Annotated in this window: 35 protein-coding genes, 4 pseudogenes and 1 riboswitch; of the genes and pseudogenes, 21 read left to right on the top strand and 18 right to left on the bottom strand. The window is 47.0% G+C overall.

Going from position 1 to position 44,559, the window contains the following annotated elements; translation table 11 throughout:
- Positions 1-509 precede the first annotated feature (509 nt).
- On the top strand, positions 510-2,141 hold the full coding sequence (hcp, locus tag MiSe_RS25085) for a hydroxylamine reductase (RefSeq protein ID WP_226585862.1): 1,632 nt from the start codon (positions 510-512) through the stop codon (positions 2,139-2,141).
- A gap of 237 nt (positions 2,142-2,378) precedes the next feature.
- Here the strand turns inward: hcp and MiSe_RS51175 are convergent.
- A pseudogene (locus MiSe_RS51175) lies at positions 2,379-3,146 on the bottom strand (DUF4291 domain-containing protein).
- 177 nt (positions 3,147-3,323) lie between these two features.
- On the opposite strand from MiSe_RS51175, the gene MiSe_RS25070 reads away from it, so the two are divergent.
- Positions 3,324-3,710 (top strand): hypothetical protein, encoded by a 387-nt coding sequence (locus MiSe_RS25070; protein ID WP_226585860.1) that lies wholly within the window; start codon positions 3,324-3,326, stop codon positions 3,708-3,710.
- A 419-nt stretch (positions 3,711-4,129) separates the two neighbouring features.
- Complete coding sequence (locus MiSe_RS25065; RefSeq protein ID WP_226585859.1) at positions 4,130-6,004, top strand: multicopper oxidase family protein; 1,875 nt, start codon at positions 4,130-4,132, stop codon at positions 6,002-6,004.
- Positions 6,005-6,237: 233 nt separating this feature from the next.
- On the opposite strand, the gene MiSe_RS25060 is transcribed toward MiSe_RS25065, so the two are convergent.
- From MiSe_RS25060 to MiSe_RS25035, 6 genes are all read right to left on the bottom strand, one after another.
- On the bottom strand, positions 6,238-6,597 hold the full coding sequence (locus MiSe_RS25060; RefSeq protein WP_226585858.1) for a hypothetical protein: 360 nt from the start codon (positions 6,595-6,597) through the stop codon (positions 6,238-6,240).
- Between the two features lie 442 nt (positions 6,598-7,039).
- Positions 7,040-7,402, bottom strand: coding sequence for a hypothetical protein (locus MiSe_RS25055; protein WP_226585856.1), 363 nt, complete (start codon positions 7,400-7,402; stop codon positions 7,040-7,042).
- A 356-nt stretch (positions 7,403-7,758) separates the two neighbouring features.
- Positions 7,759-8,232, bottom strand: coding sequence for a hypothetical protein (locus tag MiSe_RS25050; protein ID WP_226585854.1), 474 nt, complete (start codon positions 8,230-8,232; stop codon positions 7,759-7,761).
- Between the two features lie 212 nt (positions 8,233-8,444).
- Positions 8,445-9,245: a type 1 glutamine amidotransferase gene (locus tag MiSe_RS25045; RefSeq protein WP_226585851.1), complete on the bottom strand. Its 801-nt coding sequence runs from the start codon at positions 9,243-9,245 to the stop codon at positions 8,445-8,447.
- Positions 9,246-9,298: 53 nt separating this feature from the next.
- A complete protein-coding gene (locus MiSe_RS25040) occupies positions 9,299-10,636 on the bottom strand; it encodes a MurT ligase domain-containing protein (protein WP_444980545.1) in 1,338 nt (445 codons plus the stop codon).
- A 698-nt stretch (positions 10,637-11,334) separates the two neighbouring features.
- The gene (locus tag MiSe_RS25035; RefSeq protein WP_226585847.1) at positions 11,335-11,871 is read right to left on the bottom strand and encodes a hypothetical protein; all 537 of its coding nucleotides are present in this window, start codon (positions 11,869-11,871) and stop codon (positions 11,335-11,337) included.
- 453 nt (positions 11,872-12,324) lie between these two features.
- Here MiSe_RS25035 and MiSe_RS25030 point away from each other — a divergent pair, with 453 nt between their 5' ends.
- Positions 12,325-12,786: a L,D-transpeptidase gene (locus MiSe_RS25030; RefSeq protein ID WP_507770168.1), complete on the top strand. Its 462-nt coding sequence runs from the start codon at positions 12,325-12,327 to the stop codon at positions 12,784-12,786.
- Positions 12,787-12,904: 118 nt separating this feature from the next.
- On the opposite strand, the gene MiSe_RS25025 is transcribed toward MiSe_RS25030, so the two are convergent.
- Entirely contained in the window at positions 12,905-13,531 is a 627-nt protein-coding gene (locus MiSe_RS25025) for a hypothetical protein (protein WP_226585845.1), read from the bottom strand.
- A 469-nt stretch (positions 13,532-14,000) separates the two neighbouring features.
- Positions 14,001-15,278 (bottom strand): annotated as a pseudogene (iscB, locus tag MiSe_RS25020) (RNA-guided endonuclease IscB).
- A 277-nt stretch (positions 15,279-15,555) separates the two neighbouring features.
- Here iscB and MiSe_RS25015 point away from each other — a divergent pair.
- The 5 genes from MiSe_RS25015 (at position 15,556) to cobW (ending at position 20,392) form a co-directional block, all read left to right on the top strand.
- On the top strand, positions 15,556-15,696 hold the full coding sequence (locus MiSe_RS25015; protein WP_226585843.1) for a hypothetical protein: 141 nt from the start codon (positions 15,556-15,558) through the stop codon (positions 15,694-15,696).
- A 42-nt stretch (positions 15,697-15,738) separates the two neighbouring features.
- Positions 15,739-17,751, top strand: coding sequence for a diguanylate cyclase domain-containing protein (locus MiSe_RS25010; protein WP_226585841.1), 2,013 nt, complete (start codon positions 15,739-15,741; stop codon positions 17,749-17,751).
- A gap of 19 nt (positions 17,752-17,770) precedes the next feature.
- A riboswitch (cobalamin riboswitch) is annotated at positions 17,771-18,020 on the top strand.
- Between the two features lie 17 nt (positions 18,021-18,037).
- Positions 18,038-18,724 (top strand): HupE/UreJ family protein, encoded by a 687-nt coding sequence (locus MiSe_RS25005; protein WP_226585838.1) that lies wholly within the window; start codon positions 18,038-18,040, stop codon positions 18,722-18,724.
- A 31-nt stretch (positions 18,725-18,755) separates the two neighbouring features.
- Positions 18,756-19,133: a DUF1636 domain-containing protein gene (locus MiSe_RS25000; protein WP_226585836.1), complete on the top strand. Its 378-nt coding sequence runs from the start codon at positions 18,756-18,758 to the stop codon at positions 19,131-19,133.
- 212 nt (positions 19,134-19,345) lie between these two features.
- The gene (cobW, locus tag MiSe_RS24995) at positions 19,346-20,392 is read left to right on the top strand and encodes a cobalamin biosynthesis protein CobW (protein ID WP_226585834.1); all 1,047 of its coding nucleotides are present in this window, start codon (positions 19,346-19,348) and stop codon (positions 20,390-20,392) included.
- Between the two features lie 180 nt (positions 20,393-20,572).
- On the opposite strand, the gene MiSe_RS24990 is transcribed toward cobW, so the two are convergent.
- On the bottom strand, positions 20,573-20,854 hold the full coding sequence (locus MiSe_RS24990) for a peptidase (protein ID WP_444980544.1): 282 nt from the start codon (positions 20,852-20,854) through the stop codon (positions 20,573-20,575).
- A 6-nt stretch (positions 20,855-20,860) separates the two neighbouring features.
- Complete coding sequence (locus tag MiSe_RS24985; protein ID WP_226585831.1) at positions 20,861-21,289, bottom strand: DUF4363 family protein; 429 nt, start codon at positions 21,287-21,289, stop codon at positions 20,861-20,863.
- A 139-nt stretch (positions 21,290-21,428) separates the two neighbouring features.
- On the opposite strand from MiSe_RS24985, the gene MiSe_RS24980 reads away from it, so the two are divergent.
- A complete protein-coding gene (locus MiSe_RS24980; protein ID WP_226585830.1) occupies positions 21,429-22,799 on the top strand; it encodes an FGGY-family carbohydrate kinase in 1,371 nt (456 codons plus the stop codon).
- A 34-nt stretch (positions 22,800-22,833) separates the two neighbouring features.
- Here MiSe_RS24980 and MiSe_RS24975 read toward each other — a convergent pair whose 3' ends face one another.
- The 4 genes from MiSe_RS24975 to MiSe_RS24960 all read right to left on the bottom strand — a co-directional run bounded on the left by MiSe_RS24975 (position 22,834) and on the right by MiSe_RS24960 (position 28,861).
- Positions 22,834-23,058, bottom strand: a complete 225-nt coding sequence (locus MiSe_RS24975; RefSeq protein ID WP_226585866.1) for a DUF4327 family protein — start codon at positions 23,056-23,058, stop codon at positions 22,834-22,836.
- Positions 23,059-23,252: 194 nt separating this feature from the next.
- Entirely contained in the window at positions 23,253-24,836 is a 1,584-nt protein-coding gene (locus MiSe_RS24970) for an alkaline phosphatase D family protein (RefSeq protein ID WP_226585829.1), read from the bottom strand.
- Between the two features lie 46 nt (positions 24,837-24,882).
- Positions 24,883-25,080, bottom strand: a complete 198-nt coding sequence (locus MiSe_RS24965) for a hypothetical protein (protein WP_226585828.1) — start codon at positions 25,078-25,080, stop codon at positions 24,883-24,885.
- A 373-nt stretch (positions 25,081-25,453) separates the two neighbouring features.
- Positions 25,454-28,861: a UvrD-helicase domain-containing protein gene (locus tag MiSe_RS24960; protein ID WP_226585827.1), complete on the bottom strand. Its 3,408-nt coding sequence runs from the start codon at positions 28,859-28,861 to the stop codon at positions 25,454-25,456.
- Positions 28,862-29,236: 375 nt separating this feature from the next.
- Between MiSe_RS24960 and MiSe_RS24955 the strand changes: the two genes are divergently transcribed.
- From MiSe_RS24955 to MiSe_RS24945, 3 genes are all read left to right on the top strand, one after another.
- Positions 29,237-29,794: a CHRD domain-containing protein gene (locus tag MiSe_RS24955; protein WP_226585826.1), complete on the top strand. Its 558-nt coding sequence runs from the start codon at positions 29,237-29,239 to the stop codon at positions 29,792-29,794.
- A gap of 224 nt (positions 29,795-30,018) precedes the next feature.
- A complete protein-coding gene (locus tag MiSe_RS52915) occupies positions 30,019-30,168 on the top strand; it encodes a PEP-CTERM sorting domain-containing protein (protein WP_373872864.1) in 150 nt (49 codons plus the stop codon).
- A 57-nt stretch (positions 30,169-30,225) separates the two neighbouring features.
- The gene (locus tag MiSe_RS24945) at positions 30,226-31,266 is read left to right on the top strand and encodes a ChaN family lipoprotein (RefSeq protein ID WP_307731526.1); all 1,041 of its coding nucleotides are present in this window, start codon (positions 30,226-30,228) and stop codon (positions 31,264-31,266) included.
- 109 nt (positions 31,267-31,375) lie between these two features.
- On the opposite strand, the gene MiSe_RS24940 is transcribed toward MiSe_RS24945, so the two are convergent.
- Together MiSe_RS24940 and MiSe_RS24935 are read right to left on the bottom strand one after the other, a co-directional pair.
- The gene (locus MiSe_RS24940; RefSeq protein ID WP_226585825.1) at positions 31,376-32,194 is read right to left on the bottom strand and encodes an inositol monophosphatase family protein; all 819 of its coding nucleotides are present in this window, start codon (positions 32,192-32,194) and stop codon (positions 31,376-31,378) included.
- 124 nt (positions 32,195-32,318) lie between these two features.
- Complete coding sequence (locus MiSe_RS24935) at positions 32,319-33,761, bottom strand: BCD family MFS transporter (protein WP_373872863.1); 1,443 nt, start codon at positions 33,759-33,761, stop codon at positions 32,319-32,321.
- Positions 33,762-33,925: 164 nt separating this feature from the next.
- Between MiSe_RS24935 and MiSe_RS24930 the strand changes: the two genes are divergently transcribed.
- On the top strand, positions 33,926-34,873 hold the full coding sequence (locus tag MiSe_RS24930) for an aldo/keto reductase (protein WP_226585821.1): 948 nt from the start codon (positions 33,926-33,928) through the stop codon (positions 34,871-34,873).
- A gap of 399 nt (positions 34,874-35,272) precedes the next feature.
- Here the strand turns inward: MiSe_RS24930 and pdhA are convergent, their stop codons facing one another.
- Positions 35,273-36,307 (bottom strand): pyruvate dehydrogenase (acetyl-transferring) E1 component subunit alpha, encoded by a 1,035-nt coding sequence (gene pdhA / locus MiSe_RS24925; protein WP_226585819.1) that lies wholly within the window; start codon positions 36,305-36,307, stop codon positions 35,273-35,275.
- A gap of 278 nt (positions 36,308-36,585) precedes the next feature.
- On the opposite strand from pdhA, the gene MiSe_RS24920 reads away from it, so the two are divergent.
- The 7 genes and pseudogenes from MiSe_RS24920 to MiSe_RS24890 all read left to right on the top strand — a co-directional run.
- The gene (locus tag MiSe_RS24920) at positions 36,586-39,054 is read left to right on the top strand and encodes an IMS domain-containing protein (RefSeq protein WP_226585817.1); all 2,469 of its coding nucleotides are present in this window, start codon (positions 36,586-36,588) and stop codon (positions 39,052-39,054) included.
- Between the two features lie 179 nt (positions 39,055-39,233).
- Positions 39,234-40,196, top strand: coding sequence for an AEC family transporter (locus MiSe_RS24915; RefSeq protein ID WP_226585815.1), 963 nt, complete (start codon positions 39,234-39,236; stop codon positions 40,194-40,196).
- 280 nt (positions 40,197-40,476) lie between these two features.
- Positions 40,477-40,617, top strand: coding sequence for a hypothetical protein (locus MiSe_RS24910; RefSeq protein ID WP_226585813.1), 141 nt, complete (start codon positions 40,477-40,479; stop codon positions 40,615-40,617).
- Between the two features lie 30 nt (positions 40,618-40,647).
- Positions 40,648-41,259: pseudogene (locus MiSe_RS53980) on the top strand (DUF4912 domain-containing protein); the annotation flags it as partial.
- A 1,515-nt stretch (positions 41,260-42,774) separates the two neighbouring features.
- A pseudogene (locus MiSe_RS53975) lies at positions 42,775-43,053 on the top strand (DUF4912 domain-containing protein); the annotation flags it as partial.
- A gap of 354 nt (positions 43,054-43,407) precedes the next feature.
- Positions 43,408-43,971 (top strand): hypothetical protein, encoded by a 564-nt coding sequence (locus MiSe_RS24895; protein WP_226585811.1) that lies wholly within the window; start codon positions 43,408-43,410, stop codon positions 43,969-43,971.
- A gap of 146 nt (positions 43,972-44,117) precedes the next feature.
- Positions 44,118-44,559: hypothetical protein (locus tag MiSe_RS24890; protein WP_226585809.1), on the top strand; the 442-nt coding region annotated here is incomplete at its 3' end.

The raw sequence follows: 44,559 nt of genomic DNA, 5'->3' as shown, positions 1-44,559 counted from the left end.
ACCCTGCACAACCGTCAGCAATTGATTGTGGATTGATATTGTGTTTCCATCCTGAAGAGTTCATACTAAATTTATCGCTGTGACGGGAGTCCGAACGTGTCCTCTTCCTATCTAAGCGTTTTTTCTCCCCTTTGCTCCCCCTCCCCCCCCCGCTCCCCCTGCCCCCCCCGCTCCCCCAGCCCCCCCGCTCCCCCATCCCCTTTGCTCTCCAAACGCAACCGATGCAACCGGACACGATATTATTGGCGGTGGGGCGGGTTTAATGAAATATCTCGTGGTGACACACAATGGTTGGTAAAACCCGCCCCTACAGCGTTAAAAACTATACACAAACGAAGCTAGCGGACACAATATGATTGCTAAAACCCGTCCCTACTCTTGACAATTAGCCATTAGCCATTAGCCATTAGCCATTAGCCATTACCAACCTCCTTTTTGACTTAAGTCAAGGCGCTATCCTTTGCACCGCCCTAAAGTGGGGATAGATAAAGCAACGAGGAGACAGAACAATGTTTTGCGAACAATGCGAACAAACTGCCAGCGGACAAGGATGCCATCAATGGGGTGCTTGTGGCAAAAGTCCTGAAGTAAATGCTCTACAAGACTTATTAATTCACTGCTTGCGGGGACTGTCCCAAGTGGCGCTCAAGGCTCGCGAGTTGGGTCAAAATACTCATGAAGCGGATGTTTTTACTTGCGAAGCCCTTTTTGCGACGATGACTAATGTCAATTTTAGCACAAAGAGTTTCACAGAGTATATTGGTCATGCGATCGCGCTGAGAGAAAGCTTAAAAGCTCAACTCCAACCAATCGAATGGTCGGATTTGGCTAACTTTACCCCCGATTTCGAAGACGACTTAGTGCAGCAAGGCAAGGATATAGAATATGAATTTATCAGCAAATCAGCCAGCAATGTAGATATTTTTTCCCTTAAACTGACCGTCACTTATGGCATCAAAGGTCTTGCTTCCTACGCCTTCCACGCTCAAGAATTGGGGCAAGAAGATGACAGACTTTACGCCTTCTGTCACGCAGCATTAGCCGCGATCAACCGCCAAGACCTCAGCCTTGATGATTGGGTAAATCTGGCGCTTAAAGTCGGCGAAATGAACCTGCGGGCGATGGAACTTCTCGACGCTGGAAACACAGGAACTTACGGTCATCCCACGCCGACAGTTGTTCCCCTCAACGCCAAAAAAGGCAAAGCAATTTTAGTCTCCGGTCACGACCTCAAACAACTGGGAGAACTGCTCAAACAAACCGAAAATACGGGCATTTTAGTTTACACCCACGGGGAATTGTTGCCTGCCCACGGTTATCCAAAATTAAAGCAGAAATATCCCCATCTTTACGGTCACTACGGCACCGCTTGGCAGAATCAAACAAAAGAGTTTGCCAAGTTCCCCGGCCCGATTTTAATCACGACAAACTGCTTAATGCCGCCCCACGAATCTTACATTAATAAATTGTTCTCCGTCGGTCCAGTTGGTTGGCCTGGAGTTACCCACTTGCCTTCCCCAAATCTCATCCCCGACTACTCACCCATCGTCCAAAAGGCATTAGAAATGCCGGGGTTTGTAGAAGATGGAGAACTGCGCCAAGTAACGACAGGTTTTGCACGCAATGCGGTATTGAGTGTTGCCGGTGAAGTGATTGAAGCAGTGAAACGGGGAGATATTCGGCACTTCTTCTTAGTTGGAGGTTGCGATGGTGCAAAGCCAGACCGCAATTACTATACCGAATTTGTGGAAAAAGTGCCTAAAGATTGCGTCGTGCTAACTCTTGCTTGCGGGAAGTTCCGCTTCTTTGATAAAGAATTGGGCGATATTGGCGGTATTCCTCGCTTAATGGATGTGGGACAGTGCAACGATGCCTATTCTGCGATTCAAATTGCCTTGGCGCTGGCGAATGCTTTTAACGTAGGTGTGAATCAATTACCCCTGTCGATGATTCTGTCTTGGTACGAACAAAAAGCGGTGGCGATTTTGCTGACGCTACTTTATCTCGGAATTCAGAATATTCGGTTGGGGCCAACTTTGCCAGCGTTTATTTCGCCGAATGTGTTCAAGTTGCTGTCGCAGAAGTATAATTTGAAAGCAATCGCAACTCCGGATGAAGATTTAGCTGCTTGTCTCGGTTAGATTACCCTCAGACTGAAGTCTGAGTCTACACAAACGAAGCCCGCCTGCGCGGGCTTTAAATTTATTAGGGTAAAGTCAAGCCAAATATTAAAAGTTGGAATTAAGTAGGTGCAGGTAAATAAAGTGAAAATAGCTATCCCTACCTATGGCGGGCACCGACGCCCACCCCACAAGAGATGGAAGGTTTTGTGGGGTGGGCGTCTCGCCCGCGATTGTGGTGAGTGGATTGATATTCACCTACTTAATGCCTAATCTCTCAGATAAATCGGGGTTTTCAACAGAATAAACGCTTTCAGCAGGCGTTATCAATTGTTCCCAATCTTGAGACTTAACATATTGATGCTGCTGTCTGACAAACTCAGAAATATCTTCAATATGCACAATCCAATCCCGTGCGTAATAAGATAGAATTTCGCCACGCAACCCCAGTTGAATTGCTCGTCGTTCTAACTTAGCACCCGATGGCTCACGATCTGGATCCCATTGCAACCGCACCAAGGATGTCGCAACTGCTTGCTTCCATTCCTTTTGACTAGCATACACACCTGGTACAAAATTTGAATGAATAGCTGCGGCTAAAATCCGATCAAAAGCAGACCGTTTAATCCAAATGGCAAGTATCACTTCTTGTCCTATTTTATAGCGGATTTCATTCGGATGAGGTACACCGCCTTTTGTGTAGCGGCACCCTTAAGGGTGCCGCTACACAAAAGGCGCGGTTTCGCTGTACCTCACGCGGCTGCAAGCCGCTGTAGTTCCCCACCCCGAACGATACATCATCCACAGAAAGTTGGGCTTAATCCAACTCATTCGGTTAAGGCTAAATTCACCACCAAAGTAACCATGCGAGGCGGCAAAGTGACCTATTGCAGGTCGATAAGCTTGGTAGACAACAATCGATTCGTCGTCAAACTGCGCCAGAATATGACGTCCAGTTTTAGGCCAACGATCTATTTGTGCTAAGTAACTTTCTGTTACCAGCTTCACAAAACACCTCTGGGGCATAAATCATTTTATATTAAAGCATGTTACGCGATTGGACAAAGTAGGAAAGGGGAGCAAAAGTTAGCATCAGTAGGGTGCGTTAGCGTTAGCCTAACGCACCTGATATTTGAAGTTTTATATCAGAGCAATTTTTGTTTGTTATACAATCAAAATATGCAACATAGTGAGGAACAAGCCATGATTTTGCGCTACGTTCTGGCATGGATTCCGATGGTGTTCATAGGCGTCATCAATGGCATACTTCGAGAGGTGACTTACGGGAAATATCTCAGTGAGTTGCGCGCCCATCAGGTGTCCACCGCTACTGGAGTTTTATTGTTAGGTCTTTACATCTTTTTGGTAGCGCGCCTTTGGGGTTTTGAGTCACCCACACAGGCACTAATTATTGGATGCATCTGGCTGGCGCTTACCGTTGGCTTTGAATTTATCTTTGGTCACTATATCGCAGGTCATTCATGGAGTAAGCTTCTTGCCGACTACAATATATTCGCTGGAAGACTGTGGAGTATAGTTCTGATCTGGGTTGCTGTTGCTCCAGTGCTGTTTTACCGCCTTCTAGGTTAAAGCATCAGTAGGGTGCGTTAGCGAAGCGCGTAACGCACCTGATATTTAAAGCATCAGTAGGGTGCGTTAGCGAAGCGCGTAACGCACCTGATATTTAAAGCATCAGTAGGGTGCGTTAGCGAAGCGCGTAACGCACCAACATATTTGAAGTTTTATATCAATGCGATCGCAGCGCCGGTAGCGAAATTATTGATACACATTAAATTTAGTTAAATTTCTGAAAAATTACCGCCATCTTTCCAGAGTTATAAGCATTCCTAGTAAATACAGCGGATTGCAAGTGAGTGGGGGAAAGCCAAAAGGCTTCGTTTGTGTAGCGGCAGCATTAATGCTGCCGCTACACAAACTCTCGGTGTACCTCATACGACCGCAATCCGCCATAAGATTCAACGAAGCAAGAGGAATCTTTGGAGGAAGGGATGAAACTAACGCGGCGCGAAGCACTCAAACTCGGATTACTTGGAAGTGGAGTACTCCTCTCACCTTTTGGATTTGCCAAAAGCGCTTGGGCGCAATCTTCTAAGTGTAATAAAGATAAGTGCCCTGAAGACATGCTGCCACCCAGTACGCAAACCCCCCAGTTGAGTCCACTCATCAAGCGCTTCGACCAACCCCTCCGCATCCCGGAACCACTCCAGCGGTCTTTCAGCAAAACCTACAAGGTTGTGAGTGAAGGGCAAACCTTTGACCAACCAATTGACTACTATCAAATCGAGATGCGGAAGCAGACAGTTGAAATTGTCCCAGCTAAAGATGGCAACCCGGCAATTACCGCTGAAGCTTGGACTTATAACGGCTCTTTTCCCGGCCCCCTCATCCATCAACAAAAAAACCGACAATCCTGCATTCGGTTTATCAATAACTTGGGAAAAGATGCAGAAGGAAAAGACATATGTACCTCCGTTCACTTGCATGGAATGGCTTCGCTTCCCCAATACGATGGCTATGCAGAAGACTTAACTCCCGTCGGCTATTACAAAGATTATTACTATCCCAACAACCGCGCCTCTATTCTGTGGTATCACGACCATGCCGTCCACAAAACTTCCCGCAACGTTTATATGGGATTGGCAGGTATGTATATCGTTGACTATGCCAAAGAAGACTTTTGCAAACCTCAAGACTTTGGCTGCTTACCCAAGGGAGAATTCGAGGTACCGCTTGTCATCCAAGATAAAACATTCGAGATTCCTAACAAAAACAATCCAAATCAGTGGAAGCTTGTATTTAACGATCGCAGACAGCGGGGAGTTTATGCCGATGCTATTCTAATCAATGGCGTACCCTGGCCTCACATGAAAGTCAAGCGGCGGAAATACTACTTCCGACTGTTAAATGCTTCGGCTTCTCGCACATACCAATTAACACTCAGCGGAGATGCCGTCAAGTTAACAACCGATGCGGATAAGCTGACCAAAAATAACGAAAAAGTCCAAATAAAAGTCATCGGTACGGATGCGGGACTGTTAAGCAAAGCCGTAGATCTAAATGCACCAAATCAATACTTGCGGATTGGAGTTGCAGAACGCTACGGCATCATTATTGATTTTTCCGTATTCCGCCCGGAAGTGAAACAGATTTATTTGAGGAATATTCTTTTTCCCGGTAATCTTGGTGCTGAATCTCAAGCGTTGATGCGCTTCGATTTAGAAGATGGGGAAGTGTCGGATAATAGCTACATTCCTGACAACTTAGGTATCCTGACTCTGCGGGAAGAATTAGAAAAACGGGCTGTACAAACTCGTACATTTCAGTTTGGGCGAGGCGGACAGTGGACAATTAACGGTAGAACTTGGAGTCCCACCCGCGTGGAAGCCAATCCCAATCAATGCGATATTGAAATTTGGAACTTAGTTAATACAGGAGGTTGGACCCATCCAGTCCACATTCACTTGATCGATTTTCAAATTATCGATCGCAACGGACGACCTCCCCTACCTTACGAACGAGGGTGGAAAGATGTTGTCATCCTGGGTGATTTGGAGACAATTCGAGTCGTGGCGAAGTTTGCCCCTCACCGAGGCAAATATATGATGCATTGTCATAACATCGTGCATGAAGACCACGATATGATGACTCAATTTGAAGTAGGTAAAGACGGACAAGATCCGCTTTCTGATTGTGCCAAACCTTTACCGCCTCCACCCCTCGGTTCTACCGATCCACCTCCGCTGATCGAGGATAAACTTCCCTGTAAGTGTTTTGAACCGCTTCCGAATAGTTGCTGTGCCGATCCCCTTTCCCCTGATTGTCCGGTGCAAATTACAATTCCCGAACGGTGCAAAAAGGTTTAAACAGTCTACAGAATTTTAAAGAAACCGGGTTTCTCTGAAAAATCGTCGCCAGAGAACTAGAGATCGACGCAGAAACCCGGTTTCTAAAGTCCTGTTAAAGAAACCGGGATTCTCTCAAAGTGGTCTTATATCGAATCCGTTTGCATCAGAATTACTTTGTGTAGCGGCAATTAGCAATTAGCAATTACCAACAAAGCCAATCATTCCGATGCAACCGAATTTGATATTACCTCTTATGGCTGGATGATAAAAGGAGTGTCGCTATTGTCGAACCCTCGGTTCCCGGCAGCGTCGAAGGCTACCACCTGGATTACGGCTTTGCTGGTTCCCGGTCCGGTTACCTGCCAGTCGTAGGACATATCATCGCCATCCAGACCTTTGACAATGGGTGCAAACGTACCGTTTTGCCCTTGCCGCGAGATCCTCACCCTGTGTTCTACAATCTCGACATTGTCGAGACTTTTCCACATTATCGTCACCCAATCTCCTACTTTCAAGATCTCGCCGCCATTGGGGGAAATGACTTTAACTAGAGGCGGTTGGGTATCAGGAAGTGCCTCGATAGTCAAGTTGGCGCTTTTGTCGTTCTCCATATTAATGTCTCCGTAAATGAACAACTGTATAGATGTCTACGCTGACTGATTAAGCTTGGATTTATAACAGAAAAAAAGTTTCGTCCTCAACCATTCTGTTAATCAGTAACGTCCACAACTTATAGATGTATACGTTGACTAATTCAGCTTGGATCTATGAGAGCTTCCTTCTTGTTCCTTCTTCCCAATTCCCTTTGTAAAAAATACCCCCTCAGGGTACTAATAAAGCCCTGTTATATTTCGCAATATAAATAATAGCCCCTACTTGATTTGTGGGGACTTACGGCGTTTTAGTTAAAAAGTCTACAGCATCCCGGTTTCTTTAACAGGACTTACGCAAGGGCGTTGCCAGAAACCCGGTTTCGACCTTGATCTCTGGTTGCCAAACCAACGATTTTTCGTAGAAACCGGGTTTCTAGAAACCGGGATGCTCAAGCGGATATTACGAACCGTACAAAGCCCGATTGAACGCTTTGATTGCTTCCATATCGTAAGGCCCGCCTGACTCAGATGGCGTTTCTTGGGGTTGGGAAGCTTTCTGCGTTAACTCGCCTGCTTTACTCTGCGTAGATTGTTGAGTGCTTTCGGTCACTTCAACTTTAGCCTTTGACGGCTCTGAAGGAGTTATATTGGCTGTTTCTTGTGATAGCACTTCCGCTGATGGCTGACTGGTTAACGTTGTTTCGGCAATAAACTGAGAACCGCGCCAAAGCGGGTTACTCAAAGCCATATCGGAAATTACCAGCATTGAGGTAATAAATAGGACAACGGTTAGCAAAAATACTCTCAAAATCGATGTTTTCATAACACCTCTGGAAAAGTTTGTTGTTAATTTGTTTTGTGACAAAACTGTTATGGCCTACGGCGTTCAAGTTGGTATTACAAAAATAGCACTTTTGATCGCAACTGCCGATGAAGATTTAGCCGCTTGTCTGGGTTAGCCTAGTACTTGAGAAACCCGGTTTCTTTAAAACCGGGTTTCTGGCTTTGAAGCGATCGCTTGTTTAAAATCCGCTGCCGTAGGGGCACGGCACGAGCAATATTCTTTCGCTTGAGCAACCTATTTAATCATGGCGTGCCCCTACAGATTGCATCCCCGATTTTGGGTCAGGTTGAGTAGGGGCACGGCACGAGCAATATTCTTTCGCTTGAGCAACCTATTTAATCATGCCGTGCCCCTACAGATTGCTTGTTCAGAAAAGCCTTCATGGCATCGGACAGTGGGCGATCGACATCAAACTCTCCAAAGCGATCGCGAAACTTTGTCCACGCCTCTGAGAGTAATCCTTGTCGCCGGAAGTACGGGTGAATCCATATCCATTGGAGTGCGTAACCTGATTGGCGGAGTCTAAAGCAGCAAGCTCCAATACATGGAACTTGAAACTCTTTGCCCCTTGCTCCAGCTTCTGGGTGAATCCACAGGAATGCAACGCAATCAGGATCGTTTTCTTCACCTTCGTAGCCGTACTGGGCAAAATCATAATCGAACTCCCGCCGGAAAAACTGCGCGATGCGATAAACAGCCTTACGGTAGCTCTTGGGCGATTTAATAGTAACTTCGATTGGGTTGAACAAGTAATCGCCGCGAATCAAAGGACAAACAATATCTACAGCCTCACGTCTAATTGCCAGCATTGATTTAGCCTTCTTTAGATAGTTTGTTTTAGTTTATCGAGGTGTTGGAGACAATGGCTCTCCATTTTGAACATTTGTCTGGATCGAGTTGCGATCGCGACTCTTGAAACCTTTTAGGCAGTCCATGTGATGTATCTGATTTAACTCAAACTGTCTAGCCATGCCTTCCCAATCAAGATCGGCGATTCTCTTCGAGACGCTACGCGAATTTACTAGCGCTTACCAGCAACAACTTCACCAACTCCCAACCTTTTAAACATTGCTTCCCTTGCCTGCATTGCCAGAGTATCATCCAGCGGTTGTAAAGATATTGGTGTTTGATATTTTTCTGCTAATGCTGTTTGAATTAACCAATCAGCCACAAAGGGATTTTTAGGCAAAAGTGGGCCGTGGGAATAAGTAGCGATCGCATTGCGATAAAATGATCCTTCTGTTCCATCTTCGCCGTTATTTCCATAACCGCTTATCACTTTCCCTAGCGGTTCTACCTTGCCCAAATAAGTCCTACCGCCATGATTTTCAAAGCCAATTATTACCGCCACTTTCCCTAACATTGCTTGTAAATCTTTGGCTAAACGCGAAGCAGTGACTTCAAAAACTACATTTCCAATGCAGCGACGCGCATCTGGTCCCGGATGTTTGCTGACAAAATCTAATAATCCCAAACCTTCTATTCTTTGACCTAATGCAGGTTCGTAATAATGTCCCAACAATTGGGGTGCGCCGCAGGTAAAAACTCCTGGAGTTCCGGCTTCGATTTTCTGGCGCAGTGCTTCTGCTTTCGCTCCTTTTAAATCGCGCATGACTATTTCTTGCTGTCTGTCTTGCGCGCCGCCACCGACTAAAATATCAACTTGATGAATATCGTCGATAGTTGATTGCAAGTCGAGGGGTAATACTTGTACTTTAATTCCCCGCCATTTGGCGCGTTGCTGCAAGCAGATGGCATTGCCGCGATCGCCGTAGGTACTCATCAGGGTAGGATATAACCAGCCAATTGTTAGTTCTGTCATTGGTAATTGCTAATTGCTAATTGCTAATTGCTAATTGCTAATTGTTCGATCGATCATAGAATTTTGCGGCCTGTTAGTAAGCCTCGCACTTCTAACATGGCTGAATAGGTGGGGAGAATGTGCAGGGTTTCGCCTGGGGGAGTGCATTCTAAGGCGGTTGTAATGGCTGACTGCAAGTCTTCTTTGATAATTAGGTTAAATTTGTCATTTTCGTCGGTCTGGCTGTAGCGCAGGCGCAGCGCCATGTCGTAGACGCGATCGCCACTCACGACAATTGTTCCTCCCGACGCGACCAATTTTTCCGTATCTACGTCCCAAATCCACGATACATCTGTGCCATCGGGGGTGCGATCGTTCAGTACTACTAAACTTGTCGATGATTTTCCGGTAAGTTTTATCTGATTCACGGCGCGGATGGTTTCGTTCATCCCTACGGGATTTTTGGATAACAAAATCCTGACGTGCTTTCCGGCGACTTCTAATTCTTCGGCGCGTCCAAATGCGGCTTGGAAGTTTTTAATTGTATCGAGGATTGTACTTTCATCGATGCCGATTTCTTGGGCGGCTAATACGGCTGCTAGGGTGTTGTATTTGTTGTAAAGTCCGATCAGAATTTGAGGCCATTGGGAGCTATTAATCGATACTTTACTCTTGCTAAAGCCGCAATTGGGACAGTGAAAATCGCCCAAATGGGATAGATAAACGCCTTGATAATCTAAGGAGTGACCGCAACTGGGACAGTAAATTGAGTCAACGGCGTGGGGAATTTCGTCTAGATATTGGTCGGGTTCGCTTAAACCAAAGTATAAGACTCGTTGGGGTAAATGCTGACCGAGGTGGGAAAGCGTGGGGTCATCGGCGTTGATGATGATAGCGGTGTCTGGGGAAAGGGGTGCGATTGCTCCCATCCACCGTTGGCTAATTATATCGACTTCGCCGTACCGATCCAACTGGTCGCGAAACAAATTCAAACACAAAATATACTTTGGCTGGATTTGCGGCAGCACTTTCGGCAGGATATTTTCATCGATTTCCAGAATCGCGTAATCTGCTTTGAGATTACCCGCCAAATTAGTATTTTCTAGCAACGCCGCAATTAAACCATTGACCAAATTCGCACCCGTGGCGTTGTGTACCACCCGCCAACCTTTGCGTTCCAGCATCGTGCGTAACAGCAGCGATGTGGTGGTTTTGCCATTCGTCCCTGCAATTAAAATTGTGCCGTACTTCACCTGACGCGCCAGCAGGGAGAGAATTTTTGGTTGAATGCGGCGCGCAATTGCTCCCGGTAAAACACTCGCAGCACCCAGTCGCAGCAAGCGCACTAGGGATGTAATGGTACGTGCAGCTGTTACTGCAAGGCTTAATCGCAATTTGTCTACCAGTTGAATCGCCACGCTGACATCCTTTGAGAATGGGCAAGAGGGCAAGGTTGCTTCAGTTTGATAATATACAACTAAAAATTGGACTTCTGGCAAAAATAGCAGCGGACAAACAGGATGCCCTTCCCACAACTGATATTTTTTCTTGTCGGGTAGGCGGATGGGCAGGATGCCCTTCCCACAACTGATATTTTTTCTTGTCGGGTAGGCGGATGGGCAGGATGCCCTTCCCACAACTGATATTTTTTCTTGTCGGGTAGGCGGACAAACAGGATACCCTTCCCACAACTGATATTTTTTTTGTCGGGTAGGCGGATGGGCAGGATACCCATCCCACAACTGATATTTTTTTTGTCGGGTAGGCGGATGGGCAGGATACCCATCCCACAACTGATATTTTTTCTTGTCGGGTAGGCGGATGGGCAGGATACCCATCCCACAACTGATATAGCAGTTTGTGACTTGGTGGAATACAGCCCTTGTGGCTTAGTTTGTGTAGCGGCACCCTTAAGGGTGCCGCTACACAAACTAAGCCAGGCGTAGCGGACTATTAACTTATGCAAAATCAAGTGTATTCTATCAAGTCGCAAACGGCTATATTTTTTCTTGTGGGGTAGGCGTCCCGCCTGCCCAAGAATATAAAATAATGCCGCCTATAGAAAGTGGCGGCATTATCTCTGTTGCAGATATCTGTGAAAACAATAATCTTACCAAAGCGCTCTGATGGGACGGCGCGGTAGAGGTTCCACTTCTGTTGTCTGTTCCACCGGCTCAATTCTAACGGGTGCGGGTTGCACTGGCGCCCGTCTTACAGGTGCGGGTCTTTCTTGCGGCGGTGGTAACACGATGCGCCTGGGTGTGCGTTCTATCTGAGTTGTCGTTTCCTCAATCCGCGTGACTCTGGCGATTGTAACTGCTTCTACTGCGGGAGCGAGGGAAACTATTCTACGCCCGTCTACCATTCTGACGATAATTTTCATACCGGGGACTAAACCGAGTCGTCCCTGTTCCAATCGAGTTAAGCCGATTTCTTTGGTATCGCCGTTGGGCAGTTCCAGGGTTACGATGTTGCCAACGATACTTCTGATTGTGCCGGTGTAAGAATTGGAGTCGGATGCTACAGCTACTCGATTGTCTTGGAGGCGATCGCTCATTTCAGTTGCGATCGCTGGACTTGATGCGATCGCTCCTAACGCCACCACGAGAGCCGTCCCCGTCAATATTTTCACATTTTGAAGACGCATTTTAACCTCACTTTGAGATCGTTTGCCGACTATACCTAGCTCTTGCTTCGCAAAGCTTTTTCTCTTGCCTTTGTTTCTCCCAAATTCTAACTCTCACCTTTTTGGCGGTAACTCTACCTATAGGTATGAGTTGTTTGGATTATCACAGGTTTGCAAGCTCTGCTGTATAGTCGCTGACAAAACAAGTCTGTTTTTCAGACTCAGCTACAATATAACTGTTTCTACTGAGGAAAGTTTAGGTAAAAATACTACAATAGGAACGAGTTTCAATACGGAACCGATAAAAATTATCAATATGTCAAGGTATCGGTAATCGTGCGAGGAAAATCGATAGCTGGAAACATGAAACTTCTTGGGTTAAGCGTAATAATTTTAACAATGTCCTTCGGGGGGCAGGCTGCTGTTGCTTCTGCTGTAACTGCCGAGGCAATAGCTATCGAGCCAAAACCGCACATGGAAGCGCCTCCTGTTGGACAACCCCCAGTAGCGCCTAATACAGAGCAATCCGCGCCAGTAAATCCCGCTGTTGAGATTGGTTTAGTCATAAAATTGAGAGAGCGGCGGGTTTATGTATATCGGGGCGATCGCGTGGATAAAAGTTTCCCCATCGCCATCGGTAGGGCAGGGTGGGAAACGCCGACAGGTAAGTTTAAAGTCCTCCACATGGAACGCGATCCAATTTGGGAACATCCTTTGAATGGGCAGGTGATTCCGCCGGGGCCAAATAATCCGTTAGGTGCGAGGTGGATAGGATTTTGGACAGATGGCAGAAATTATATAGGATTTCACGGCACGCCCAACGAGCGATTAGTTGGACAGGCGGTTTCCCACGGCTGTATTAGAATGCGAAATCGAGATGTAGAAGCGTTATATGAAATGGTTAGGGTAGGAACGCCAGTGACAGTAGAACCATAAGAAATTGCAGATTTGAGATGGCAGATTTCAGATTGACTGGACTTTGGACAAAAGAAAAATATTTCGCGAGTATTGAACGCGAAATAAACTCGAATTAATTAGGAGTAATTAGGCGGTTTTAAGCAGCGTTCTGTGTAGAAGACTGGCTCTTTTTAATCTTTTTACCCTGTTTGACCACTGGGTGTAGTTTTCTTTTTTGTATAGAGTTACCTTGAATCCGCCCACTAGAAAAACCACGGGGGAAGGGAGAACCTGCTGGTGTGCTAATCGTCCGCATAATTCGGTAGAAGTCTCGTTGAACCAAACTAGGCGTCAGAGAATGGTTAGTTTTTTTGTGATGATATTTTTTCCAAGGACGAGGAAGAATTTCCACTAATTCCCTGGCTGCCCATAGCTGTATATAAGCAAGTTGCGTAAGTCCTGCCCAGTTTTCTTCATGCTCTACATCAGGGGTTTGAAAAGACCTCATCAGCAAGCGTTGCTTACTGAAACGCAACATATGCTCCAGATAAAATCGTTGTCGGTGGGCCTGATAGTAATCGAGTAAAGTTAATTCATCTCGCCGCTGACCAATTGCAATTAGCCACATCGGACGCCACAGTTGCTGACCAGTTTCATCCGTGACCCTGACTTGCAATAAAGTAAAAGGATGCTGGTGCATCGGATAATCTTTCGTACCTCGCATCAACATTTGATGCCAACCGGAAATGGTTACAGGACTTACGCACCACGAGCCTAGAAACAAAGGTGAGACCGTCGATCTCTCGTTGACAAACCAAGGATTTTTCGGCTCACCTTTGTTTCTTTGCGTTTGAGATGACGCCCACGACGAGTAGTGAAAGTTGTCTGTGCTATTTCATCCGAAGAGTGCCAAAGCGCTATAACCTCGCCGAAACGAGGGGTGTTCACATAATTCTACTGGAGAAATCGCCGTGGTGTTCCCTGAGAGCGCGTCGAGTAAATCGATCAAACTGTCGCGGCTATAGTCCAATCCTAAACAAAGGGCGAGCCTGTTAATGGTTGGCATATACAGAGCTTGAGTAATTGGTCTTTATTAGTACAAAATACTTCGGGGATCCAGAGACGTTTTTAATTTTTCCACAACTCTCACCATAAATAAATCGGGGGTTGGTAAGGGAACGGTAGCCCCTGTCGTTCACCCATGGGGAGGAAGCTGTCCCCCTTACACAAACAACTGAGCGGCTTGCGAATCATTATTGATAGGCATAACCATCGCTCCTGTGAACAAATGAACAATATTTGTGACTAATCCCTGCTACCCGACCTGTAGCCGTTGTGATGTCGAAACTGCCTGTTGCGAGGGCATTGAACCCGACCAATATAAGAGCCAACCTTTTTGCCTTTGGTGACAACAGCTTTGACAATATCGCCAGGCAAGAAAACCATAGTGCTTTTTGGTATTTGACCGATGTCGAATCGGAAAGCCAAAAGCATTGGTTCCACACATTTGGCGGTTGCCGTGTCCTGTTGCTTTGATAATCAAAGGGTTAGATACCAAAACTTTTAAAGTGTCTGGAGTTGATGCGCCTACATTCGCAGCATCTAGCCAATGAGTTTTAGGCAAATTTTGACGACAACGGTTGTACTTAGTCCTGCCTCCAGTTCCAGTTTCTACGGGCAAACCTAACTCCTCAAGGCAATTAAACAGTTTCCATCGAGTCGCGTTAACTGCTGCTGTGTCAGCTAAGGGTCGATTAGACCTGTCAAGAATTGACTTGAGTAATTCAGGCTTGTTCTTCAAGAATTGCTCTGGGGGGCTTATTCGCTTTCTTCTGATTACATTTCGTGCAACTCAAGGTCAAGTTAGATACACGATTAGACCCGCCTTTTGACTTGGCAATAATATGCTCAATCTCTAGCCCCATTTCGGTAGCACCACAGTAGGCACACCGCCGATGCCATTTTTCGAGCATATATTCTATACGCTCGTATCCGGCAAGCAATCCCTGTTGATACTCAATACCTGTGATTTCTGGATTTTGCATCAGTTGAGTGTCAAACCTTACTAATTCAGTCGAGATGGCAGTGACTGGTGATAACCGCAATAACCGTTTAACCCAAGTCAAAATATTATTTACTCGACTGATTAACGAAGGTGGTAGCCATTTATCAGAGCGACGACGATTGTCAAATCGAGGTTGACGGTAACGAGTCTTGCGATTCCTCCGAGAACGTCTTAACTGTCTTCTAGAGGTCAGGGCATCTCGAATTTGAAATCCTCTATGAGTTAGTTCTGCTGCCCACAGAACAACCTCGTTTCGCAAGATTGCTATACCTGTTGTCCTCGCTCCAGGGTCAATTTTAATCCTTAAATCTTGGTTGAAAGGTTCTCCGAATTCCTGCTTCAAAATAATCGTAAAAGGATATCTTTTGAACACAGCAGCTTTTCCTAACTTGAGTAGTTTCCTTGCTCTAGCAGGATGGGTTGGGTTGAGCGGCTTCTTGTTGCTGTCTAAGACAAATACAAACATGAGTTTTAATCTTCCTTTCGGAGTAAAGTGAACCGGGCTAACGCCCCGCTTCGCTAACGACAATGTTCAGAATCGGTACTTTCTTCAACACACTGGCTTAACCCTTGTACACCTGTTTAATGCTGAAGTTCTAGAGCTGCAAACTGGTTCGTGCATTCGCTCTTAGGAGCTTTAACACTTGTTCCTACCGTGACTGCGTGAGTCTTAGTCTGGTCATGTAGGCGTGTAGAATAATTCGAGCGCAAGCAAGAATTAAGTCTTACAAGCCCCCGCATTTATGCGTGGGGTTCATGACAGCTTCGTCCCGTCTCCACCAGAGGTGCGTCATCCCCAACTTCCCTATCATTCCCATCTTCCCCATCTTCCTAGCAACAACGAAGGTCTCTACACCCGTAAGTCAACAATGCTACCCGTTTAAGAGGCGGGAGTGTCAAATTGGTAGAAAACGACACTCTCGTTTATGTCAAACGCCCCAGACTTGTCTCTCGAGCGAGCCATTGACCGCCATCCCCTGACGGTATCTCCTGACACGCCGGTTTCTGTTGCGCTCGCGCTCATGTGTCAGAATCGCTCCAGCTATGTCCTCGTGGTCGAGCTTCAGAGCGTCCCAGGTAACCCCCGTCTTTGTCTTTTAGGCATATTTACAGAAACAGATGTTGTAAAAATAACGTTAGAAAAGAGAGTTTTAGAAGAGATAGCGATCGCTCAGGTGATGACGAATCAACCCATCACCGCGAACGAATCCCAGATGTCAGATATGGCGATGGCGATCGAATTGCTGCGCCAGCATCGGGTTCGCCATCTCCCCATCGTAGATGGGGAGGGTTTTTTAGTTGGCATCGTCACCCAAACCAGTCTGCTGGGAAATCTACAGATCGATAGCTGGCAACAATTGGTACAGGAGCGAACGAAGCAATTGCAGTCCGAAGTCTTGGAACATCGGCAAACAGCAGCAGCACTGCAACAATCGCAAGCTAGTTTAGCTGGGATTCTCGATATTGCCGACGATGCGATTATCTCGGTAGACGCAACTGGGCGGATTCAAATATTCAATCAGGGCGCGGAAAGAATCTTTGGCTATACCGCAGCGGAGGTTTTAGGAAAGCCAATCGACATGTTATTGCCTGAAACGTTACGGGCAGTGCATCGTCAGCACCTGCATAAATTTGCCCAATCCGCCGATATCTCGCGGAAAATGGGAGAACGTCGGGAGATTGTGGGTTTACGCCAAGATCAGACCCAGTTTCCCGCCGAAGCATCGATTTATAAGCTAAAACTGCCACAAGAAACCATACTGGCGGTGATCCTGCGGGACATCACCGAACGCAAACAGGCAGAAGAAGCGCTGCAAAACCAAATTGCGCGAGAACGACTCGTGGCGGCTATTGCGGCGCGCATCCGCCAGTCTTTAGACTTGGAGACGATTCTTAATACCACGGTGGCAGAAGTGCGGCAATTTCTCGCTTGCGATCGCGTGATTATTTACCGCTTTTTCCCAGATTGGAGCGGGATTGTAGTTGTAGAATCAGTAGGCTCAAATTGGACGCAGAGCTTGGGAAGAATCATCTTTGATGAATGCTTTTCTCAAGAATACGTCCATCTCTATCAAAACGGTCGCATCAAAGCCATCGACGATGTCTACAACTGTGACATACCCCAATGTCAAGCCGATTTGTTAGCCCCCCTGCAAGTCAGGGCTAACTTGGTGGTTCCTATCCTGACGGCAACAAAGGCAGCACCAGAGGCGGGAGGAGTGGGAGAATTTGGCTCTTTACTCGCTTACACTCATCTTTGGGGAATCCTGGGCGCCCATCAATGCTCTGCCTCCCGCCATTGGCAAGTGTGGGAAATTGAGTTGCTCAAACAATTGGCAACCTCTGTAGCGATCGCCATCCAACAAGCAGAACTTTACCAACAGTTAGTCACCGCCAACCAACAGTTGCAGCAATTAGTTTGTTTAGATGGCTTAACTCAAGTCGCCAATCGCCGCCGTTTTGACGAATATCTTGACAACGAGTGGCTGCGTATGCTAAGAGAACAACAACCGCTGTCGTTGATTCTCTGCGATGTGGATTGTTTCAAAGCCTACAACGACACCTACGGACACATAGCGGGAGACAGTTGTTTGCAGGAAATTGCCAATGGGATTCGCGCCGCCGCCCGTCGCCCCGCCGATTTAGTAGCGCGTTACGGCGGTGAAGAATTTGCCGTGATTCTGCCAAACACGACGGCCCAAGGAGCGGCGAAGGTAGCAGTTGAAATCCAGTCGATATTAAGATCGTTGCAGATCGAGCATCGCAAGTCTTGTGTCAGCGAGTATATCACCCTCAGCTTGGGAGTAGCGAGTACGATTCCTTCGGCTAGCTCTTTTCCGGAAATGCTGATCGATGTAGCCGACAAAGCATTGTATCAGGCAAAAGCAGAAGGACGCAATCGCTACATCGTCCAGCAATTAACCGATGACTGTTTGTGAAGCGACAAGCTTTGCGGTACAATACGCAAGCTGGGTCGGTTCTGGCGGGGAGCAGCCGCCAGAGGTAACGGGGAAAGTCTGGTGCAAGTCCGACACTGTCCCGCAACTGTGAGTCGATTTTGGATTGGGTAATCGCTAATCGCGTTCCCAGTCAGAACGAGGTAATCGCAAAAAACAATTAGCAATTAGCAATTAGCAATTAGCAATTACCAATTACCAATTACCAAAATCGAGTAAGTCAGGATACCCGCCGACGTTGGATAAATGAATCTGCGAGGTACAGATCGTGTCAAAAATAGAAGTTTCGCGTCAGCAGTCAAAGCGTACTGGTATCCACCAGTTGGGAGGACGCCGCTTTGCGGCTAGCGGATTTTTGGTATGTTTAGGACTGTTGAGTGCGGCGGGAAAAGCGATCGCTCACCACGCCCTTGATGGTAAAATACCCAGCAATTTCTTTGAAGGTTTTGTTTCCGGATTAGCCCACCCAATTATCGGTTTAGACCATTTTGCTTTTATTGTTGCCATGGGATTGCTCGCAGTTGGATTGTCGCGAGGCGCTTTAATTCCAGCAGGATTTATCTTAACAGCACTGCTAGGCACGGGAATTCACTTGCTTGGGCTGAACTTACCAGGGGCTGAGATGATTATTGCGGGTTCTGCGATCGCTTTTGGCGTCATGCTATTCACCCAACAGCGTCCCAACTTCATCGCGCTGACAGCACTAGCATCCTTCGCAGGTTTATTTCACGGCTACGCTTATGGCGAATCCATCGTCGGCGCACAAATGACACCGCTACTTGCGTATTTGTTGGGTTTTAGCTTGATTCAGTATGCCATTTCTCTGCTTGCTCTTTTAATTGGCAACTGGACGATGAAGAAATTCACCCGCCCAACTTTCTCGCCCCTGCAATTCGCTGGCTTTGTCATCTGCTCAATCGGTACTGTTTTCCTCACTTCTTCCCTTTTGGGTTAATTGCATATTCCCCAGGACTATCAAATCAACAATGAAGACGCAACACATTCTATTTGTGTGTAAAACCTGTGCCACCGTTTGGCAAGATGGCAAACCACAAGGCAAAAGTGGGGGTCAGGAACTAATCGAAAATCTCAGCCAACTCCACCAAAATTGGGAATTACGCGCTCGATTTCCCATGCAAGAAGTTGAGTGCATGAGCGCTTGCAGTCATGCTTGTGCTGTTTCATTCGCCGCCCCGGATAAATATACTTATCTGTTTGGCGATTTACCCCCCCAAAATAGCGCAGCCGCAGTTCTAGAATGTGCCGCTCAATATTATGCAAAACCCAATGGTCTTTTGCCCTGGTCAGAACGACCAGAACCCCTAAAAAAAGGCGTAATCGCCCGCATCCCACCCCTCAAATAATTTACTCCCTTCCCGCTAGCAGATTATCTATGTCTTCCTTCTTCCTTCTTGGCGTTCTTGGCGTCTACCCTACGGGAAGCCGCTGCGCGTCTATGGCGGTTCATTCAATAGAAATTCTTCCGGCGGGAAGAAAGTAAGATGGCAGATTTTAGATTTAAGATTAAATTCAATCTAAAATCTGCCATCTAAAATATGCAATTATAGGAGCTTTTATGGCTGCAAAAATACCCGTTACTGTGATTACTGGCTTTCTCGGCAGCGGCAAAACAACTCTGATTCGCCAGTTATTGCAAAACAATCAAGGGCGTCGCATCGCCGTTCTAGTTAACGAATTTGGCGAATTGGGCATCGATGGTGAATTGCTGCGTTCTTGCCAAGTTTGCGATGATGCTGAAGTGCCAACTACGAACATAGTTGAACTCACGAATGGTTGTCTTTGTTGCACCGTTCAGGAAGAATTTCTCCCCACGATGCAACAGCTACTAGAACGGCGAGAAAATTTGGATTGCATACTGATCGAAACATCCGGATTAGCATTGCCCAAACCTTTAATTCAAGCCTTTCGTTGGCCTGAAATTCGCACAGGCGCTACAGTCGATGGCGTAGTTACCGTAGTAGACTGCGAAGCCGTAGTATCTGGAACCCTGGCTGCGAATTTGGATGCTTTGGAAGCGCAAAGAAAAGCTGACCCCAATCTAGACCACGAAACGCCAATTGAAGAATTATTTGAAGACCAATTAGCTTGTGCTGATTTGGTGCTGTTAAGTAAAGTTGACCGAGTCAACGCCCAAACTCAAACTCAGGTGCAGAATTGGTTAAAACAGCAACTACCACCAGGAGTCAAAATTGTCCCTTGCGAAAGCGGTGAAATTAGCGCCGATGTTCTGTTAGGATTTAATGCAGCGGTTGAGGAGAATTTAGACTCTCGTCCCAGTCACCACGATGAGGAAGAAGACCACGAACACGATGAGGATATTAATTCAGTTCACTTTGTTTTAAACCGAGAATTTGAGCCTCAAGCGTTAGTTGATTCGCTGAAAAAATTGGTGCAACAGCAAGAAATTTACCGGGTTAAAGGGTTTGTTGCAGTTCCGCATAAACCAATGCGGTTAGTATTGCAAGGAGTCGGTTCGCGCTTTGAGCATTTTTACGATCGTCTTTGGCAAGGAAACGAACCCCGCGAAACTCGTTTGGTGCTGATAGGTCGCGGTTTGGATAAAAGTAAAATTGCATCGGCATTGCTAATTGCTAATTGCTAATTGCTAATTGCTAATAGCAAAACCTCTATCTGTAGGGTGCGTTAGCCCGCAGAGTACGGCACCATGCCCCCATATTTAGTAGGCGGGGGAGGTAATAGGCATATATTGTCTGTAAAACCCGCCCCTACTAGCGATCGCATTCCCTATCAAACAACAATTACGATACGCAGAATGTCCCGTTTAATTCTGAGTAGGTTTTGACCTTCTCCTACCAAATAAACCAGACATACTTAACCCTGTCACTAATAACCCCAAAAGTCCTAACCCGTTCAAAATCGGGTAAAGTCCTTCAAGACCAAAGATTTTGCCGGTATGTAGTGAAAGCAGTAGACTGCGCGGAATTGGCATATCAATCGACCACTGTTCCACAAACGTAACCGCCATGCCAGTTAATAATGTGACAGCAAGAGGTAAGGCAAGGATAATTGCCAGGGTTCGATGGTACGTACGAAACGATCGCATCATATTTTACCTCTTGGAAACCGTCGCTATATTTTTGTCGAGTGCCTGCAATCCCGCCAAGGCTTTTGCTTTATCTTTTGCTTTGATAGCACTCTCTACCTGAGATTCGGCGTCCTCAATCGCTTCATAGCTTTTGGCAGACTTGGCTTTAACTCCATCCTCAACTTTGTTCCAAGCATCTTCAAATTTGTCAAACGCCTTTTGGGCTTGGTCAAAGTTGCCAGCTTCCACTGCTGTTTTTGTATTTGACACTACACCAACTAAGGCAGTAAATCCTTCTTGGGTAGTATTTGAAGCAGTTGTAGCGGCTGTTGGTGCAGTTGTTTCAACAGCCGGAGAAGCTTGGCTTGTGGGTTGAGTATTGCTACTGCATCCTGTTAATGCTAGCAGACCGATTGTGGTAATAGCGATCGCGTAACTTAAACGGTTGATCATAACTGTTAAAAGTGAAAACAAAATGAAAATGTAATTAACTGGCTGGCTCGACTATTGAGAACAGCTATGGAATAATTATATGATAAATTGCCAAGAACCAACCAACTTTTCTGGCTGTGAAACTTGGTATTATTGACCCATGAACTTCTACCTTGGCATCGACTTCGGCACTTCTGGCGCCCGGGCAATAGTAATCGACTCTGAAGGTATTATCCAAGCAGAAGCGCAATATCCGTTTGAACAACCCAACCACACCATTATCTGGCAGAATGCTTTATTTACTCTGCTCGAACAAATTCCCCAGGAAATCCGAGGGGAAATCAAAGCGATCGCTCTCAATGGCACTTCTGCCACCGTCCTGTTGTGCGACAACTTTGGTAACCCCATTTCTGAACCTTTAATGTACAATGATGGACGGGGAATAGAAGTGATCGAGAAAGTCCGCGCGATCGCTCCTCCCAACCATACCGTAATCAGCGCCACTTCTAGCCTGGCAAAACTTTTCTGGTTAATCCAAAATGCCGATAATATTCAAAATTGTTATTTCTTACATCAAGCGGACTGGTTAGCTTTTTTATTGCACGGACGTTTGGGAATTAGCGATTATCACAATGCATTAAAACTCGGTTACGATGTCGAAAATTTGTGCTATCCAGATTGGTTAGAAAATTTACCAGTACGTCATTTATTGCCCCAAGTCCTCGCACCTGGGGTGCCAGTCGGTGAAGTGAGGGCAGAAATTGCCACTCGCTTTAATTTGCGGCGAGATTGCATAGTTTGTACCGGAACAACTGATAGTATTGCCGCATTTCTCGCCAGCGGTGCGAATTCTCCCGGTGAAGCAGTAACTTCTCTAGGTTCGACTTTAGTCCTAAAACTATTAAGTCGCACTCGGGTCGATGATTCCCGATATGGAATTTATAGCCATCGCTTACCCTCCCAAGCGATCCCCCTCCCGTCCCCCTTCAAAAGGGGGAAACCAGAGGATGCTTTGCCTTTAGTCTCAGGCGGGCACTTACCCCCCCAAGGCATTGGGGGGCAGGGGGGGATCGATTTATGGTTAGTTGGCGGTGCTTCTAATACAGGTGGTGCAGTATTAAAGCAGTTTTTCACCAACGCTGAATTAGAAAATCTCAGCAGTCAAATTGATGCCGAGAAAGAATGTTTATTAGATTATTATCCATTGGTGAAGGCGGGCGATCGCTTCCCCATCAACGACCCCAATCTACCACCCCGACTAGAACCCCGTCCCGAAAACCCTGTAGAATTTCTCCACGGTTTACTCGAAAGTATCGCCCGCATTGAAGCCAGAGGTTACCAATTATTAACACAATTCGGTGCAACGCCGTTAACTCGCGTTTACACCGCTGGAGGTGGGGCAAAAAATCCTACTTGGCAAAAGATTCGCCAACGTCATTTGCAAGTATCTATCTTAAGACCGATTCATACAGAAGCCGCTTATGGTACAGCTTTATTAGCAATGCCAGCAATTAATCGCAGCGAGCGCTAATTTCAGATTTGAGATTTGATCGGTCTCTCATTTTCTAATCCTCGATCCACGTTTCGCAACCAATTAAATCGCAAATGCGATCTCTTAGCAAATAGCCGCACTCTTCTAACTCGCATTCCACACAACGCCATTCCCCCGGTCTAATATACTCGCAAAGCGCATATATCGGTTGTTGGCGACTGATTGTGCCTTTCTTGACCAGTTCGCGGGCTTCATCCCTAATCACATCGATTGAATAGCGGATAGTAGATGTCGTCATCATCGCCTCTCCCCCTGACAAAAGCTTGGACTGCTTTTATATCATCGCTCTTTTAACACCACTTAACTCATTAATGTCAAAAAACGATGAAAAAACCAACAAAACGAAATCTTTTAGCGATATTTTAAGCTAGTTCAATTGCTGCCTTGCTATTATACCTTAAACTCATAATTTTTGCAAGCATTGACCTAGATTTATACCTCTGGTTGCAACTCGACGCTGTATACAATTTTACCGTTTACATCGAGCAACGCAACGGTCATTAATTTAGTTGCAGCATCTATTTTTACTGTTCCAAAAAACTGCATTTCTGCCGTAGGCGGAAGGTTTTGTTTCATCCCCACACCTGCGCTTTGAAACTTCACTTGTGCGCCAAAAGTATTATCAATTGCTTGCGGCCCAAAACTGCCACCGTGCAGCGGCCCTGCAGCGAATTCCCAAAACGGTTTAAAGTCAGTAAATTGAGCTTTGGCGGGGTCGTAATAAGTCGCGACGGCGTAATGCAAATCCGAGGTCAGCCAAACAACATTTTTGATATTATTTTGTTGGATAAACCGCAACAAATCTGCCAGTTCTAATTCCCGTCCCAAAGCGGGGCCATCCCCGTTGGCAAAGTTTTCAAATGCCTCGCCATCGCGGACAATAATCCCAATAGGCATATCGCTAGCGATTATTTTCCAAGTTGCTTTTGAGGCGAGTAATTGGCTTTTTAACCACCGCACTTGTTCGTTACCTAAAAACTCTGTTTCTGCACTTGCTACTAGCTGACGATTAGCAGAATTTGGCGCACGATAGCTGCGTTCGTCGAGCATAAAAATATCTAAATTTGGGCCATATTTAAAAGCTCGATAAATGCGATCCGGATCGTTGGCGTCCCAGCGAAATGGCATATACTCAAGTAGCGCTCTTTTGCCACGCGCCGCCAGCAAATCGCAGCTTTTCACGGTATAGCGGTTATCATCTAGTATTTCGCCTGGATACCAGTTATTAGTTGTTTCGTGGTCGTCCCATTGCACTAACAACGGCACTTCTGCGTTGAAGCGGCGGACGTTTTCATCGAGTAAGTTATAGATATAATTGCCGCGAAACTCGGCTAAAGTTTCGGCAACTTTGGACTTTTCTGGGGTAGTAATATTTTTCCAAATACTGCCGTCTTCTAGTCTAACTTCCGATAGAATCGGGTTATCTGGATAGGTATTATCGCCGCAGTGGATGAAGAAATCTGGCTCTAGTTTTCGGATGGTTTCATAGATTTTCATCCCACCCCAATCTGGATTAATACCCCAACCTTGACCGCCGCTGCACCCCGACCAAGCAAAGAAAATATCTTTACCTGAGTTAGGAGGGGTGCGGAAACGACCTGTAACGGGAATGCTGGAGATATTTCTATCGGCTAAATCTTGGAAAGTTACGCGATAAAATAATTGCTGACCTGTGGGTAAATCTGATAGGTAAACTCGCGCTGTAAAGTCGGTGGGTTCTATTGCTGCTGACCCTACAATTCCTTGGACGTTGCGGAAAGTTTCGCTGGTGGAATATTCTACAATTATGCGCGCGGGTCGGTCAGTTTTGCTCCAAATGACGGCGCTATTTCCGGTAATATCGCCGCTGGCGACGCCGTAGGGAATTTGCGGACGCATTCTATCTGATGTTACGATGCCGGGAGCCTGTGCGAATGATTTTGAGAATAAGTTGCTGGCAATAATTCCGCCACCTGTTAAAGCGGAACCTAGCAGGAATTTGCGACGACTGATTTGGTTTGAAGGTTTTCTTTCCAAGATCGCTTTCTCCCAAACTATAGTTTTATTTTAGGTGAGCGATCGCTTACTCAGGTAGGAAGGAATGTATATAACCGCATTTTTCGCAGACTAGACACAAAGCATAGCGGTTCTTCCAGCTTGGATAATCAAGGGTAGGGACTCCCTCTGTTAACTGTACTTCTCGACGCCAGAATAATTCATGGGCGCCGACTAAGCATTTCAGTTCAACTTCGCCTACCTTGTAAGCTTCGGGTTGTTGCACGTCAACACCTCTAAGTTCGGTTTCGTCACCTCAGACCAACCCGCTTTTGTTTCGTTCCCAGCCAGGAGCCTGGGAATGCTATATTCGACGATGCTGCCTCCAATTATATGCGGCTTATCGGCAGCTGGAGCCGCTGAAGTTGCGTTACCAGGTTCCACCTGCGTTACCAGGTTCCACCTGCGTTACCAGGTGGAACCTGGTAACGAGTGAACCTGGTAACGAGTGATATCATGTCCAATAGCAAAGGTTGTGTAACTGCTAATAGCTAATCGCTAATCGCTGCTCTCGAGGCAATTGAATTGCGAGCAATTAGCAAGCGAGCAATTAGCCATCCATACACTACCGATACCACAGGACATGATATGAAAGAGAGTTACTCTACTCGTTGCATTTGAGCAACTTTGGGGTCGATGATTTTTTGACCGATGCTGGGAAATTTTATGGCTAAACATAGTTTGTTTCCCGATCCCAAAACCCGGGTGATTTCGCCGACGCCGAAGTCTTTATGAACGATGCGATCGCCTACTTTCCAATTTTCGCTTTTCACTCCCCCCCTTGTTAAGGGGGGGCAGGGGGGGATCTGTCGGGAAATCGCTTTTGTCACCCCAGTCGTACCGTTACCGCTGATATGTTCTTGCGGCAATTCTGCTAAAAATTGCGATTTAATCGCGGGTTCGCGCGAACCATATAAGCGTCGCTCTCGCGCATGAGTCAAAAACAAATTTTCTTGGGCGCGGGTGATGCCTACATAACAGAGTCGCCGTTCTTCTTCCAACGCCGCCGGGTCGTCTAAACTGCGGACATGGGGAAATAATCCTTGCTCTAATCCTACCAGAAATACAACGGGAAATTCCAGTCCTTTTGCGGAATGCAGCGTCATTAAAGAAACAGCTTTTTGTCCTTCTTTTAAGTTATCCAAATCCGATGCCAGGGAAGCATTGGCGAGAAACCCTTCTAAACTGGAATCTTCCGTATCTTCTTGGAATTGCAGCACGGCGTTATAAAGTTCTTGCACGTTTTGCAATCGATCTATTGCTTCATCGGTTCCCTGGGTTTTCAAGTCTTGAACATAACCAGATTCTTCCAGAATACCTTGAACAATTTCTGCTGCTGTTCGGGAATTAATTTCTTCGCGCCAGCGTTGCATAAGTTCGACAAAACTTAAAATCGGTTTTGCCGTTCTTCCTGCTAAGGTATGCACCGATGTTTCATCGCTTAAAATTTCCCATAAGGGAATGCCTAACTCTTGCGCTGCTGCAATTAATCGGTCTAAAGTCGCTTTGCCAATGCCGCGCCGGGGGGTATTAATAATTCGCAGCAAGCTGAGGCTATCTGCTGGGTTTGCTAGGGTTCGCAAGTAAGCCAAAACGTCTTTTATTTCTTTGCGGTCATAGAATCTTAAACCCCCGACAATTGTGTAGGGAATATCTCGTCTGACTAGGGCTTCTTCAAACGGGCGAGATTGAGCGTTGGTGCGATAAAGAATTGCAAAGCTTCCCCAGTCTATTTCGGGATTATTGTTTGCTATTGAGCGAATTTGATTAATGACAAACTCGGCTTCTAAAACCTCGTCATCGGCTTTGTAACAATAAATTTGATCCCCTGCATCTCGCGTAGCACGCAAAATTTTATCAATCCGTTGGGTATTATTTTCAATCAGTTTATTAGCTACATGCAAGATGTTTTCTCTGGAACGATAGTTTTCTTCCAATTTCACCATCGTTTGGGTATCTTCATCGGGCAGTCCATCGCCAAAATCGTTTTGGAAGTCAAGTAAGATGGTGAAATCTGCCATGCGGAAGCTGTAAATCGAATTATGGACTAAAACTCCATTGGCAATGTAAGTGTGAGCGATGTCTACTTCTAAATCGTAAACTGCGCCCTGATACTCTTCCTGAAATACTTCTTGGATTTCACGTTCCTCTAGTTTCCCATCTACATCTATTAAGACTCTCATTCCTGGCTGTAAGTGAGAGAGTGGCATAAATTCATAGGTAATGCCACTTAATAAAGCGCGTTCGCGAATATCTAATCCACCAGTTGCAGCGATTTTATGAGCAATAACCATTGCTTCTTTATAAGAGACTCTAGCCGTTTCGAGTCGATAACCGCGATTATTTTTACTCGAACGAATTGGGAAGCCAGCTGATTGTAAATTGTGGGCAATATCGCTGCGATTAGAACACCACTGTAAGCGATGATAGCTAGCAGATAATTGCCGCTCTAGTCGTGGCGTACCAAACATTACCAAATTTAATGTCTGTCGGCGAGAGCCGTTTTGCGGTCGATAATGAGGATAATCTGGATGCAGCCACAAATCGTCCATTAAACGGTGAGCATTGGTGATGGTGTCAATTTCTTGGAACAACCGAAAAATTAATTCATCGCTGATTCGCAGATTGCGACCTTCGCCATGAAAAAGTATTGTTGGTAAACCATATTTAGCAGCATAGTATGCTTCGTAGTACCGAGCTTCTTCGTAGGAATTTGTTGTTTTCAGCACCCATAGTTTGTCACCATGTTCTTGACATGCTCGCACTCTAAAACCTAATTCTTCTTTGCCATAGTCGTTACTACGCAGACTTCTGGTCATACCAACGCGATAACCTCTGTCTGCTCTGTACATTAAGTAAACGTAGTAACGTCCTGCTTGGGGAACCATTCGCGCCAAGATAATATGATGGGGAGTGCCTTTGAGCAATTTATCTCCAGCACGCACGCACCACAGGGAATCAGAAAAATAACCCTGTTTGATTTGGGTAACTGTACGTGGATAAAGTTGATGTTCGCCGCTGGGTGCTAATACTTTATCTCCTACCTTTAATGTCTCAATTGGCGCATAGCCGTCGGGAGTCAAAATTTGCGTGCCAGGAGGAAGACACTGATCTGCATCCCCGACGACAAAAATCGATCTGTTTTCCCAGTTATTGAATTTTTTATTATCAACTCCGCCCGCAACTAAAAGGCTAATTAAATCATATTGGGTGCGGTTGGTATCTTGATATTCATCGACTAAAATATGACAAAACTTCTGATGCCAATAGGTTAAAACTTTCTGATTTTGCCGTAATAGCTGCACGGGGACTAAAATTAGGTCGTCGAAGTCGAGGGCGTTATTTTCTGCCAGCGCATCTTGGTAGTGGGTGTAAACATCGGCGATAATTCGCCCTTTATAATAAGGATGTTCTCTGGCATAATCGCTGGGTGAGAGTCCCTGGTTTTTGGCGTTGCTAATGGCGTAGCGAATGTTACGGGGTTCAAATTTCTTGTCATCCAAATTTAGCTTTTGGGTGACTATCTGTTTCACCAGAGTTTGCGCTTCCGATTCGTCGAAAATAGAGAAATTGCGATTCCACTTGCGGTTTTTCTCATCTTGATATTTGTCGATATCGTAGCGGAGAATGCGAGCGCAGAGACTGTGGAACGTGCCGCACCAAAGGGGTTTAATATAAGTTTGGTAAACTTGCGATCGCCACCGGGTTTGCTGCGACTCGCTCAGATCTGACAAAGCTTTCCCATATTCCTCTTGCGCCTGTCTTTGCGCGAACAACTTTTCAATCCTTTCTTTCATTTCCCGCGCCGCTTTATTAGTAAAAGTCACCGCCAGGATATTTTCCGGATCGACCCCGTGGCGCAAAATTAAATTAGCAATGCGATAAGTCAGCGCCCGCGTCTTGCCGGAACCTGCCCCGGCGACGACTAATAATGGGCCGCAAAAATGCTCAACCGCACGGCGTTGAGAAGGGTTGAGATGGTTAAGAAAATCAGTTGTTTGAGTCATAGAGATTTTAGAGCGATCGCCAATTTTACTTCACACAAGCTTCATATAAGACGGTCAAGTAAAAAGATTTGATAAATTACATAGCAGAAACACTCAACTACGAGATTGAAATTTATATGATTTTCTCAAGATCGTCAGTAATTTTACGGGGGACGAACAGTAGGCAACATTTACATCTGGCGCTCAAATCGGCTTCCTAACTAGATTACCAGTAATTTTACGGGTTGCGAAGGGTTAGGAATACCATTCTATCGATAAAAAACTCCCATCCAACAAGCTCGGTCCATTGGCTTTTGGCGCTTTGTGTAATTGCGGTTGTTTCGCCTCCGTTAACTCGCGACGGCAGTACCCATGTTATGTCAAAGGAGCAATTCTATGAAACAATTTTGGGCAGTAGCAGCGCTAAGCACGGCATTGACAGCACTTGCGCCCGTTGCAGCTAATGCAGCAACCTTTAATTTTGCAGGGCCGCTGAGCGGTTTGCAAGAGGTTCCGCCAATTAACAGCCCCGCCACAGGGTCTTTTGAAGCTACACTCAACGGCGATCCCGATAACTGGACTTTTAACTATAAAGTGACGTTTGCCGATATGAGCCAAAGTTTGATCTTGGCGCACATCCATAGGGGAAACCGTGGAGAAAATGGCCCAGTCGTTCACGATCTGGATAACGCGCCTTTAAATCAAGGAGTGACCAGCGGTACTATCGTCGGCGATTGGACTTCCGCAGAACTCCCAGCAGGCGTATCTGCTGCTGCTGTTTTCAACCGATTTTTAGACAACGGATATTACTTCAACCTCCATTCAACCACCTTCCGTGGCGGCGAGTTACGCGGACAAATTGAGCGAACACCCGAACCTGCTACTGTAATCGGACTAGCATTAGTCAGCGGAACGATTCTGCTGTTGCGGCGGCGAGACAAAATCGCGAACTAAAGCCTGATATCATGTCCTTAGGCAACGGTTGTGTAAATGCTAATAGCTAATCGCTAATGGCTCTTTTGGCAATTGACAATTAGCAATTAGCAATTAGCAATTAGCCATCCATGCACTACCGATCTCTCGCGGACATGATATGACTCGCTGCGGTGCTATAAGATTACCTATCTCTTCTTTTCCTGTTAGGACTTACGCCAGGGCGTTCCTAGAAACCCGGTTTCTTGCTACCATCTTTCGTTGCCAAACCGACGATTTTTCAGAGAAACCGGGTTTCTTTGCTTAACGTTCCCGAACCTACAAGTGTAATCGGACTAGCATTATTCGGCGGTTCGGTTCTGCTGTTGCGGCGGCGACAGCAAGATGCGAACTGAATTTTCTGTGTAGGGGCACGGCATCCGAAATATTCTGTACAAGTCAAAATTTTATGATTGCCGTGCCCCTACAACATTCCCGACGATTTTTCAGAGAAACCCGGTTTCTGGCTGGGATCTTTCCTTGCCAAACCGACGATTTTTCAGAGAAACTTTGGTGTTGGCGTAAATCCTGATTTAGTGATATCTGCCTTTTATAGTTGGGAAGCAGTACAAAATATATGTATGAAAACACGCAAACTCGTCCAATTCTGCGCTTTGTCCCTGGGTCTAATCCTGGTTAGCACCCCGATAGCTTATGCTCAACGGGTATTTAGTCCCGTCCAACAGCAAGCTTACCCCTCCCCAGCACTATTCGAGGAACTGACAAAGGCAAAAGTTATCTACCTGGGGGAAACTCACGATCAACCGCAAGAGCACGCCGCGCAGTTACAGATTATACAAGCGTTGCACCAACGCAATCCGCGCATTGCGATCGCAATGGAAATGTTCCAGCGCCCCTATCAGTCATACATCAACCGCTATTTAGCAGACAATATTAACGAAGAAGATTTGCGCGATCGCACCGAGTACGATGAACGCTGGGGCTTCCCTTGGGAATATTATGCCCCCTTCCTGCGCTTTGCCAAAGCCAATCGACTCCCAGTAGTCGCCTTAAATGCACCCACAGAAATAGTCCGCCAAGTTGCCCGTCGCGGCTTACAAAGATTATCCCGCGACGACCGGCGATTTATTCCACCAATCTCGGAAATTCGCACAGATGACCCCGCCTATCGCGAGGTGATACAAGAAATTTACGAACAAAGCCATAAAGGTAAGGGTAACAGTAGTGGTTTTGAGCGATTTTTTCAAGCTCAAGTCGTCTGGGATGAAACAATGGCAGATAGTATCGTCCGATTTTTACAAGCCAACCCAGATTATCAAGTTATAGTATTAGCTGGTAAAGGTCACGTCGCCTACGGATACGGAATTCCCAGCCGCGTCGCCCGTCGCGTAGATGGGATTGTTCAGCGTACAATTCTATTAAATCCAGCCGAAGATACTCCACCCAGAAATAATACCCCCGCTGCCGATTTCTTTTGGTTTACTTACCAATAACGCCACAGGAGAAAGTTTTATGCAATGGCTAATTGCTAATGGCTAATCGCTCAATCAAGAAAAATTCTATATTACCTAGCTATCGCAATTAGCAATTAGCAATTAGCAATTAGCAACTTGCCTTATTACCCAAAAATTCCACAAATGGTTTAAATTCTGGCACTAATTCCGCCCGACTCGCAACTAAAGTGGGCAAAGAACAACTACCATAATTCTTAAGCGCTTGCAACGGGAAAATTGGTTCCTTACTTAACGATACCCAAGCACCCCCTGCTGCTTGAAGAATCACCCAAACTGCGGCAAGATCCCAAATTTTAGGCGTAGCTTCAACAGCACCTAAAGCCGCACCAGACGCAACAGCGAGAAAGTTATAACTAGCAACTCCCAGCATCCGAATTTTACACGGGAAAGGCTGTTTCATCACATCTGTACTTCTCGCACACAAGCTGAAAAAGTGATTTTGACTAGGCGCGTCAGGGCTAGTGTGAATCGGGCGGTTGTTTAAAAAAGCACCAGTGTTGGGTAATGGGTAATCGGTAATTGGTAATTGGGAATAGAATCCGTGGAAGGATTGACCGAGTGGGGGGAAATGGACGTAACCAAATACAGGTGTTCCTTTATACAGCAATCCTAGTGAAATTCCCCAGACGGGAATTCCCCGGGTAAAGTTGGTTGTACCATCCAAAGGATCGATAACCCAACACCATTGGGACCCATGGAAAACATGTTCGGTTTCTTCAGTTAAAACGCCGTGACTGGGAAAAGTGGAAGCTATTGCTTCTCGTATTTCTCGATCTGCCCATTGATCTGCTTGAGTTACCAAGCTACCATCAGGCTTGCGAGAAGCTTGCACTTGTCCAAACTGGGTTAGTAGATAGTCACCGACTCTAGCAGTTGTCGTTTGGGCAAAGGTTAGAATATCAGTCATTCCGGTTAATGGGTAATGGGTAATGGGTAATGGCGTTCCCAGGCGATTGTTTGGGTCACGAGGGTAATGGGTAAATCTTAAATCTGCAATTAGCAATTACCAATTACCCATTACCCATTAGCAATCAGTCTAAATCGCCTTCCATGATGGTGGCGATCGCTTGCTTAGCATTATCGCGGAATTCTTTCACATTCACTCGCCCCAAAAACCATATCGCCGCCACCATTCCTACTGCTTGCGTCGCAAACACCAAGCCGTATGATAGCACCGGATCGGTAAAAATAGCTTTTCCGACATCGAGGATAGCACCGCCGATTACTACTGCGGAACCCCGCGCGATCGCTTGCGCCAATCCCCAAGCACCCACAAACGTACCTGCGGTTTCTGCTGCGGTTAAATCTAACATCAAACTCAGCGCCCCCGTCGTACTAATTCCAGCAGATAAACCGAACAACACTAACGTTGCCTGAAATAACTTTACATTAGCGCTAAATCCCGCCAAAATAATCAGGATAAAGCAAACCGCACACGCCAAACAACCCAATCCAGTTGTTCTGCGCTTACCCAAACGGGGAATAATGAAAAATCCAGTTGCACTCAAACTCAGCAACATGCCAATTCCCCAAAAAGAATTCAATTGGGAACTTTGACCCACCGACAAACCAAACACTTGTCCGCCATAAGGTTCTAAAACCGCCTCTTGCAGAAACAAGCTTGTCGTCATCACCAACATAAATGTAAAAAATATCCCGGTTTGACGACTCGCCGTTAAAATTTTCAACGCCGTTCCCAACGTAATTTTATCTTCCCGCTTCACCAAAGCCGAGCGATAAGTATAGCGGGAATATTTCTTTTCTACCCCCAATGTCGCCAGCAGCGCCAGTCCCAAAACAACGATTGGCACAATGAAAAACAGCCAATTAATCGACGCATTTAATGTTTCAAACGAAGGATTTGTATTCTCTAATGGCTTCAACAAAATTTTGCTGGTAATGCCACCGATGACAATTCCAACTGTCAGCATTGTCCAGACAATTCCGATCAGTTTACCGCGATTATCTTCATCGGAAACATCTACCAACAAAGCCATAAACGTTGTCGAACTAGCACTTACAGCCAACCCGTACAGCGCAAAAATTAACGCCGCCAGCGCCGTCCAGCCATAAGTTTGCTCTGTCCAACTCCAACCCCCCAACCCTTGCACCGCATTACCCAATTTCCAGATAATTTGTACCGCTGCCGATAAGATAAACGTAAATAAAGCAGCACCAATCCAAACATAACCCGTGCGGTGATGACCCAACAGCGGTTTGGCATCAGACATCTGTCCAAACCAAATTCTTGCTGGCGCAACAAACTGAGAAATTGCCAGCGTAGCGCCGGTTACCGTCGCTGGAATTGCCAATTCTGCAATCATGACGCGGTTGAGTACCCCCAGGGTTAAAACTGCCAGGATACCCAACCCCATCTGAAATAAACCCAATCGGAACATCGTCAGCAGTTTGATTTTAGGCATTGGCTGACTTGCCGACTCTAGTTGATGTTTTGAAATACCACCCGTGGCCATTTTCTTTTCAGAGATCGACTATTTTATGTCCGACTTTCGATGGAACTAACTAATCTTTAACACAAACCGCTGGCGCGGTTACGTCTCCCTCCCTCTCACCAACACCTGGGGAGCGACGATACACTAAAAGAATATGAAGTTTTGTAAACAAACGGTCAACCAGCGTGCAGACTATTACTTTAGGTCAAGATGGCCCGGTGGTAACGCCCCTATGCGTCGGCACTTGGGCGTGGGGAGACAAGTTGTTTTGGAATTATGGCACTGACTACGGCGCGGTGCAGTTGCGGGAAGCGTTTGAAGCATCCTTGAATGCGGGAGTGAATTTCTTCGACACCGCCGAAGTATATGGCATGGGATTATCTGAGGAACTCCTGGGACAGTTCATGAAACAGATCGATCTTCCCGTCATCATTGCCACCAAATACGGCCCGATGCCGTGGCGCTTTACCGGACAATCGGTTGCAGATGCCCTCACAGCCAGTTTAAAGCGCCTGCAAGTAGAGCAAGTCGCGCTTTACCAGGTGCATTGGCCTTTTACCTTTTTCATGAGCCAAGAAACGCTAATGAACGCGCTGGCAGACGAAGTGCAGCGGGGAAGAATAGCCGCCGTTGGCGTCAGTAACTATTCTGCCGACCAAATGAGGGTAGCGCACCAAATTTTAGCGGCTAGGGGGGTACGCTTGGCGGCAAATCAGGTGCGGTATTCCTTGCTATCGCGGCAGGTGGAAACCCAAGGCATTGTGGATACGGCTCGCCAACTCGGCGTTACCATCCTGGCTTATAGCCCTTTAGCACAAGGATTGCTTACTGGCAAGTATTCGTTGAAAAATTTTAAAGAACCGACGGGGGCGAGGCGGTTTGATTCTCGTTTCAGCCGCAAAGGGTTAGAAAAAATCGCGCCCGTAATATCATTACTGCGCGAACTGGGAGATAAATACGATCGCACAGAGGCTCAAATTGCCCTGAATTGGTTAATTGCTCAAGGCAACGTCATTCCCATTCCAGGGGCAAAAACAGCCGAACAAGCTGCGCAGAATGCTGGAGCATTGGGCTTTTCACTGCAAGCTGATGAAGTAGCCAAGTTAGAGCAAATAACTCGTACTTTTAGGTAATGGCTAATGGCTCATGGCTAATGGCTAATGGCTAATGGCTCATGGCTCATGGCTCATGGCTAATGGCTAATGGCTCATGGCTCATGGCTAATGGCTAATGGCTCATGGCTCATGGCTCATGGCTCATGGCTCATGGCTCATGGCTCATGGCTCATGGCTCATGGCTCATGGCTCATGGCTCATGGCTCATGGCTCATGGCTCATGGCTCATGGCTCATGGCTCATGGCTAATGGCTAATGGCTCATGGCTCATGGCTCATGGCTCATGGCTCATGGCTCATGGCTAATGGCTAATGGCTAATGCTGTTCCCAGGCATAAGCCGTGGGAACGACGGTAATGGCTAAGATTTTAAGCAATTACCAATTACCCATTAGCAATTAGCAATTAGCAATTAGCAATTACTCATCTTCCGCAAACACAAAGCGATACAATTCGCTGGGGTCGGGTTCGGGGCTTTGTTCGGCGAACTGAACCGCATCGTCTACAACTGCTTGAATTTTGCGGTCGATGTCCTTGAGTTCTTCAGCAGTGGCTAAATTTTCCTCGGTGAGGTAGGCGGCGAACTTTTTAATGGGATCGCGGGTAAACCAGAATTCCTTTTCTTCCTTAGAGCGTAGTTCATCTGGATCGGCGAGGGAGTGACCCCGGAAGCGGTAGGTGAGGGCTTCTATCAGGGTAGGTCCTTCACCGGCACGGGCGCGAGCGATCGCTTCTTTCGCCACCGTATATACAGCCAGCGCGTCCATCCCATCTACCTCGACCCCTGCCATCCCGAAGGCATGGGCTTTCTTGTAAATTTCCGGATCGCTGGTAGCGCGTTCGTGAGCCATGCCAATCGCCCACTTATTATTTTCCACAACGTACAGAATTGGCAGCTTCCACAGCGCCGCCATATTCAAGCACTCGAAAAACTGACCGTTATTGCAAGCGCCATCGCCAAAAAAGCAAGCCGTTACTTGGTCGGCACTGGCGTCGCCCATCGTTTCTTTGCGGTATTTTGATTGAAACGCCGCCCCCGTCGCCACGGGAATGCCCTCGGCAACAAAGGCATAGCCCCCCAGCAGACGATGGGGGGAAGAAAACATGTGCATCGAACCGCCGCGACCTTTAGAACAACCAGTCGCCTTGCCAAATAATTCTGCCATCACTTCCCGCGCCGTTACGCCAGCACTCAAAGCGTGGACGTGGTCGCGGTAGGTGCTGCAAACGTAATCTTCATCCGGGCGCATTGCTTTGATGACGCCAGAAGATACGGCTTCTTGACCGTTATAGAGGTGGACAAAACCGAACATTTTGCCCCGATAGTACATTTCGGCGCACTTATCCTCAAACAAGCGCCCCAAAACCATGTCTTCGTAGATTTTCAGTCCTTCTTCCTTGGTAATTTGTGCGGAAGCAGCGTGAAATACTGGGAGGGTTCGTTCTTTAACCATCGATCTGTTGTATCCTTTCGGCAAGACTCAAAGTCAAATCTGTTTCCAGTATCGGGCCCCAACGGGAGCCTGGTGTATTTTGCAGCAATATCTCATCCAATTTAAGGGAAGAGTTAGGACTAGCTACAATAGGCGTGCGATCCGATCCTCAACCCTTGCTTTGGTTCCAAGTCTGGGCAAGAGCGGGAGAGGATGCAAAGAATTCCCTTGACTTTGGTCTTGGGAGTGTCAATGATACCATAAGCTAATTCAGTCGTTCGCCGTTAGGGAAGTGGGCTGTGCGTATACCACTTGACTATTATCGAATTCTGGGTCTACCGATTCAGGCAAGTACAGAACAGTTGCAGCAAGCATATCGCGATCGCGTCCAACAACTGCCGCGACGCGAATATTCAGAACTCGCTATTCTTGCTCGCAAACAACTGCTCGACGAAGCCTATGGGGTTCTTGCCGATCCAGAACAGCGTAGCGCCTACGATGCCAGTTTCTTCACCAAAACCTACGCGAGTGATTCCCCACAACGAACCGAGTCGCCAACGACACCGGCTACTGGTGCTGCATCGGTGGAACCAAATGCTTACCCCGAACCTCCCAGTATCGATATTTCTGACGAAGAGTTTTTGGGAGCCTTGCTGATTCTGCAAGAATTGGGAGAATACGAACTGGTCTTGCATTTAGGTCGCTCCTATCTGAGCAGTTCCTCAACCGAAATCGAAACCGGCAGGTTTGGCGAACCCAAAATTGCCAGAGCAGACATGGTTTTAACCGTCGCCCTAGCCTGTTTAGAATTGGGGCGCGAGCAATGGCAGCAACGCCGGTACGAAGATGCCGCTGCAACTCTAAACGGCGGTCAAGAATTGCTATTACGCGAAGGTTTATTTGCTGGCGTCCGAGGCGAAATCCAATCGGACCTCTATAAGCTACGTCCTTACAGAATATTAGAATTGCTAGCACTGCCATTGGAAGAAACCCAAGAGCGACGCAAAGGAGTGCTGCTGTTACAAGAAATGCTAGTCGAACGCGGCGGCATCGATGGTGCAGGCAACGATCAATCCGGGTTAAACAAGGAAAACTTTCTCCGCTTTATCCAGCAGTTGCGCGTCTATCTCACCAGCGCCGAGCAGCAGGCTTTGTTTGAAGAAGAAGCCCGTCGTCCTTCGGCAGTAGCTACTTATTTAGCAGTGTATGCGCTCTTGGCACGCGGTTTTACCCAGCGACAGCCAGAACTGATCGGGCGCGCCAAGGTGCTGCTAATGCGTCTGGGCAAACGCCAAGATGTATATCTCGAGCAATCGATCTGCGCCCTGCTTTTGGGACAAACCGACGAAGCATCTCGCGCTTTGGAGTTGTCTTTTGAATATGAGGCTTTAGCTTTTATTCGCGAACATTCCCAAGGGGCACCGGATTTGTTGCCGGGACTGTGCCTTTATAGCGAACGTTGGTTGCAGGAAGAAGTGTTTCCTCACTTCCGCGACTTGGCAGAGCAACAAGTTTCTTTAAAAGATTACTTCGCCGACGATCGCGTGCAGACGGCACTGGAATCGCTGCCAAAAGACACACAAGCAACTAACCAGTGGGAAGCGATCGCTACTGACCGGATATCCACCCCAACAGCATCCCCATCCACCACTCAAGCGGAACGGGAAGCAATCGAACGTCTGAAATCTCAGATGCAGCGAACTCAAGCTTTAATTGAATCCCGCTTGAGTACCCAAATCGGATCAGACATCAAGACAAACTTGCCTCGCACCTCCTCGACCCCCTTATCTGGATCCGGCGAAGCAACTCTGAGCGCCTTGTTAGGAAAAGCTGGTGCTTCGATGCCTCAAACACCGCTGCCTACTGCTGAGCGCGTGGCAAATGGTTCAATAGGGGCAGCCAACCAAAGGGAAACTTACCCTGGGGAAGGGATGCCAGCCTCTAGCGTCGGCGCTCCGATCAGGGAATCGGTTACCTTCGATCCAGGGGCTCCCTTACGCCAACCAACGCCACCAAGCGGTGCCACAACAGCAGCGTTGCAGCATCGACCCGGTGGGTCTTCCACCAGACGCGGCAGGCGAGGCCGCACGAATCGATGGCTAAAACAGAATCTGGAGAATTTGTCAAGGGGTTGGCGCAACTTGGTGTCACCGGCTGGCAGTTCGTCAAGGGCAGCTAAACAAAAGCGGCTGATATTGCTCTTGGGTGGCGTGTTGGGCATTGGAGTACTGCTATTTTTGTTGATCCAAGCCATCGCAGCGATCAACAGAAATTTACCACAAGCACGATCGCCAGTTAAAGGAGAACAGTTAGAGGTAAGCCTCGATAAATCCTTGTTAGAATCGTCCGCAATTGCCAGAGATCCATTAACTGCATCGGGACCAATCACAGAAGCAGTTGCCGAACAAGTGATTCAGACCTGGTTAGATCGTAAAAAAGAAGCGTTTGGGTCTAACCACGAAATCGATCGATTAGCTCAAATATTAGTCAACCCAGCGCTGGCGCGATGGGAAGGGATCGCTGGCACGGCAAGGAAAAACAACTGGCATCGCGAGTTCGAGCATACGATTGCAAAAAATTCGATCCAGATCCCCCAGGGCGATGAAAATCAACCCAAAGTAGAAGCACAGGTACGCGAAGTTGCCAAACACTACAGAGGCGATCGATTAGTGCGGAAAGAATCTTACGATTCTAATCTGCGGGTTCGGTATGACTTGGTGCGCCAAAACGGTCGGTGGTTCATCCGGGATATGACTGTTTTAAAGTAGCCTTTCCTCAGTAGTCAGCAATCAGCTGTTCTTGGGTGCGATGGTCAGTAGTTGGTGGTAGGGAAGAACCTCCCTTGTCTTCCTTCCCTTCCTTGCTTTCGAGGGTCTTCCTTGTCTCATTTATAACCAAATGGTGCGCGTGAATCGCAAGCCAACTGATGACCATCTACTCGTAACCTATGACTAACACGCTATTCGATATTTATACCCCTCTAATTCTCTGGACGGGTTTAGGAATACTGCTGTTTCGGTTTATACCAAAGGCGCTGCCTCGGTGGTTGGGGCGCGCGCTGTATTGGGTTGGCGTACCGATAGAAATTCTGGCACTAGCTCGACAGACGAACTTTTCTGGGAATTGGGGGTTAGCGCCCTTGGTGACGTTAGTAGCCTTAACCTTGGGACTGGGACTGTCTTGCTTATGCTGGCAACTATTGCGGAGTCCAGCTTTACCAAAGCCGAATCAGAGCTGGTTTAATCGATCGCGCCAGGGTAGTTTTATCTTGGCAGCGATGCTGGGAAACACCGGGTTTGTGGGGTTAGCGATCGCTCCTTATTTAATCCAGTCCGACTCCCTGAATGTAGCAGTCTTCTACAGCATAGCTCACAACCTTTTTGGCCCCTATGTTTTTGGCGTTCTAGTTGCCAGTTATTTTGGTCGGTCCCATAGCGAGCATCGCTGGTGGCTTAACCTGCGCGATTTATTGATTATGCCTTGCCTGTGGACGTTTATCTTGGGCTATTTCACTAAATCGATTGAATTTCCTCATTTTATTGAATCTGGACTCGAAGCTTCGATTGGAGTTGTCAGTTGCGGTGCCTTTCTGCTGATCGGGATACGACTGGCGCAAATCTCCGGGTGGAAAAGTTTTCGGATGGCGCTGATTCCCAGTAGCTTAAGAGTTGCGATCGTGCCAGGACTCATTGCCATAGGGACGACTCTGTTGGGAATTGGCGGCGACCCCTGCTTGGCGTTGGTTTTGATGTCAGGGATGCCTAGTGCGTTTATGGGCTTGATTTTGGCAGAAGAATACGACCTCGACCGAGAGTTGATTGCCAGCAGTATCTTCCTATCCACCGTAATGCTACTGCTGATGATTCCTCTCTGGCTGTTTTTGTTTGGCTCACACAGAAGGTTTTTCTAAACAACCGGGTTTCTTGACCTCGCTGCTTTGTCAAGAAATCTTGATATTCTGGCCAGGGGTTTTGGCGGCTTTGTTAACAAATCATGACAAAACGATCCCCGATTTCCCTATAAAAGCGTAGATCTACTCATAATCGCCCGACACACCTCTTGACCTGATCGAGGACTTTTCTGCAACATGTTCTTAACAAATCGCAAATCACACAAGAGCAAATGCCCACGTGTCTTCGGAGTGTTGCTGGTGTCAAATGAACGCAGTCTCGCTTGAGAGAGAGAGCTTTTTGCTGGAGTTCAGCTCAAACGTAGCAGCCGGAAATAGCCACATCGCTTCCCAGAAAAAATGGGCAGAGCTATCCAAAAATGTAGCGTTGAGAGAAAAGCAATATTTTGACTCCGAACATACTCAAAAAGGCAAGACATAGCTGTTACTCAAAGTACTGGAGAACGCATTTATGGCAAAAGAACGCCCACCTTTAGAAGAAATGACCCTGCGGCAACTACGTAGAGTAGCCAGTGAGTGTGGTATTTCTCGATACAGCAGGATGAGAAAGTCGCAACTACTGGCAGCGATACAGGAAGTACAAAGCAGCAGAATTTCACCGAGTCAATCTAATACGCAGGAGGTACAAGAAGCCGTGGAAGCAACAAAATTTGAAGTGGGTCAAGAAGATAACTTTGGTGAAGACCTCTCATCGGTCGATGAAGAGCTAGCCGAGTTACCTGGTGGTTATGGTGAAAGCCAGATAGTTCTCCTGCCTCGCGATCCGCAATGGGCTTATGCTTATTGGGATATTCCGAACGATTGCAAGGAAGAACTGCGACGAGCAGGGGGACAACAAATCGCCCTACGGTTGTACGACGTAACCGACATCAACCTGGATAGCCAAAGTCCCCATAGCATTCAGGAGTATCCCTGCGACGAGCTAGCAAGGGAATGGTATTTGCCGGTACCAGTGAGCGATCGCGACTACGTAGTCGATATTGGCTACCGCACTGCTGATGGTCGCTGGCTCGTTTTAGCTCGTTCCGAAGCTGTGCGCGTTCCCCCGCTCTATCCCTCCGACTGGGTAGAAGAGCAATTCATCACCGTTTCTTGGGATGAAGAACTGCGGGGTCGAACATTGCTGGAGCTAGACCCAGCCAGCAAGCGGATAACAGTGGTTCAAAGTCCCATCGACAACATGTTTGGCCCTGCCGCAGACACCGAAGCAAAACGAATTGCCGGTTCTCTGTTCGGCTCCATGCAGCAAGTCCCTGGTTCTATATCGGGAGTCAGTTCCTACGCCGTAAGCTCCTACGAAGTTAGTTCTTACGCTGTAAGTTCCTATGAAGTCAGCTCCTACGCTGTTAGCTCTTTCTTTCCAGCAGTCAGTTCCTACGGGGTCAGTTCCTACGGCGTCAGTTCTTACGCCCCCGCGGTTAGCTCCTACGGGGTCAGTTCCTACGGGGTCAGTTCTTACGCCCCCGCGGTTAGCTCCTACGGCGTTAGTTCCTACGGCGTTAGCAGCTACGTTCCAGCCGTAAGTTCCTACGGCGTTAGTTCCTACGGCGTCAGCAGCTACGTTCCAGCCGTAAGTTCCTACGGCGTTAGTTCCTACGGCGTCAGCAGCTACGTTCCAGCAGTCAGTTCCTACGGCGTTAGTTCCTACGTTCCAGCAGTAAGTTCCTACGGCGTCAGTTCTTACGCAGTCAGCAGCTATGTCCCGGCAGTCAGCTCCTATGAGGTAGTTAGCAGCTACGTTCCAGCAGTAAGTTCCTACGGTGTTAGTTCTTACGTTGCAGCAGTAAGTTCCTACGGCGTTAGTTCTTACGTTCCAGCAGTAAGTTCCTACGGCGTTAGTTCTTACGTTCCAGCAGTCAGTTCCTACGGGGTTAGCAGCTATGGGGTGCCAGTAAGTTCTTACGCGGTGAGTTCCTACGAAGTTGGCTCTTATTCAGTGCCGGTCAGTTCTTACGCTGTCAGTTCTTACGTCCCAGCAGTCAGTTCCTACGGCGTTAGTTCTTACGTCCCGGCAGTCAGTTCCTACGGGGTTAGCAGCTATGGGGTGCCAGTAAGTTCTTACGCGGTCAGTTCCTACGAAGTTGGCTCTTATTCAGTGCCGGTCAGTTCTTACGCGGTAAGTTCTTACGTTCCAGCAGTCAGTTCCTACGGCGTTAGTTCTTACGTCCCGGCAGTCAGTTCCTACGGCGTTAGCAGCTATGCCGTACCAATCAGTTCTTACGCGGTCAGTTCCTACGAAGTTGGCTCTTATTCAGTGCCGGTAAGTTCTTACGCGGTAAGTTCTTACGAAGTCGGGTCTTATTCAGTGCCGGTAAGTTCTTACGCGGTAAGTTCTTACGAAGTTGGCTCTTACTCAGTGCCGGTAAGTTCTTACGCTGTCAGCAGCTACGCCATACCAGTCAGTTCTTACGCAGTAAGTTCCTACGAAGTCGGCTCCTACTCGGTGCCGATCAGTTCTTACGCGGTAAGTTCTTACGAAGTTGGCTCCTACTCGGTGCCGGAAAGTTCTTACGCGCTCAGTTCTTACGCGGTGAGTTCCTACGAAGTCAGCTCTCACGCGCTCAGTTCCTACGCGATGCCGCGTCAGTTCTGGCTGATTGCTGATGCTGAACTGATTGTTTACGGTGCGACGGAACCCGATGCTACCGTGACGATTGGTGGTCGTCCAATTAAACTGAATCCCGATGGTACGTTCCGCTTCCAGCTGTCGTTCCAGGATGGTGTAATTGACTTCCCGATTGTGGCAGTTGCGTCGGATGGGGAGCAAAACCGTTCGATTCACATGAACTTTAAGCGCGAAACTCCATCGCGAAATACCAATACTAAGGCAGAAGCCGTTCAAGAATGGTTCTCCTAATTTTAGATTTTAGATTTTGGATTGGAGGAGATTGGTGAAAATCCAAAATTTGGTAAACCGAGCCGTCAACCAATAATCCATCTAAAATTTCTATCCCCCGGCAGAGGTCGGGGGCTTCTTATTGGACGACGAACCTATCATATCGTTGACCGTTGCTAAGGAATTACGACCTCTAGGAGCAATTAGCAATTAGCAAGCTCGCAATTACCAATTACCAAGAAAGGCCGATCATTCCGATGCAACCGGATTTGATATCACCTTTGTTTCTGGGTAAATTTATGGTGACAAAGCGACGATTTTTCAGAAAAACTTTGGTGTTTGCGTCAGTTTTGAAATCAAAAACAATACCTACTTATGACACCGGCAGAAATTGGTAGTAAGCTCGCGGAATTATTTGGAGCGGATTTGCAAGCGAACGCTCCCAACTCCTGGCAGGTAGACACGCCTTCTTTACGCCTGTTAGTATTACTTTCAGACGACCAATCTTGGCTGCGACTCTTAATCCCCATCACTTCAGCACAAGCAGCTCAACCTTTCCTCGAACAACTTTTAGAGGCCAACTTTGACACAACCCTAGAAACCCGCTACGCTTTGTATCAAGGAGTTTTATGGGGTGTATTTCAACACAGTTGCGAAAGTCTGACTTCTGTTGACTTCGACTCTGCCGTAACCCAACTTTTGTCGTTGCACCAAAGGGGTATATCTGACTTCTTCAACCAGCTTGTAGAAAGTCGTATCCGTCAAATTATCAAGGCTGCCAAGCAGCAAGGACAAACCCTAGAAGCCACACTCCAAACTCTAGATCGTTTCTACGAAGAAGGACTCATGGGCGACATTAATCAAGGTTCAGCCGGACGCGAAGAAACAATGTCAGCATGGCGGTATCAATTAGAACGCCTTTGGCCTGAAGTGAGCTAATTGCTAATTGCTAATTGCTAATTGCTAATTGCTAATTGCTAATTGTTTTTTTGATTAGCTATTATAGGCATTTTCAATCAAATCAACGGGGGTAGGGACAAGGCAGCCAAAAAACTTGGAGTAATGGGACAAAATTTACTGATGCCTTGTCCCTACTGGCAAAAAACAACAAAAAGGGACAAGGCAGCCAAAAAACTTGGAGGAATGGCACAAAACTGACTGATGCGTTGTCCCTACTGGCAAAAAACAACAAAAAGGGACAAGGCAGCCAAAAAACTTGGAGGAATGGCACAAAACTTACTGATGCCTTGTCCCTACTGGCAAAAAACAACAAAAAGGGACAAGGCAGCCAAAAAACTTGGAGGAATGGCACAAAACTGACTGATGCCTTGTCCCTACTGGCAAAAAACAACAAAAAGGGACAAGGCAGCCAAAAAACTTGGAGGAATGGCACAAAACTTACTGATGCCTTGTCCCTACTGGCAAAAAACAACAAAAAGGGACAAGGCAGCCAAAAAACTTGGAGGAATGGCACAAAACTGACTGATGCCTTGTCCCTACTGGCAAAAAACAACAAAAAGGGACAAG

Source organism: Microseira wollei NIES-4236 (genome assembly GCF_020521235.1).
GTDB lineage: Bacteria > Cyanobacteriota > Cyanobacteriia > Cyanobacteriales > Aerosakkonemataceae > Microseira > Microseira wollei.
Note: the sequence above shows the minus strand (reverse complement) of the source record. Positions and strands in the feature narration are given on the sequence as shown.

Coding starts and splice junctions, on each gene's coding strand:
- hcp (WP_226585862.1), top strand. CDS start 510: ATGTTTTGCGAACAATGCGAACAAACTGCCAGCGGACAAGGATGCCAT.
- MiSe_RS25070 (WP_226585860.1), top strand. CDS start 3,324: ATGATTTTGCGCTACGTTCTGGCATGGATTCCGATGGTGTTCATAGGC.
- MiSe_RS25065 (WP_226585859.1), top strand. CDS start 4,130: ATGAAACTAACGCGGCGCGAAGCACTCAAACTCGGATTACTTGGAAGT.
- MiSe_RS25060 (WP_226585858.1), bottom strand. CDS start 6,597: ATGGAGAACGACAAAAGCGCCAACTTGACTATCGAGGCACTTCCTGAT.
- MiSe_RS25055 (WP_226585856.1), bottom strand. CDS start 7,402: ATGAAAACATCGATTTTGAGAGTATTTTTGCTAACCGTTGTCCTATTT.
- MiSe_RS25050 (WP_226585854.1), bottom strand. CDS start 8,232: ATGCTGGCAATTAGACGTGAGGCTGTAGATATTGTTTGTCCTTTGATT.
- MiSe_RS25045 (WP_226585851.1), bottom strand. CDS start 9,245: ATGACAGAACTAACAATTGGCTGGTTATATCCTACCCTGATGAGTACC.
- MiSe_RS25035 (WP_226585847.1), bottom strand. CDS start 11,871: ATGCGTCTTCAAAATGTGAAAATATTGACGGGGACGGCTCTCGTGGTG.
- MiSe_RS25030 (WP_507770168.1), top strand. CDS start 12,325: ATGGAAGCGCCTCCTGTTGGACAACCCCCAGTAGCGCCTAATACAGAG.
- MiSe_RS25015 (WP_226585843.1), top strand. CDS start 15,556: ATGCGTGGGGTTCATGACAGCTTCGTCCCGTCTCCACCAGAGGTGCGT.
- MiSe_RS25010 (WP_226585841.1), top strand. CDS start 15,739: ATGTCAAACGCCCCAGACTTGTCTCTCGAGCGAGCCATTGACCGCCAT.
- MiSe_RS25000 (WP_226585836.1), top strand. CDS start 18,756: ATGAAGACGCAACACATTCTATTTGTGTGTAAAACCTGTGCCACCGTT.
- cobW (WP_226585834.1), top strand. CDS start 19,346: ATGGCTGCAAAAATACCCGTTACTGTGATTACTGGCTTTCTCGGCAGC.
- MiSe_RS24990 (WP_444980544.1), bottom strand. CDS start 20,854: ATGCGATCGTTTCGTACGTACCATCGAACCCTGGCAATTATCCTTGCC.
- MiSe_RS24985 (WP_226585831.1), bottom strand. CDS start 21,289: ATGATCAACCGTTTAAGTTACGCGATCGCTATTACCACAATCGGTCTG.
- MiSe_RS24980 (WP_226585830.1), top strand. CDS start 21,429: ATGAACTTCTACCTTGGCATCGACTTCGGCACTTCTGGCGCCCGGGCA.
- MiSe_RS24975 (WP_226585866.1), bottom strand. CDS start 23,058: ATGACGACATCTACTATCCGCTATTCAATCGATGTGATTAGGGATGAA.
- MiSe_RS24960 (WP_226585827.1), bottom strand. CDS start 28,861: ATGACTCAAACAACTGATTTTCTTAACCATCTCAACCCTTCTCAACGC.
- MiSe_RS24955 (WP_226585826.1), top strand. CDS start 29,237: ATGAAACAATTTTGGGCAGTAGCAGCGCTAAGCACGGCATTGACAGCA.
- MiSe_RS24940 (WP_226585825.1), bottom strand. CDS start 32,194: ATGACTGATATTCTAACCTTTGCCCAAACGACAACTGCTAGAGTCGGT.
- MiSe_RS24935 (WP_373872863.1), bottom strand. CDS start 33,761: ATGGCCACGGGTGGTATTTCAAAACATCAACTAGAGTCGGCAAGTCAG.
- pdhA (WP_226585819.1), bottom strand. CDS start 36,307: ATGGTTAAAGAACGAACCCTCCCAGTATTTCACGCTGCTTCCGCACAA.
- MiSe_RS24915 (WP_226585815.1), top strand. CDS start 39,234: ATGACTAACACGCTATTCGATATTTATACCCCTCTAATTCTCTGGACG.
- MiSe_RS24895 (WP_226585811.1), top strand. CDS start 43,408: ATGACACCGGCAGAAATTGGTAGTAAGCTCGCGGAATTATTTGGAGCG.